A 57,671-nucleotide genomic window follows, 5' to 3' on the forward strand; every position below is an offset into this window, starting at 1 on the left:
CGTACCGGAACTTTCTTTGTTTCTCCCATTGCTTTGCGCCGTTCGGCTTTCTTTATTGCATCCATAGTTTTAATGTGTTATGTGTTAGTATTCGTTTTATCATTGTTATAAAGCCTCATCCTGTGTTGAGTTCAGCCGGATCGGGCGGTTTTCCTCTACATTTTCCGGTGTTTAAATAGGTGTCGTACTTTTTCGCATTGAATAAAGGCGGGTTGTTGGCGTTTGGTGGTGGTTCGTTTTCCGGTGATGAAAATGCAACCGAAACGCCCTTTATCTTAATTCCGTTTTGGTTGCACTTTTCACTATTTGATGAGGCATACAAAAACACCGTTTCGGTTTCACTTTTAGCATTTCGTTCCTGTTGGATATTGTTGTATTCATTTACTTTATTATCGGTAATCTCCTTTGCAAAAACGCCGTTTCGGTTGCATTTTTCGTTATCCATGTCTCGCAGATACTTACATTCTATTGAAATGAGATTTTTTAAATTCTCTTTTATCTGTGTAGCTCCGATCCGTTCGGCTAATGCAATAAACTTCTTTTTCATCCTGCATCGTTTAACCTTGTCAAATGCTTGCCAATCATCACCAAGAAATAACGCAAATAAATCTCGTTCTTTCTTGCTTAATCCTTCCAATGGTACAGCCTCAACAATTACAACATCTTCCAACGTATCGAGCAAAAGAGCCTCGAATCTTTCCCAAACATCAGCACTAAGCAAGTCGCCCAACATTGGCGTATAAATATGCTTTTTCTTTAAATATGTATTTGTTGCGCTTATCTCAATACGTAGAATACTATCAAAGCCCAGTACGCCGCACTGTTTTCCCTTATCGTATATTTTTAGCTTATACGAATCGGCTTCGTAGATAAGCCCTATCTTTCCTATTGGGGTAAATGAATAGCCCTTATACATTCTTATTGCTTTCAATATTCGTTGCGGATCATAGGGCAGTTTTAAATTTACACCAAATTCGACGCTATAAAGCCGCGTAATATCCGAATTAATCCCGTAGACTTTTTGCAATTCAGTAAACACACGGCACAAGTCAGACAGCCGGAAAGAATCGGCATTATGCAAACCGCCGTTAGCGTACTTATGTAGGCTTCCGTGTAAATTACATAATTTGCGGATTTCTCCCGTAGTTACGTCTACTCTGTCAGTGAAACCAAATATCAGCCCCTCAATGTTGATATAAACCGCTTTAGGGCTTATATCAACACCTAGTTTGTTGGCTAATTGGTGCACATCAAGGGCTAGACTACTTGTTTTAAAGCCGTCGATCATTGAATAAAATACGTGTGGTTGTTATACTCTCGCCCGGTGATTCATTGTGTGGGTAGTCGCCTTCATCGCGATTTCTTCCGATGTAGACACGCGATTCTGTAAAAGCCATGCGGATAGCTCATCACGTTTGAAATAAATCATTTTCCCGTTTGGCTTATAGTGTATCACTTTCCCGCCAGACGTTAGCTTATAAAGATGTGAACGCGTTACGCCCATAAATACGCACGCCTCATCAAAAGTTAATATTTCCTTTGTTCCTAATCCGGCTAATAAAATAGCCTTTTCTAAATTTGATAATCTTTCCTCTGTTGTCATGTCCTACTAATGTTTTATTTGGGTTCATTAATAGGCGTGCACGCCTTATATTTGGCTGTAATTACATGACAAAGATATAAAAGAGAAATTAAAAGCAAGATACTTTGTTTAGAAAGCTATGTGTAATTTTAGTATTGATTAATTAATTGACTTTTTCGACAAATAAATGAATCAGCAAATGAGACAATCACATATTTCACTAATTATCAAACAATTAAAATATAGCATTGTGTATTTATCATGCTTTCACTCACATACATTTGTTTAAATACATTCCTTTTTCATAAACAAATAAGATTACAATATATCGCAATCCATTTATTTATAACGCTTTAAGTTGTTTTTTATTTCTTCTAAATCATAATAATAAGGCACATAAAGGCGACCTCTAAACTCTTTATTAGCACATATAAAATACCAAACCTCATGCGGAATATGTCGAATTATTATATTATTTTTCATCCACTTATGTACGGTTGGGACTGATATACCGAGTATTGACGCTAGTTTTAAAGTGTTACCTATCGCGCTTCTTCCTTTTTCTGCATCCCCAATTCTTTTATCTATGTATATTTTTATATATCTTACAGTATGAACCTTATCACCTACCCCGGATAAAGCCTCTTTCATAATATCGCTTGTAATCTCTCCGGTCGCTACACTATTTTGATATTTTATAATATTAGCAATTATTTCCCTAGCTTTATTAATCCTATTCCCCACCTTCCCGGGTTGTGGTCTCTTGTATTCTTTTAATAGACTTATAGCCTTTTGAAAGTCGCTTTTCTTAATCAGTCCATTTATAGAGGCGGTTTCATCTAACAGCTTCTTTATATCATCTATTTTGATATAGGAATCTAGCATAATATTATAGCTTAAGTTTCGGTAAACTATTTATAGCAGCTTCTTTCAAGCTGTCAACGGCGCGCGTGTATTTCTCCGTGTGTTTTAATCCGCTATGTCCCAACAAACTTGCAACGGTTTTAATATTAGCCCCATTGTTCAGGATATTCACCGCAAAGGAATGGCGGGCGCAATGCCAAGTTATATGTTTGGTTATCCCCGCCCGCTTAGTCCAACGCCTTAGCGCTTTAAGACACATTGTAGCACTCGGCAATCTGAAAATAGTCTCTTTTTCGTATTGTTCCGTATCCGGTTCTCCTATCAACTGCAACAAATCATCACTTAAAGGAATTACAACCCCACTATTTGCACTATGTCCCTTTGTCTTATTCTGCTCAAAACTAAGGATTTTATTTGAATAGTCCACATTCGAGTATTTCAAATCCTGCACATCACAAAAACGAATACCAGTGTATAAACAGAATATAAACGCCCGCCTAATTTCGGGGTTTTCGTTATCATAATGCGTACTTATCAAAGATTGCATTTCATCCAATGAAAGAACATCCTTTCTTAATACTTGTTTATCGCACTTACAAACAACACCTTTACACGGGTTCTTTGCTATTACGTCGTTATCTACCGCGTAATTGATAACCTTTTTAAATTTGCTATAATAATCTAATGCGCCCTCGCCCTTGCTCCTACTCTGCAAGTATTCTACAAAAAGAGATACCATGTCTTTTGTTATTTGTTCGGGCTTAAGGTATGTGCTATACTGTGGGTATTCTATTTTCAGGAAGTCAATAAAACGGGCTAATACGCCTTTCATCATTCGGACATCTTTCTTTGTATATCGGTCGTTATATGCTTGAAAATAATCAAGAAAATTAACCTTTCGCTCTTTCCTCAACCTGTATCCGGTAATGTTTTCTAACAATTCTTGACTGCGTTCAAACCGAATCTTTTTTGCCAGTTCTAATATTTCTTTATTTTGCTGTCTTTCAAGTGGAGTTCTTGGAGCTTGCCAAAGATAAAGTTTTAAAGTCTCTCTCTTTCTGTCTTTCTTGGCTACTGTCTTATCTTTCGACTCATCATATATCATTATATACCCCAAATAATAATCAAGAAACAGGCTTTCTCGACCGTCAGAGAGTATCTTTGCCCCTAATTTCGGATTATCCGTATCGTCCGTGCTTATCATATAAGTATTATCAGACCTTATCGCTTTCTTTGCTGCCATGCTTTATAAGTATTTAAATTGCTTTTAGTTTCCTTTATTTGCAAAGATACATATTATTTTCTATCCGGGTAGCCAAAGGGTAGCCAAAAGAGCGAAAATAGATGAAAAATAAGGGCAACAAAGGAAAATTCAAAAATCATTTTCCATTGATTATCAGACATATACTATCTTTTATTTTCTTTTGTTTATTAGGTTTTGTAGCGGGTCCCGCTACTTGATAAGAATAAGGCATTTGGGAGGCTTCCACTTCTGGGTGCCTTTTTCTTTTTATCTCTTCGCGAAATCATTGTGAAATCTTCAATTACATTTCTACCAGAAGCCAACGTTGAACAATAAAAATAGCCTCAACTTACAAAAAATTGAGGCTATCGAAATATCATTTAAAAAGTTTTTCTATTCCCATTCTATAGTCGCATTAGGTTTCGGCGACATATCATAACAAACGCGATTTACATTCTTCACTTCTTTCAGAATACGGTCTGTTATCCTCATCAGGATAGGCCAATCAATCGGCTCAATAGTAGCTGTCATAGCATCTACCGTATTGACAGCGCGAATAATAACCGGCCAATCAAAAGAACGAGCATTGTCACGTACACCCACGGATTTAAAATCAGGCACTACTGTAAAGTATTGCCATACTTTTTTATCCAGTCCGGCAAGTTGGAACTCTTCACGCAGAATGGCATCGGATTCACGCACTGCCTCCAAACGATCACGTGTAATAGCACCTAAACAACGTACACCTAAACCAGGTCCAGGGAACGGTTGACGGTAAACCATTTCATAAGGCAAACCTAACTCCAAACCACAAGCACGAACTTCATCTTTAAATAATTGGCGCAATGGTTCTACAAGTTGGAATTTTAAATCTTCGGGCAAACCACCTACATTATGGTGAGATTTCACCATTTTAGCAGTTTTCGTTCCACTTTCCACAATATCCGGATAAATAGTACCTTGACCTAAGAAATCAATACCGTCCAACTTACGCGCTTCTTCTTCGAACACACGAATAAACTCGCCACCAATAATTTTACGTTTCTGCTCCGGATCTTCTACACCAGCCAACTTATTCAGGAAACGATCGGTTACATCTACATACACAAGATTTGCCTTCAACTGGTTGCTGAATACCTCAACCACATCTTCAGACTCTCCCTTACGCATCAAACCATGATTAACATGTACGCATACCAGATTGTTACCAATAGCTTTCAGAAGTAAAGCAGCTACTACAGAGCTATCAACTCCACCCGACAGGGCTAACAATACTTTCTTATCGCCCACCTGACGCTTAATCAATTCTATCTGGTCATTGACAAAGTTCTTCATGTTCCAGTTAGCTTCAGCTTTACAAGTATCGAAAACAAAAGACTTTACTGCAGCCTTTATAGCCTCAATATCATCTGTAAATTCTGCCAACTTCACTTCACAAGTTGCTTTATCATGCCCTGCAGCCATGACAGGAATTCCCAAAGTATAGATAGCCGGATTTATATCAATAGCAACGCCATCGATTACATTATTCGGGCCACCATTGATAATAATACCCTTTACATTGGGCAATGCTTTCAGTTCTTCTACTGTGATATCGTGAGGGTAAATCTCACTATAAACTCCTAATGCACGGATGGCGCGAGCCAATACCGTATTCTCATGACTACCCAAGTCAAGGATAACAATCATATCCTGCTTCATCTGATTTTGGTTGTTTTTAAGTTATTGTATTGTTATTATTCACTATCATTTTCAAACGGTCTGCAAATATAAAGATTTTTAGAGAGACTATAATGCATTGATTCTCTAAAGTTTCAGAACAGAGTAACGTTTTTAGCAATTATACTATCCCAAATAAAAAACGAAGTTACAACCTAAATCAAGCAGATACCAAGAATTACACTTTGTAAAATGGCAAAGGACTATTTTTCTATAATTACAATATTATTATTTTGTACGAACTAAGAAAAAAAGATGCATTCACAAACAGTATAAAGTTTGAAAGACTTCTTTTATCCTAGATATTTTATACTTTTGCTGCATAAACAGAGAATCAATATAATATTTCACTATGAACGAAGAGAAAAGTTCCTTTATAAAAGGTATAAATGAGCAACACCCAACTGCTTATCATCAACTTTATAATGAATATTATAAGGCATTGGTGTTGTATGCTATTAATTTTCTCTCTTCCCAACAAGCAGCAGAAGATATTGTACAGGATCTTTTCGCAACTATGTGGGAAAAGAAAATGAGATTCTTATCATTACCTTCTTTCCGGACTTATCTCTATAACTCTATACGGAATGCTTCTCTCAATTATCTAAAACATCAAAATGTAGAATCTCTTTATCTTGAACGTTTGGCAAGCACTTATCGAGAAATCACAGAAGAAGAAGATACCAATGAAGAAGAAATATACCGGTTACTTTTTCGCGCTATCGATAATTTACCAACACGCTGCCGGGAAATATTCCTATTGCACATGGATGGGAAAAAAAATGAAGAAATAGCTACCGCACTAGGAATTTCGATCGAAACTGTAAAGACACAAAAGAAAAGGGCTATACAATCTATCAAAGAACAGATGGGTACATGCTACTTCTTGCTCCCTTTATGTGACATTTTGTATAGTTCCAAGTTTTTTTCATAATCAAAATAATCTTTTTTAGAAAGTTTGTACCTCTTTTTAATCTTCATGTTGTCTTATTAACAAATGATAAGACAACAGATATATGAAGATAAAGGTAGATGCAGAAAAATTAATAGCCAAATATCTACTCGGTGATCTTACTGATCCCGAAAAGGAACAGCTTGACAATTGGATCAAAAACTCTCCACAACATGAAGAGTTTTTCAACCATTTATGCACAAATATGTCTTTTCGTAAACGCTACGAAGCATATACACAAATAAATTCACATCAGGCATGGAAACGTTTTAAGAAAAAATATTGCCAAGTATCAATCACATCAATTTTTCTGAAATATGCAGCTATCTTTATATTACCTATAATAATAGCAGCAGGGGGATGGTATTTTTACACTTCTTCCGAAATACAAGTATCAGACAATCTAACTTTGGGTGATGCAATTCAGCCAGGAATTCCTAAAGCTACTTTGATTTTAGCTGGCAACAACAAGCAATCACTTACCCCAACATATCCAACACCAGTTAAAGTTAATCATTCCACAACTGCTATAGCACAGAACGGTGCTCTTATCTATCCGACAACACCTAATACAAATATAGATAGTATTCTGAAACAACGGAGCGAAGTTATAGAAAATAATACGTTAACCACAGAACAAGGTAATGAGTTCAGAGTAACCTTTGAAGATGGAACAACCGTACATCTTAACTATAATACAAAATTACGATATCCAATAAAATTCAGTCAGACGAAACGTATGGTTTATCTTAAAGGAGAAGCCTATTTTAAAGTTGCCCAAGATACTCGTCCTTTCTATGTTATCACCGACCATGGAACAATAAAACAGTATGGCACAGAATTTAACGTTAACACTTTTAGCCCCGAACGTACAGAAGTTGCATTAGTAAAAGGAAGCATTAGTATTATACCCACAAAAAGCAGCCAAGAACAATTCATTAAACCTGGACAATTAGCCCATATTGAGCAAAAGAACAGCAATATATCAATACATAATGTAGATCTAACTCCCTATATAGCATGGAATGAAGGACGACTCATCTTTGAGAATCGCACTTTGGAGAATATTGTTGAGATCTTAGAACATTGGTATAATGTAGACATTTCCTTTGGCACTTCCGAACTTAAACAACTTCGATTTACAGGAAACATGGACCGATATGCCACAATCAGCCCCATATTAAAAGCAATAGCACGTACTACGAATTTACAAATAAAGATAAAAGGAAGAGAGATTTTAATCACAGACAATTAATTACTAATTAAACAAGAAGAAAGAATGAGAAAGACAAAAAGTAGAGAAAGAGTCCGAATACTTTCTCTAGTAATAGTATTATTACTATTACCCACAATGATGTTTGCCATTCCTAAAAGTGGCAAAAAAGTAACTTTAAATCTGGAATCTGTCACTGTCAAAGATTTTTTCGATGCTTTAAGACAACAAACCGGATTAAGCTTTGTCTACAACACAGAGCAGACAAAGTCACTGAAACCCATCACCATCCATGTAAAAGATGAAACTGTGGATAGCGTACTACGCACTGTTCTTAATGGCACAGGACTCACCTATAGCATGGAAAGAGATATTGTTACCATCTCTAAAGCAGAACAACAAGGAGATAAACGCTCCGCAACCGGTATTGTATCAGATGAAGAAGGATACCCCTTACCCGGTGTTAATGTTGTAATTAGTGATCTTCAACGATTTGCTATAACTGACAATAATGGTAAATACAGTATAGAGATTCCAACTAATACAACATGTACTATCACCTTTTCATATATCGGAATGTCTACTCAACAAGTGATGATTAATAGTGGTCGGAATGATGTACGGAAAAATATTACTCTAAAGAGTGATACTAAATTAGATGAAGTTATCGTTACTGGTATTTATACTCGTAAAGCGGAAAGTTTTACTGGGGCAGCAACTACTATTTCAAGCAAAGATCTGATGCGTGTCGGAAATCAGAATGTTTTTCAAAGTTTGAAGAACTTAGACCCTACGTTATACATCTCAGATAATTTCAGCATGGGGTCCGATCCTAATACAACTCCAACAATGTCCATGCGTGGTACCTCCAGCTTTCCAACAACAGAGACAAATTCATTAAAAAGCAACTATCAAAATCAACCTAATCAACCCTTATTCATTCTTGATGGTTTTGAAACAACTGCCGAAACTGTGATGGATATGGATATGAATCGCATTGAAAGTATCACAATCTTAAAAGATGCCTCTGCTAAAGCATTATATGGTTCAAAAGCTGCCAATGGTGTTATTGTTATTGAAACCAAACGGTTGGCAGGAAATGAACAACGTATCACTTATAATGGAAGTCTTTCGTTTGAAATGCCCGATTTGACAAGCTATAATTTATGTAATGCACTGGAAAAACTTGAAGCAGAACGTTTAGATGGAGTATATAGAAATGCAAATTTAGATACTCAAATCAAACTTAATCAGTTATACAACACACGCAAACAAATGGCCTTACAAGGATTAGATACATACTGGTTAGCCAAGCCACTCCATACAGGAATTGGACATAAACATAATCTCAATATCGAAGTCGGAGATTCACAAAGTTTGCGTGCCGTACTTGATTTCACATACAATCAGATTGCAGGTGTCATGAAGGGATCCGACCGACGTAATATTTCAGGCAATGCCAATATTTCTTATCGTCGTAACAATATTATATTTAGAAATATATTCTCAATAATATCTAATAACAGTAATGACTCTCCATATGGTTCATTCAGCGATTATAGTAAAATGAATCCTTATTGGCAAGCAACTGATGAGAATGGGAAAGTACTACGTTGGGCAGAGTACAATGATGATTTAAAAGTGGCAAATCCATTATATGATGCCACTATCGGTACCAGTTTCACCAGTAGTTACCTAGAATTCACCAACAACTTTTATACAGAATGGTTATTTCACCCTGATTGGAAAGCAACTATACGTTTGGGAGTTTCACAAAAACGAAATAATTCGGATGATTTCTATCCAGCCCAACATTCCATGTTTGCTACTTACACCTCACAGGATGAAATAATACGCCGTGGGCAGTATATAATGGAAAATGGGAAATCGAGTTCGCTGTCTGGAGACTTCAATATAAATTATAACAAAATGATCAAGAAACATACAATCTTTGCCAATGCTGGTTTCTTTTTATCAGAGGATCAATATTCAGCTTACCAACATACGGCCGAAGGTTTTTCAAACTCCAGTAATGCAGACATAACATTTGCCAAACAATATTTGGCTGGAACAACCCCTAAAGGAAGCTCATCTATTAATCGTGAAGCAAGCTTTTTATTAGCTGCATCTTACGATTATGACAACAGATACTTAGCAGATGCAACCATACGTGAGAGTGCCTCTTCCTTATATGGTTCGGATAACCGATGGGCTAATAGCTGGTCATTCGGGTTAGGCTGGAATTTACACAACGAAGTATTTATGAAAGATATATCTTGGATCAAACAACTGAAATTACGTGCCTCTGTCGGATTGACAGGAAACCAAAATTTCAATACTAGTGCAGCCATAGCTACTTATCAATATTATTCAGGAATCACCTATGGAGGAACAACAAATCCTATGACAGGAGCCTACTTGAATAACCTTCCTAACTCAAAATTAAAATGGGAACAAAAAAAAGATTATAATGTGGGCGCAGATATAAGAGTTGCCGGGCTTACACTAAAATTTGATTACTATTCTGCTGATACAAAAAATATGCTAACCGATGTAAGCATCCCTACTTCCACTGGGTTCAGCAGTATAAAAGACAATCTAGGACTAGTACGTAACTCGGGTATTGAGCTCAATGCAAATTATACTATATGGCAAGGACCAGAAGGTTTCGTCAATCTATATGGTACTTTTGTTTATAACAAAAACAAAATTATTCGTTTATCCGACAGCATGCGCGCATATAATGAAAAAATGCAGAAAATGGCAGAAGAAGCAAATCAGTCTGCCCCTGTATTGATGTATCAAGACGGAATGTCAATGAATACAATATGGGCAGTGCCCTCTGCTGGAATTGATCCTCAAACAGGACAAGAAGTATATATTAAAAAAGATGGAAGCTATACTTATGTTTACTCTTCAAATGATATGGTTCCAGCCGGTGATTCCAGTCCTAAATACCGCGGCACAGGAGGATTTACAGCTGAATATAAAGGAATCGGAATTAGCGCAACACTCAGCTACTTAGCAGGTTGTCAATTTTATAATTCCACATTAGTAGACCGAGTAGAAAACGCAGATATTGACTATAATGTAGACAGACGTCTATTGGAAGGGCGATGGACTACATACGGTCAACAAACACAATATAAGAAGTTTGATTCTGCAACAACAACTCGTGCAACAACTCGTTTTGTACAAGACCGCCGTGAGTTATCTATCTCGGCCATTAGTGCTTATTATGAATTTCCACGTTCTATCTACCAAAAATTATATATGCAACGTCTACGGCTAGCATTCAATATGAACGACATCACAACATTTTCATCAATAAAAGTAGAACGAGGATTAAACTATCCATTTGCACGAACAATGTCATTCTCATTAACTGCAACATTCTAAATTATTCAATATGAAAAAGTATATATATATTATCCTCATTTATATGACAAGCCTTATCACTAGCTCTTGTAGTGACTGGTTTGATGTAACCGCACCATCAGAAATACGCAAAGATGATCATTTTAGTTCTGTTACCGGCTTTCAACAATCTCTAATAGGTTGTTATATCGGAATGACTGATGATGCACTCTATGGTACAAACCTCTCTTGGTTTGCAACAGAAATTATGGCACACCAATTCAATCCTTATGTAAATTCAACAAATATAGGTTTAGCGTATTGGCTACAATCTTTCAATTATACAAATACTTACACAACTCCGACAGTTGAAGAGATCTGGGAGAAAGCGTATAATGTGATAGTCAATGTTAATGACGAACTAGCCAATATAGAAGAAAAGAAAGAAATACTTGACGACCTCAACTACCATATTATTAAAGGAGAATTACTACTGGTGCGATAAAATCGCACGGGTTTTAAATATCCTCAAATAAGGAGAGTTCTTTGACATTTTGGTTTGAAATGATTGATACGTCTTGTTTGACTACCAGAGTGCATAACTCTGTTTTCTCCAAAGCAGATATTCGTATGAGGGTCGCCACTTCTGTGATAGAATAAGGACTGTTATACTCAGTCTTGATTCGTGCAACAATCAGATAGGATATGATGGCAACCCAAAGATGGACTTTGACAGCATTTTCGGAATACCCCCAAAGAGTCTTGACGACAATGTTCTGCTTAATCCATTTGAAGAATACTTCAATATCCCATCTATGGCGGTAAATGTTTGTTATCTCCAATGCGCTGACTTCAAAGTTATTGGATATAAAATCTACAATGGTGTCATTGACAGGGTCATAAACACGAACGAACCTCATATCCTCAGGATATAGTTTACTCGATTTATAACCAGTCACTCTGATACGTGCATCTTCGATGATGCCTGACTCTGCATCCGGGGTTTCCATCTGCTCAATAGTCTTGAACTTCATGTTCTCCTTGGGGCGAGAAACCCAGAACGATTGAGCTTGATGAAACCTGAAGAGCGCCTCAAAATCAACATAAGCCTTGTCCATGACATAAAAAGCATACGGTTCAGGAATGAGTACATCCAGTTCGTTACTGTCATGCCATTTGCCATCGGTTATATGGATATTGGTAGGGATGCTACCCCGCAAATCAAGCAGTGTGTGCATCTTGACAGCCCCTTTGCTGTATTTGCCTAAAGCCCAAGCGGCAAGTTTTATGCTGGTGGATATAGTCGTGGAGTCTAATGCATAGATTACATTGTCTATGGTTATTTCGGATAGCTTCATCTTTGAGTACATGGGTCTTACTATTTCCATGAGGCAGATGCCAAGACCTTCAAATATACGATAATCCCGCTTCTCGTTAGCTCGCGACAACGATGTGTGGTTTACTGTCTTACGAAAACCGAGATGATAAAGTATCTTGGAGTGGACTTCCAGGCATAAGCAGATGTCTCGAAGGGAGTCACAGCCTGTCAACTGCCCGAAAAGCAGATAAAGTAGGTGATTGTAACTGTTGAGACTCTTGACGTGCCAGTCTCCTTTATATTGGCGCACAAGTTTATCGAATTGGTAGCGCGGTATAAACTCGATAATTTGGGAGAACACATATTTACCCTGATTCATAATCTTGATGACTTGGAACAACAAGACTAATAAATCATTTTCAAATCAAAAAATCAATGAACGCTTGTATTTGATTAAATATTAATATTTTAATAACGATGGTGAGATTTTTATCGCACCACTACTAAAGGAGAATTATTAGCCATTCGAGCTTATATACATTTTGATCTATTACGACTTTATGGTTATGGTAACTGGAGTCAACGAGATACAGAGCTTGATGAGAAACGAACCATACCTTATGCTACCGAAGTTTCCAAGGACCCAGCTCCCCAATATAGTGGTGCAGAAACAATCAAATTACTACTAAACGATTTAAATGAAGCAGCTGCTTTACTGAAAGACTACGATCCTATTACTAAAACCAAAGCTGCTTCTTTCTACCAAGAATATAACGAAGAAGGCTTTTTTAATGAGCGTACTCTCCGTATGAACTACTATGCTGTAAAGGCATTACAGGCACGAGTATATTTATGGAGAGGAAAAAATGAAGATATCGTCAATGCGTTATCAGCAGCTAATGAAATCATCACAGCATTAGAAAATAATATTGCAATCAATGAAATGTATACTTATTGCAATTTCCTGACTCCAGAAACAGTCAACAAATCTTGTACTTCTATGAGTCGTGAGAATATTTTTGGATTAAATGTGTCTGACGTTGCTTCACGAATTGTTAATTATATCAAACCATATTATCTCGACAGTGAAAACACACCTATGTATTTACTCACAACAGATGCTATGAGTTTATACGAAAATTCTGCAACGGATATACGCTTAACAACATTAATGGAGCCAAACACTAACGCCCAAAACACAGGATATACACCATTGAAAGTTTATCAATCTGATCTTGCTAATGATTACAAGAACAAAATATCCATGATTCGTATTCCTGAAATCTACTATATCGCGGCAGAATGTTATGTCAAACAAAATAATCCCAATCTGTCACTCGCTCTTAACTGTTTGAACACTGTGCGTGAAAAAAGAGGATTATACACACCTTTGGAGGATTTAGATGCCGAACAAATTTTAGTAGAAATTCAAAAAGAATATCATAAGGAATTCCTGTCAGAAGGAGTTATGTTTTACTACTATAAAAGAACTGGAACTAAAACCATTCCTAACTATACAGAAGACATGGGGGACGCACAATATGTACTTCCTTATCCAGAGTTTGAAATCCAATCCGGACGAGTTCAATAAGTTAAATAAACTACAGAATATGATGAAAAAAATAAATTATATAATCGGAATAATAGTAATTGGCATCTTTTTCAGTTGTGAGAACGAAACCATTCCCTATTATAACAGCGAAAATGACGCTGTACGTTTCAGCAATAAAATCAATGATGGATATGGTGGCGATGGAATAGTATATCAAAGTTATTCATTCGTCTCCAATCCTTTGGATGAATATGTGATATATGATATACCTGTAATACTAATTGGTAATACTAGTGATAAAGACAGAACTGTCAACTATACAATAGATACAGAAAAGAGTACAGCAACAGAAGGATCCTATGAGCTAATGGAAGGAATAATCCCCGCCAATCATAACGAAGGATATATAAGGATTAAATTATATAATGTAACTGGAGATAAGACGTATGAACTACGAATATCTATTCAATCTTCTGACGAATTAGAAAAAGGTCCCTCACTATATTTAAATGCAGCTTTGTCATGGAGTAATTCAATACCCACTCCTCCTAACACATATACTAGAATAACATATAATATGTTAATACAAAGCCCATTATCTTTTTCGTCTTCTAGTATTAGCTATTACAGCCCTAATGCACTTAAAACCATAATAGCTGCTTTCAACTGGAATGATTGGGATAATCCGGATGCACATCCCGAATATCCGGCTGCATATAAAAGATATTTCACGCAGGCCAATTATAAGTATCTACCTCACTATATTCTATTAAATGTTGAACAAAGCTATTCTAGTTTTGCAACTCAACTAGGAAAATACATAGAAGAATATAATAGCACACATGACACACCACTATTACATGATGCAGGTACCTTATTGGGTCAACCAATTGAAGCTCGTAAATATTAACATAAAATAAAGAAGTATGAAAAAATATATATTTATTAGTCCTCTATTGCTATGTCTACTCAGTTTATATTCTTGCTATGACGATAGTAGTACATTAGCAACTAACAATATAGGCAATATTACTTTTACAGAGAAACAGAGTGAACTTTATGTAGGAAGCATGGAAGAATTAACATTGACACCTGACATTCAAATTGCCGAAGGTACCAATACAAATGCATTAACTTATGAATGGGCTTTAACAGAAACTCCTGTCACATCCTCTTCTTCCTATAATTTTGAATATGAAATTATCAGTACAGATCCTCAATTAAACTATATCGTAGAACGTCCGGTATCTACCTCACCATACACTCTATTATTAACTATAACAGATACTGTTCATGATAATCTGCAATATACTAAATACTGGAAAATATATGTACAAAGCACTTTTCTTGATGGATTATTAATCAGTGACACACAAAATGGTACAACATCAGATCTAACTCTTATAAACAATCAAGCATTTACCGTGAATTATAATAAGGACGAACAAATCTTTCGAAAGATATTAACATCGCTTAATGGACAGCCTTTTAATGGTCTAATGCAAACACTTGTTTATGAAGTGATGGGATATGGTTCATCTATTCAAACAAATCAGGTCTGGGCTATTTTAGGTGATGCAACATTAGCGCGTTTTAATTGTCTTGATTATACACAAAATGGTCAATTCGAGGATCAGTCTCTCATCATTGACAAACCCAACGGATTGCAAGTATTATCGGCTTTTCAAAGCCACAGCAATTTTTATATTAATACTTCCAACAATTTGTATACTCTAGCTTCATCAACAGTAAACAGATTTAGTGGTCCTGCTGGGGCATTAAGTTCATATAAAGTAAACAATAACGTAATAGCATATAGTCCCAATACTGGACATGTATCTAATTCTTTATCTGGAGCCGACCAGCAACATCTAACATTTTATGATAAAGAACGTGCTTCATTTATTACTTGTAATGGCTCCGGACAATTTATGCAAGTGAAAAGCTTTGATGCTAATAATAATTTTGATCCGAACAAATTACCCAATCAAACAGCAATTTCAGCTGTTGTATTTGAAGATATGAGCCAAATCGTATTTCTCATGAAAGATGATACGAACGGAACATATTCTATTTACACTTTTAGTAGATACATTGGAGAAGAAGGCCATTATGATGGAGATAACTGGATAGTCACTTCACCCAGTCAACCTGCATCTGCCAGAAATAAATATACGATTCCATCGGAAGGAACCGCACTGCTAGATAAAGCAATATCTATATTCTTTTCAAACAGAAATCTATTATTATATGTAACTACTACTGATGGTATCTACACCATAAATTACGGGGCTGGTAGTACTGCCACTGTTTCGACAACAGCTAAATATACTCCACAATCCGGAGAAATTATTACGAAAGCCAAAATGTATCAACAAGGACTATATAATTACAATTGTAATTTAATTGTCGGAGATAATCCTACTGTCCCTCAAACCGAATGGAATAATAAAGCTATCATTGTTACTACACAATCAAGCGAATATGAAGGAAAGGTACACATTATCCCAATTACACAAGTTGCTAGTGGCACACTCGACCCTTCCAAAGCCAAAACCTATGATGGTTTTGGCAAAATTCTAGATGTAACGACAACAGGATATTAATCTAATTTCATAAAAATACATTAAAGAACTGATATGAGAAAAAAAATCCTCTTACTTGCAGCAATGGTGGTAGCTTCGTCTACCACCATTGACGCACAGCGTAAATTTCCATTCTTCTGGAAAAAAAAGAAGGCAAAAACGGAACAAACAACTCCTACAAAAAAGGAAAGTGAATATGATAAACTATTTAAGAAAAAGCATGAAACAGCTAAGGGGCTGATTACTCTCCATCTGCTGGATGGAAAAGTATATTTTGAACTTCCTGTGGATTTAATCAATAAAGATATGCTTATTGGCTCCACTGTTACCAGCATCTCTGATAATGGTAATGCCGTGGTCGGTTCCAAACCAACCGATCTACTCCATGTCATGTTTACACGAAATAAAACACATGTACAGTTACGTCAGGTAAATACTGATTATATTACTGGTAGCACACAAATTGATGAAGCTTTACGCAAAAGTACACTAGGAGCAATTATTAGTAACCAGAAAATTCAGGCATATAATAATGACTCAACTGCTATCGTATTCGATATGACCGGAGTTTTCTTAAGCGACAACAAAAAAATGAGTCCATTCGATCGTAATTCAATCTATGGAATGTACAATCGTACAGAGAATTATCAATCCGACTGCTCTTACATTTCACAAATCAAGGCTTTCAAAGATAATGTTTCTATTAAAAGCTGTCTGTCATATACATTCTCTGTCAGCAATTCACAAGGGGCATCACTCATAAAAGACCGTCCATTCACCGCAGAAATGACACGTTCTATCATGCTGTTGAAAGAAAAGCCTTACCGTCCACGTATGGCAGATTACCGTATCGGTGTATTCTTTACCGGACGCGAACAACTAGGCGAAGGAGCTAAAACGACCGCACCCGTTTACTATGCCAATCGATGGGATATACAACCGTCTGACACTGCTGCCTACCTACGTGGTGAGAAAGTGAAACCCACTAAACAGATTGTTTTCTACATCGATAACACTTTTCCGGAAAAATGGAAACCATATCTGCGGGAAGGAGTCACCCAATGGAATGAATTATTCGAGCAGATTGGATTCAAAGATGTTGTAGCAGCCAAAGATTTCCCGACTGATGATCCGGAATTCGATCCAGACAATATCAAATATTCATGTGTTCGCTATGCTCCATCAAGCATTGAGAATGCTATGGGACCATCATGGGTAGACCCACGAAGCGGAGAAATCTTGAATGCCTCCGTATATTTATATCATAATGTTATCAAACTTATCAGTAACTGGTTGTTCGTGCAAACAGCACAAGCCGATAAGGATGTACGTACTGTCAATATTCCGGATGAAATGGTTGGAGACGCATTACGCTATGTACTTTCACACGAAATCGGTCACTGTTTAGGGTTTATGCATAATATGGGAGCTTCTTCCACTTTCCCGGTAGATTCTTTACGTTCACCGGAATTCACGCAGAAGTATGGCACTACTCCTTCCATTATGGATTATGCCCGCTTCAATTACGTAGCACAACCCGGCGATAAAGAGCGTGGTGTAAAATTGACTCCTCCCCGCTTTGGTGAATACGACAAATACCTCATTAAATGGACATATACTCCAGTATTCAATGTTAATACTGCAGACGAAGAAGCAGTTATAACAAGCAAATGGATCACTGATGCCATTAAAGAAAATCCTGTGTACCGATATGGAAAACAACAAGTATATGGAGTTGTTGATCCCCGTTCACAAACAGAAGATATTGGTGACAACTCTATGAAAGCAACTCGATATGGCATCAAGAACCTTAAGTATATCATGAATAATTTGGAAAATTGGATTTCCGAAGGTGACGATACATACGAATACCGTGAAGATTTATTTATTGGTATCGTAGAACAACTTGCAATGTACGTTACCCATGTAGCAGGCAATGTAGGTGGCTATTTTGTCAACGAAGTTAAAGAAGGGGACACAATGCCACGTTTTGCACAAATTCCGAAGGCACAACAAAAAGAAGCCCTGAATTACCTATTCGAAATTTATAATGATCTGGATTGGCTTGACAACAAAAACTTATTAACTAAATTTCCGGTTTCCGGTTCCCCTAAACAAACTATTCAAAACTTCATGTTGAGATATATACTGCCTGTACCTTTTCAGGTATCACAATACGAAGGATTAGAGAAAGATTCATTTACTGCTGCCGAGGCTTTCAACATGATATACAATTTTGTTTGGAAACCGACTATTTCCGGACATACATTAACAGAATCCCAGATGAATCTTCAGAAACAATATATATACATGATGATGCAGACTGCCGGGTTCACAATCAAAGGAGCCGGAAAAGCATTAGCCGGAGAAAAACTACTTGACATCAATCACCGCCAATTCGGATATACTTGTTGCCAGGGACATGCTCTCAAAGCAAATGCAATGCACAACCCTGTAGCAGGTTTTGAATGGAAACCATTGAACCGTTTTTCTATGACGGCCAAAGTTACACAAGCAGATGTATACGCATATATAGCTAAAGCCAAACAACTGATGAAACAAAAGGCAGCCAGTGCATCAGGGAAGACGAAAGCTCACTATGAATTATTATTAAAGATGCTCGACATCAACTTAAAATAAGGGAGGGACAAAAGATGAAAAAACTATTTTTATGGTTAATAGCACTTTTGCTGATTATCGGATCAACAAATGAAGCCAATGCCCGCTCCAAGAAGAAAAAAGGAAAAGCAAAAACTGAACAACAGACTGACAGTGTTCAAAAGAAAAAAAAGAGTGTCTACGACAAGCTTTTCAAAGATAAGAAGAAACATACAGTCAATAAAGGGACAATTACAGTTCACCAGTACGAGGATAAGATTTATCTGGAACTACCAGTTGAATTAATGGGACGGGATTTTTTAGTAAACTCTGCCATCACTACTGCAAGTGATATTTCGATGGCAGGCACAAAAGCTGCTCAAAGTAGGTATCTGATTATTGATAAAACCGATTCATTAATATTATTCCGAGATCCGAAATACAATGTTCGCCTCAACGAACAGGACGATAATCAAGAAGCGGCTTTTGCTTTATCTCGCAGTAATGCTATTTACAAAGCATTTCCAATTGAAGGATACACCAGCGATTCAACAGCTGTTGTATTTAATGCCACTTCCTATTTCTCTTGTTCCAATAAAGATGTGCTAAATCTTAGTGGACGCAGTTATGGAGGTATGCTCACAATTGTAAGTGCTTCTCCCCAAAGTAAAACATCTTTTGTGGATTCTGCAGACGCATTCGACAATTGCATCAGCATCACTCAAAACTGTACTGCAAAGTTGAGCATCAGCATCATGGGCTTTGTCTCCAAAGAACAACCGGAATTAACAATGTCAGTACAAACAACATTAGCCCTACTATCGAAAGAAAAGATGAACACCCGCGAAGCCAACCCACGCGTAGGAACAGGGTATATCTCATACACAGACTATCGTAATGAAAAACGTTTCAAGAAAGGATATTATGTAACACGTCGTAATATAACGACGCAACAACCTGTTGTCTTCTACATTGATACTCTAATTCAGGATAGCTGGGTAAAAGCCATCCAAAAAAGTGCAGATGAATGGAATATAATATTTGAAGACTTAGGAATAGGAAAACCAATCATAATAAAACCGTATGAGAAAGATTCAACTTTTCGTGCTAATAACCCAATGATAAATACGATTGCTTTTCTGAATAACAACAACTCGGAAGTTACCGCATACAATGTCACAGACTTACGCACTGGAGAAATTTTAAGTACCAAGATAGGAGTACCACGTGACCTTGCCGTCAGCGTACGCCGTAATGGAGTATACCAAATGGCAGAGGTCGATCCGCGCTTCCGGACTTATTACATTGCTGATGAGGTAATCTGTGAGAATCTGACAGCACGTATGTTAAAAGCATTTGGCCTAAGTTTAGGATTGGCAACTAATTTAGCTGGTTCTGCAGCATACTCCCCTGAAGAACTACGTTCTCCTGAATTTACTCAAAAATATGGTATCACAGCTTCAGTCATGGACAACGTATTATACAATTATCTGGCACAGCCCGGTGATAAAGAAAAAGGAGTGGTATTGATTGTCGACAAACCGGGTGTATGTGACGCATTTACGCTCAAATATCTGTATGCTGCCATCAGTGAAAATGAATCAGACATATTGAAGAAATGGGCTATGGAACACGATGGAGATCCACGCTATTTCTATGGAAAGCGTTCACCAGCTCATGCTACAGACCCGCGTTGCCAAAACTATGATTTAGGTAATGATCCGATAGCCTCTTTAGATGCACAAATTGCTCGTGTGAAATATGTAGTTAAAAATAGTCCTGCCTGGTTTCACGACGATAATATCCCCAATGATTACCGGGAACTATTTCCTGATTTTGTGATTATTGAATTAATCAATAAAACATTGTCACCAGTATCTTCTTATATCGGAGGTATTTATATCAATGAAGCCAACGAAAAAAGCAATGTACCTTCATATCAACCGGTATCGGCAGATATGCAAAGGAAAGTCTTACAAAAGATATTCAGTACCTTCTATGATTTAAGCTGGCTGGACTCTAATAAGGATTTTTTGCGTTTAGGTGGTGTCAATCCTGATATGTCAACATGGATTTACAATAACGGGTACCCAATGATGTCTTTGATGTTTCGTTTGATGCGTATGGGATTGAGTGTAGAGAAATCAACTAAACCTTATACCCAAGAAGCATATTTGAATGATATAGAGAAACAATTATTCAAAGAAACTTTAAATGGGAAACCTTTAAGTGCTCCAATGATTGCACAACTGTCTGTATATATCAGTTCTTTAAAAGGAATGTGTCCGACATTAAAGGCTATTGACAAAGCTGTATCAACAGGCGCAGCTTCGATTGCTCTCAATGAGCAAACTAATCCTAAGTTACAAGCATTAGAACTGCAAACGATTTTTACCGCTATATCTGCAACAGAAGAACAATCTGGCATGGAACCTATGACTGCTGTTAATTTCTATGCTGGTACGGATATCGAAGCTATTTGCTATGAGAAACTGAAAAGTGCACGCCGCTATTTGATACAGGCTCGTTCTATAGCTAGTAATGATATTGAGCGTGGAAAGTGCGACTATTTGATAACGATGATTGACCGGGTAATCTAACCATTCTCCCTGCATTCATGATATTTACTTGAAATAAAAAGTTTAGTGATAACAAAATATATAACAATTTTAAAAATTCATATTATGAAACATATTATTTTTTTTATATTTGTACTTACAGCAACAATGTATACATTTGCACAAGAATCCGTCTCTTCCCCAATAATTAAGGGAAAAGACAATAAAAATTTAGAGTTTTTCAAAAGTAATAAACTTCAATCCCCCATCTCTCCCACAAGCATATTTGGTCAAGAAATCCGAGGAGTTGTTTATGATAAAAAGACAAATGAAGTGCTAATAGGTGCAAGTGTTATTGAAGTCGGCAGTTCTAATGGCACCATAACTGATATTGATGGACAATATAGCATAAAATTATCTAATTCCGACAAAAAAATTCTCCAAGCAAGTTATTTAGGATATGTAGTAAAGCAAGAAAGAGTTGGAAGCCGAAAGGTTGTAAATTTCTTCTTAGAGGAAGATCAGGTGACAATTTCAAATAAATAACCATCAAGCTATCACTAAACTTTTATCAAATTAAAACATGAAAAAAACAACAATTAATATTTTATTATTATTCATAGCCTTACTCATGAATGCTCAGGATAAGACAAATGAATTATCAGGATTTATCATGCACAAACAAGAAAGTGGATTTAATACGTCATTAGATGGTGCCAATATTTTTTTAATCTATGCAAAAGATACATTGAAAACAACAAGTGTAAATGGAACATTCCGTTTCAAACCTATAAAAACAGGGAAAGCGAAACTTATTGTGACTGCCATGGGATGTAGAAAAATTGAAAAAGAACTAAATATAATAGCAGGAAAGAATCCTAATCTTTACATAGATATTTTGGATGAATCCATCCAACTGGAAGAAGTCACCATCAAGGGCAGAATCCCCATTGTGACCCAAAATGGTGACACGCTAATATTCAACCCTAAGGCAGTCAACGTACAAGAAGGAGATGTCGCCATGAATATTGTGGAGCAACTTCCAGGAGCAGAGACCGATGAGCACTCCGTCCAGATAATGGGAAAACAAGTGACCAAAACTTATATAGACGGCAAACTAATATTCGGAAGTGACCCTATGGCAGCACTTAAGAATCTTTCTGCAACTGACGTATTAAAAATCAAGGCTTATGACGAATATGAAAATACGAAAACAAAAAAACTAATGTATAGGGGAGACCTCACCAGAGTGCTTAATATTGAGACTAAAAGCAAGCTTATCAGCTCGTGGAAAGCACATCTATTGGCCAGTGCAGGTAGTAATCTGGATTCAGAGAATAGCAGAGGGAAGTTCCGTAAAGGACTCGGACTCACTGCCAATTTCTTCTCTGAGAATTTTTTACTTACTGGGAATGCTTTTCACAATAATATCAACCGGAAATCAAACAATATTAAAGATGTTCTTTCCATCTCCAATCCTGAAAGTACTTTCAACGAAACAACTTATGCTGATTTAGCTATGGAACGCTCATGGAATACTGAAAATGGGACATACGGTGGGTTTACGGCATTCTACACTTTCGGTTATGATCGCGATAATACAGATACACGATCTGAACAACTTTATTTTCCCGACAACAATTATCAGCAGCGCCTTTATGAAGAACAAAACAGCAACAGTGATAGAAAACAGAATCACTATTCCGAATTATCTTTCTCTAATTCAAACGATAAATGGGGAGCACTCCATTGGAACCAACTGATAACATATAACAACAACAAAGATTGGCAATCGCTTTACATATACAATGAAGTAAATAATCTTCAAGCATCGAAAAGCCTGATGCATTACGGTAATCTAAACAAAAGCTTCCACGTGATGGAAAGAATCAGTTATACCAATGGGATTACTGACAGATTCGGATACACATTAGAAAGCTCTATAGATATAAATAAAGGGAACGATCATTCATTACGGGTAGACACTTTGGAAAGTTCGATAACACAAACATATCTGACTATTCCATCAAAGCTCCGCAATACGGAGTGGAACGGCAATGTTCAGCTAATGTATATACTGAATCCAGAAACAGAAAGCCAACTCTCTTTAGACTATTCCGTTAAATACGAAAACGGATGGAAACACCAATTCGCCTGGAATATGTTAAACCCGACAGAACCACAAACGGACGAAGCCAATACATATAGCTATAAAGTGAACAACTTGATACAAAAGCAGGAAGTGTCATTGCACTTTTCTCCCTATGAGAAAACAAGTTGTGACATCTCCGCAGGACTTAAGGAAAGTACACTTAACCGAAAAGAAAAAGACATAGACAACTACCAAAAAACATTCATTTCTCCAACCGTTAAGCTTTCTCTTGTATATTCAGATATAACAAATTCATGGAATACCACTTATATGCTGCACAACCTTGTGCCAAACATAGTACAGTTGCGTCCGCAAATAGACAACAGTAATCCCTATATGCTGCGCAGTGGAAATCCTAACTTAAAACAATCATATCTACATTCATTCCTCTTCAATTACAGCCGTATGCTGGGAAAACATAACCACACCCTAGGTGTAGCTATCAACACTACAATCCGCCAACACTCTCCTGTAGCGAAGACCACCTATTATAATACAGAAACTTATCTACCGGAATTACGATACACAGCACCAGCTCACAGCTCCCTAATTAGTTTTGAAAACGTAGAGGGATATTGGGATATAAAAGGCAAACTGATATGGCAAGCTCCTATACGTAGTATAAAATCTAAATATACCTTATCTGCCGGACTCAACTATGAACATAATCCATATTACATAGGGGAAAATAAGACTACAACGCGTACCTATGATCCATCGCTCGAACATTCGCTACTATGTAATCTAACTAAAAAACTAAAAATAACGGTCAGTACCAATACTCGATATATACATAGTATCAATACTGAAAATTATACAGGGAAAACATTCTATCAGACAGCGGGAACAACAGTAGATATCAGCCAAATATGCAAACATTTCTATTTAAGCAGTCATTATCTTTTCATTTTTAGCCGTGATTATGGAATAAACAAAGAGATTAACCGCAATCACACCCTAAACTTGAATATCGGATGCAAAGTGTTAAATCGTAAAGGAGACATTAGTATTGCCGCATACGATTTATTAAATAGTCACCGAACATTCAGTAGTCAAATGTATTCCAACTACATTCAAAATACATGGACTAATTATTATGGACGATTCTTTACCATAAACTTTGCGTATCGGTTTGGTAAAGTGAAATCGAATTACGAAGGGAATACGAATGACGGAAGCATACGTGAATACAGATCAATGCCCGGCAAAATATGAATCTCATAATATAGAAATATGATAAAAAATCCTACATCTATAATCCATATTTCATGTATATTACTGTCTCTCTGCAATATACACATACTGTGTGCTCAAAAAACAATTCCATCAGATTCCACTACCATGCAACAAAAGGTTGTCAAATATGGAAAAGTACAGCTACGCACAAGTATTATGCAAGTAAGTCTTGATGCAGTCAAGGCAAATCTGATATGTGGTAAAGATACATTGAAGGAAGATTATAGAAATGCAGGATTTATCTTTTGGAACAAAGTTCCCGTCGGCATCGCACGAGCCATCGTGTGGGCCGACGGATTTATCGCGGATTCTGATACACTATATGTACGAGAGGGACAAACAGCACAAAAAGACTTTTATCTGACCGACCGCGTTATACAATTGCAAGCCGTAACAGTAAAAGGTAAAATTCCCACTATGGTATACCGAGGCGATACTATCCGATTTAATCCACAAGGAATCAACATATTGGAAGACGATGTAGCACGAAATATCCTGGAGCAAATGCCGGGAGTGCAAGTATCAGAACAGGGAGTTAAAGTCGCTGGAAAAGATGTGGAGAAGACATACGTTGACGGCAAAAAGATTTTTGGAGAAAATCCAATGAATGCGTTGAATCACCTTCCTGCCAATGATGTTGTATACATATCCGCTTATGATGAAGATGAGCATAAAGAGCAAACACGTAAAAATAGAAAAGGCAAGAAACGCAGAGTTCTGAATATTGAGACAAAAAGCAAATTAGTAAACTCGAAGGAAGGGAATCTGATAGCAAGTATCGGAGGAAATATGGAAAAACAACAGCTCACAGACCATAATGCACGCTATGGTGTAGGAGGTACATTTAACTTTTTCTCCGAGAAAATGTTGGTAGCAATCAATGCTATGCACAATAACTTGAACAGAACAACCAATCAACCGCAAATATTTCTAAGTACCAGGAATCCATCGCAGACTTACAGTGAAAATAGCTTTGGAGCTATCAACCTGTCCCGCCGTTGGGAAAAAGAAACCGGATTTTACAAAGAAATAAAAGGAAGCTATCAGTTTGCACGAAGCGCAACAGAAGCCAATACCCAAACTGAACAAGAATACTTTGCTACAGATGCCTTCTGGCAAAAGAGTTATCTAAGCCAATATCAAAATACAAATCAGTATAATAAACATACTATGAATACTGGATTTAGTATGAATGATAAGAAATGGGGCAATTTGATTATTGATTATACCTTATCAACTAATCATTCAAAACAACATACACTACAGCAAATCACAAATAGCGTAGATGAAATTAAGAGTACCGGCATTTTACAACAAAACGGCCGTGGTAAAGCCCAAGAGATGCAAGGTGTGGTGAATTGGACAAAATTCGTCGGAGATTGGAACTACTCCATCCATGCGAACTATTCGAATAGCTCGTCCAACGGAGAAGAAAGCCGAGAAAACAAGACACAAAATGAGGCTAGTGGAAGTCTGCAAGAGATTACAACAATTCCAGCCAATGGAAGAGGAAATAAATGGGAGGCCAAAACAGGATTAAAGCGCATGCTATCAAAAGACAAATATTCATTCATCGAATTAGTATATAATTTTGTATCGGACAATCGCCATATCAATCAGCTCGCATGGAACAAAATAACAGGAGATATAGACCCTACAAATACATATAATTACCGAAATTATCTGATAGAACACACCCCTGAAACGACAGTTATTCTGCCCGATTTAGGAATTTTCAATATTGAGATTTCAGCAGGGTGGAAACATTCCATTATTAAGGATAGAAAAGAAACGGCACAAACAAAATTTGAAAAATCATTTAACGCATTAAAAGGAGAAGTACGGATTTCTTTAGGAGGAAGATTGAGTGAGAAAGCAGAGCATACAATCAAATATTCTATGAATAGCCAACTCCCCAATATAACACAGTTACGTTCAGAAATCAACAATTCTAATCCTTATTTTATCAGCGGTGGAAATCCAAACCTGAAAGCCAGTACTATACATAAAATCTGGTGGAAAGAACAGTATCGCTTTAATAACTACGGACATTTGATAAATTCGGAATTAACGCTAGCTTTCATAAAAAACAGTATCTCCAATAGGAACACTTATTTTAGCAAAGCAACTTACTTGCCTGATTTTAAATACACGGCTATTGCAAATAGTACACTCAGTAGTTACGACAATCTAAATGGAGCATGGAATACAGACTGGGATATTTCCTGGATGTATCCTATCGTAAAAATCAAATCTAATTTAGATGTTAATATTAATAATAAGTATGAACATCTGCCTTACTACTATGATAATATACGGGATATAACAAAAATAAGCACAACAAGGATAGGAACTGGATTCGCTACCAATCTGATTCCTCGATTGCGCGCATCAACTTATTGGAGTATCAACTATCGGCAAGCCTCCAATAAGGTGAATGACCAAACAAACCGGATATTAGCAAATCGCTTAATGGTAAATATGACGTGCACTCCCATATTAAAGTATTTCTTTGCGAATGTATCATATACCTATCAGCACCAGGACAACAAAACCTATCACCAGATTGATAAAGAAAACATCCTAAATATTTATGCTGGGGCGAAGGTGTTCAGTCGACGGGCAGAAGTAAGTATTACAGCATTCGACTTGTTAAATTCATATCATAACCGTATTATCCAAATGAAAGATAACTATACCAGTTATATTGACAGAGAGAACTTCGGGAGGTATTTTACCATAAATTTCTCTTGGAAATTCAGAAAGATCAAATCGAACCGAATGGATATTTCAAGAGGAGTTGCATGGTAATATGAATAAGAAATCAGTTAATCATTTAAAATAAAAAATTATGAGTAATCCTATTGTCGAGGTCAAGCATTTATCCCATCGTTATAGTGTTGATTGGGCCATTCGCGATATCAATTTTTCTATTGAGAAAACAGGAATATTAGGTCTGTTAGGTTCTAATGGGGCAGGTAAGTCCACCACCATGAATATCATCTGTGGAGTTTTAAATCAAACGGAAGGGGATGTATTTATCAATGGCATCGATCTACGGAAAAATCCGGTTGAAGCCAAAAAACATATTGGTTTCCTGCCTCAAAAGCCACCTCTTCATCCGGACTTGACTGTCGACGAATACTTAATACATTGTGCCACACTGCGGAGAATGGACAAATCAAAGATACGTGAAGCCGTAGAAACAGCCAAAGAACGTTGCGCCATTGCTCATTTCAGCAAACGGTTGATAAAGAATCTTTCTGGAGGATACCAACAAAGAGTAGGAATCGCACAAGCAATCGTACATAATCCACCATTCGTAGTACTTGATGAACCTACAAATGGACTCGATCCTAATCAGATTGTCGAAATACGCAATCTGATTAAAGAGATTGCAGAAGATCATTCTGTACTACTCTCTACACATATCCTATCGGAGGTGCAAGCTACTTGCAATGACATTCGTATGATTGAACACGGTAAAGTGGTATTCTCCGGTACTATGAAGGACTTTGATAATTATGTAGTTCCTAGTAGTTTCACCGTAACATTTACACTTCCTCCTTCCATGGAAGAATTAGCAAAGATAGAGCATGTCTTAAATATAGAAGAGCTTTATCCCGGTACATTCCGGATACGCTTTGATGATAATGAGAACATAACTGAACGAGTAGTAGCATTGAGTATACAGAACGGATGGCGGTTGAAGGAGATCACAATGGAACGTTGTTCTCTCGACATTATCTTTGCACAACTATCGGGAAAACTTAAAAACAATATCTGACATGACGGATCTAAAGATTATAATGCGTATTGCTCGAACCGATTTGGCTATTTTATTCTATTCGCCGATTGCATGGTTCATATTGATTGTTTTTTCATTCCTGACAGCATCAGGTTTCGCATCACTAATGGAAAGTATAGTGACCAGCTATGACCTTTCGGGAGGCGACGAAGTATCTTTAAGCAGTATTTGTTTCTTAGGTAGCTATGGTTTTCTATCCTCTATCGTTTCAAACATATACATCTATATTCCATTGCTAACAATGGGGCTCATCAGTCGCGAAACGGCATCGGGCTCTATCAAACTAGCTTATTCATCACCAGTCACCAGTAGTCAGATCGTGTTGGGCAAATATCTTGCAGCCATCGGATTTGGCTGTTGTCTGATGCTTGTCCCGATAGCCAGTGCTATTTATGGCAGTTTGGTAATCCCCTCTTTTGATTGGGCTCCGATATTAGTCGCCCTCCTCGGACTCTATTTATTAATATGCACTTATTGTGCTATTGGGCTCTTTATGTCCTCACTCACAACTTACCAAGTAGTGGCAGCGGTTGGGACTCTTATTATCTTAGCCATATTAAATTTCATAGGAGGTATCGGTCAGGAATACGATTTCATACGTGAACTGACTTATTGGCTGTCAATAAATGGAAGAACAATCGACATGCTAAACGGAGTAATCCGAAGTGAGGATGTGATTTATTTTATTGTTGTAGTAACCCTTTTCCTGGCATTTACCATTTTCAAACTTTCATCCGACCGGCGAACTATCAGTCGGTTCCGACAAACAATCAGCTATCTGGGATTTTTTGTCGCAGCAATGGCAATCGGTTATTTCACTTCACGTCCGGGAATGATTAAGGTGTGGGATACAACACGTACAAAACTAAATTCACTTACCGAAAACAGCCAAAATGTATTGGCAAAACTGACAGGATCGGTAACTATTACCAATTATGTTAATCTGCTTGATGGAAAGTCATATCGGTACCTTCCTATTATGAAGAAAGCGAATGAAACGATTTTCGAACCTTATTGCCTCGCTAAGCCCGACCTGCAAGTAAAGTATGTCTATTATTATGATTTTGCCCCCAACGGCGTAGCAAATAATCCCAAGTTTCAAGACAAAACGATAGATGAAATGCGTGATTATATGACCATGGTTTATAATTTAAATCCTCATTTATTCAAATCTCCGGAAGAAATCCGTAAAATCGTAGATCTGCGTGAAGAGCAAAATACATTTGTTCGCATTATGGAAACACAAGATGGGAAACGTACTTTCATCCGTGATTTTCAGGATATGGAAGCAACACCATCAGAAGCAGAAATTACAGCAGCAATAAAAAAGATGATCTCAACTCCTCCCACTGTTGCCTTTATCAAAGGAGACGGTGAACGTGAAATATCTAAACCGGGTGACCGCGACTACAGTAACTTCTCCATTGAAAAATATTCCAGGGCTGCCTTGATTAATCAGGGCTTCGAAGTCTGTGAGATCGACATTTCCCATGGAGACACAATTCCTTCCCTTATCAATATTGTGGTTCTTGCAGAAATGAGAACTCCGCTTACAGAAAAAGGAGAAAGTCAACTGGAAACTTACTTAGCTCGTGGAGGTAATTTATTTATTCTCACCGACACAGGCAGGCAAGAAATCATGAATCCTTTTCTAGGCAGATTCGGTATCAAAATGGAAGAGTATCAACTGGCACAATCTTCTGCTGATTTCTCCCCTAATCTGATTTTAGCCAAAGCCACCCGTGAATCGGGAAAACTAACATTTGGATTCAAAGATGATTTTCCCAAACATGACCTACGTGTCTCTATGCCCGGATGTGTAGCTCTTACCTCCTTCGACAACGATTATGGATTCCAATATACACCGATTCTTGAAACAAATGCCAAAGGAGTATGGATTGAGAAGGAACAAACCGATCTGGAGGAATCACCTGTACAATGTAACGCCTCTGCAGAAGAAAAAGAACAAACCTATATTACAGCCTATGCCCTTTCACGTCAACTGAAAGATAAAGAGCAGCGTATTATCATTTCTGGTGATGCAGATTGTATAAGTAATGCTGAACTAACTCTTTCACGTGAAGGGTATACATCAGGAAACTTTAATATGATTATCGAAAGCTTCCGCTGGCTTTCCGGAGGAGAATTTCCTATTGACGTACGCCGTCCTCATTGCACCGACAACAAGCTCTCAATCGGAGTAAAGGATGTCAGTACGATGAAAACTATTTTCATAATCATTATACCCGCTATCCTCCTACTAATGGGAGTTGGCATCTGGTTTTTCCGCAGAAGAAATTAATAGAGAAAAAGATGAACTTAAGACTTATACTTAGAATAGCCCGTACCGAACTAGCGGTACTTTTTTACTCACCGGTTGCATGGTTGCTACTGGTCGCTTTTACATGCCAGGTAGGATTCGATTTTATGAATATCCTGACGGAAATAGTAAAAATAAAAGCATTGGGCAACACGATCACTTTTAGTGTCACAGCCGGTTTTGTTCTTGGTCTCAAAGGAATATATGAAGTAATACAGGAAACGATCTACCTCTATATTCCTTTATTGACCATGAATCTGATGAGCCGTGAATATTCATCAGGATCTATCAAACTACTATATTCATCACCGGTAAGCAGTGTTCAAATCATTGTCGGCAAGTTTGTCTCAATGGTAGTATTTGCCCTGATCTTTGTCGTTATCCTTGCCCTACCGACAATCGTGATGTTTATATCGGTACCACATGTTGATGTTACACTTATCCTAGCGGGATTGTTATCCATGTTTCTATTGATATTGACCTATTGCTCTATCGGTCTCTTTATGACCACGCTCACATCTTACCAGGTTGTGGCAGCTGTTGCCACCCTTTCCACATTGGCATTTTTCAATTATGTGGGTGGAATCGGCCAGGAGTCCATATTCTTTAGAGAGATTACTTATTGGTTATCTATTAAAGGACGCGCCAGTGAAATGGTTGGAGGATTGATATGCAGCGATGATGTCATCTATTTCTTGGCTGTAATTTCATTATTCCTCTGGCTATCGGTCATTAAACTGAATAATGAAAAGACACGCCGTTCGTTCCTTTCAAAAACAATGCGTTATACATTAGCCGTATGCACCATTATAGTGATTGGTTTTGCCAGTTCACGCCCGGCATTAATGTTTTTTTATGATGCCACCCGCAGCAAGCAGCGTACACTTTCGGAAGAAAGTCAGAAAGTGATGAGACAGTTGTCCGGCCCTATGACAATTACAACTTATGTCGATATCTTTGATAAAGAATTTGACGTTGCTTCTCCAAAGGAACAGAAAGAAGATATGACACGATTTAAAATGTACATACGCTTCAAACCAGAGATAAAAATGAAGTACGTTTACTATTACTCTACACCAAAAGACAGTACTCTTTATCACCAATATCCAAATAAAAGTATTCGTGAAATAGCTTATGAAGTTGCCAAGAAAAAGAATTTCAATCCTAAGCAACTAAAAAGCGCCGAAGAACTAAAAGAGAAAATAGATCTGGCTAAAGAAAATTATCGGTTTGTACGTGTTGTAGAGCGTGGGTCCGGTGAACAAGCCCGCCTTCGTTTGTTCGACGATATGGAATATCATCCCTCTGAAACAGAAATCTCCGCAGCATTGAAAAAAATGCTTGTTACTCCCGTAAAGGTAGGTGTCATCACAGGACACCACGAGCGTTCGACCACTAAAAAGGGAGATCAGGATTACTCACTTTTTGCCACACACGGGCGCTTCCGTTATTCCATGATTAACCAAGGTTTTGATTTGACGGAACTGGATTTGAAGGATATGAATGATATACCAAACAATATCAATATATTACTTATTGCTGAAATGCGTTCGTCCATGAGTCCAAAAGAAGAAGAAATTATAAACCGTTTTCTTGAACGTGGAGGTAATATGATGATTATGGGTGATGTCGGACGTGAGGAAGTGATGAATCCCTTGCTCCGGAAAATCGGTTTAAAACTGCTTCCGGGAATCATTGCACAACCTTCTGACATTAATCCGGGAGACCTCATTCTTGCAAAGGCTACACAAGCAGCCGCTGACAGTATAGGAGGTTTCTACAAACGTATGGTAGAAAGAAAAACCTATAGTGCGGTCACTATGCCATCAGCGGTTGCTCTGGAAGTTGTCGATACAACCCAATTCCATCCAATCGTTTTATTGCAAAGTAACGCCCAACAAACATGGATTGAATATCAAACAAAAGATTTTATAAATGATTCTCTTTCATTGGATTCTCTTCAAGGTGAAAAGCTAGGGGCATATCCTACGGCAATAGCATTAACCCGCAAGATAAAAAACAAAGATAAAGAACAACGTATCATCGTCCTGGGTGACGCAGATTGTTTCAGCAATGCCGAACTACAAAAAAGCTCAAGACCAGGTATTTATTCATTTAACTTTAATATGATTCCCGGTTCATTCCGTTGGTTGTGTTATAATGAGTTTCCGGTATCTTCTTCCAGAGATCCTTTCCTCGACAAAGATATCAGCCTGACGCCTATGGATTTATCTACCATTAAAACCATCTATTGCTATGGCATTCCATTTATCATTGGATTATGCGGCATTTGGACATGTTGGAGGAGAAGAAAACGATAAAAGAAAATAAACAAAAACTTCCGGCAGGCACAAAAATGCTTGCCGGAAGTCTGATTCTTCCATACACCCCTTCAAATCTACGCTTTCAACCGCATCACAAACCGGCTACCCTTACCCAATTCGCTCTCTACCGTCAACGTACCACCATGAGCTTCCACAAAATCCTTGGAAATAGATAATCCCAATCCACTGCCTTGCACTTTCGTTCCGGGTACACGGAAATAACGGTCGAAGATACTTTTGTGATAACGCGGATCAATCCCCTTTCCAAAATCCTGGACATAGAGTTCGATCATATTTTCATCCTGTTTGGCACCGATAATCACACGTCCGTTTTCTTTAGAATAACGGATAGCATTACTTAGCAGATTCGTCAATACCCAGGCAATCTTTTCACTGTCGACAAAGAGTTTGCCGATTTTCTCTTCCGGATATTCCACTTCTATCTGGATATTAAACTTATCCGCTTGCACTTGATTAGCTTTAATCGCATATTCGATCAACTCAATCGGTTTGGTGATCTTCGGCATAAACTGTAGTTTTCCCGCTTCCACCTGGGTCATGTTAAGCAATTCTCCGGTGATACTCAACAAACGCTCGCTGTTCTCCTTGATACTCTTAGACAACTGTTCCTGTTCATCATTCAATGCACCGACACGCTTATCTTCCAACAACTGGAGGCTCATCATAATAGCAGCAATCGGAGTCTTCAGTTCATGAGATATCGTCGAGATAAATGTAGTCTTGGCAGAATCCAGTTCCTTAAATTCCGTGATATTCTTCAATAAAATAACATCACCCAGTTTGCGGGGTTCCCCTTTTTCAGCCTCCGTATTAATGATAGGGACATAAGAGGCCTTAAAGTAACTCTCTTTGTCGTCGGCATATATCTTCAATGGTTCCTTCTGCTCGCTTGGCGTCACCAGTTCACGGATCAACCGCCGCAACAGGTCATTCTTCAAAGCCAGTTCCTCCGCCGATTGACGAATCACATTCTCCCGTTTCAGATTCAAGACATTGAGTGCTTCCTCATTGATAAACAGAATTTCACGCTCCATATTCAAGCCGATCACCGGATCATCTATACTGTTTACAATTGCTTCAATAAATTTCTTTGCAGAAAGAATATCCGACAAAGTACTGGCACGATATTCGGTCAAACGCTCCGCCATCCGGTTAAAACTATCCGCCACATCCCGGAATTCTTCATTATTATTCATCTGCAGACGCTTCTCATAATTATGATTGGCTATTTCAAGAATTCCCTCTTTCAGCTCTTTAATAGGCTTGCTGATAGTACGGGGCAACCAATAAAGCAATATCAGTCCGGTCAAGATACAGATTCCTCCCGTTACGGAAATCCATAACAGAGCACGTTCCAATCCGGGCATAGCAGCAGGACTATCAGGTTCTGTCGCTGTCAGAATTTGAAGATTCACAACTGAAAGTGTTACCAGCAAAATAATCATTCCGGCCAGCATTCCGATACCGAGAATCAGTTTCGTTTTAATATTCATAACGTTCATACGATTAATATTATGCAAGTATAATCAAATCTACATTAGCTTGTGACAAATTATTTAAAAACTTTCTATATCCCAGTATAGAACAAATAGCGTATGGCAACCTTAAATTAGGAGTTCCCATGCAAACAGTCGATATCTGTTTCTCTTTACAAACCTTGACGATGCTACCCAAAATATCCTTCGACTGCACCTGCACCACCTCTCCCCCAAGTTCCGCCACGAGCTTAAAATGGTTCAACAGATACCGTTGACTGGCTAAATCGATTCTATCCATACTCTCTTTCGGAGTCTGAACATACAGGGCTATAAAAGTGGTATTATACCGGGTTGCCAACTTTGCCGCCTTTCTGATAATTCGCCGGGGTGTTTTCTCATGACTACTGATACAAGCCATAAACTTTTCATGCCGGAGTCCGACGGCTACTCCCATCACCACCTCATTCTCCACCTTTTTTTCTACCCGCAACGCTACTTCCTTCAAAGCCAACTCACGTAACTGAAGAATATTCTCTGTCCGAAAGAAATTATCCAATGCCGTCTGGATCTTTTCCGGACGATATATCTTACCCGCTTTCAAACGTGCAATCAGCTCCTCTGCCGTCAAGTCAATATTCACCACCTCATCCGCTTCCTGAAGAACACTGTCGGGCACCCGTTCTTTCACTTCAATACCCGTAATCTCCTGCACTTCTTCATTCACGCTTTCAATGTGCTGAATATTGATTGCCGAAATCACATTGATTCCCTCATCCAGCAAAGTTATCACATCCTGCCAACGTTTCTCGTTCAAACTACCTTCTACATTGGTATGAGCCAGTTCATCCACAATTACAATTTCCGGATGGACACGGATAATCGTATCCAGATCCATTTCCTCCAATTCTTTCCCCTTATAGAAGATTTTACGACGCGGAATGACAGGGAGCCCTTGCAACAATGCTTCCGTCCCGGCGCGTCCATGAGTTTCGATATAGCCGATTTGCACGTTCACACCGTTCTCCAGCAGTTCATGTGCCTCCTGAAGCATACGATATGACTTTCCCACACCGGCTATCATACCGATATAGACCTTGAATTTGCCCCGGTGGGACTTCTTTATCAGATCCAAAAAATACTGTACACTATGTTCTCTATCATCCATTACGTCAATCTGTTATTTTAAACATCCTAACCCGTAGTAATCATCACGATCACCACGGGTTTCACAAAAATTCATGAGTTTATTTTATGGCCTTAAAGTTACGCCAAATACTAAATGGGCGTCCTCCAAACGTGGATTCCATATAGCCTGTACAAATATAGGCAATGAAAACTTATCATTAAAATTTATTGCTTTCGTTGCTTTCAAAGCTAGGTTCGTCACTGCAAACCCATTCACATTATACTGCGGAGTCTTATAAGGAACCACTCCACAAGTAGCATTCAGATCAACTCCTTTCACACTGAACGGATAATTCAGTTCTACGTAAGAAGAGTATGCCTGCTTTTCTTCCCCCTCATCAGTCGTTTTTCTGTCAGCACCGGCAAACATGGTATACCATGCGATAGATAACGGGAACTTTTCAATAGGAAGCGTATAAGCTAACCCTGCTTCAAAATGATGTCCGGTGTCTCCACTTTTAAAATGAAAATAATTATTGGTAAGTTCTCCATTGGCCACATCAGCTTGTCCGTCCCACCAAAGAGTGGCTACAGAAAGCGTCGGTCCTGCTTCACCGAACTTATAAGCTGCGGTCAGGTCAATTTCTTTATTACTCTCACTCAAACTGGTTGAGCCCCATGCAGTAAGCGAAAAATTACCTACGCTAAATCCCAAAGTCGGCTGAAAGGAAGCAGCTCCCCCCTGATAAATACCACGCCATACATACGAACTTACCAAATCACCTTGTATAGTAAACTCTTGTGCTTGTGCATTAACTGTTCCCAACACACAAACGGCTGCTACAGCCATTGTTCCTAAAAAACTCTTTTTACTAAAAAAACTTTTCATACTTCTTATCTTATTCTATTTTATGTTTCCGTAAAAAAGCAGCGCCCTATCCAACCCTGTTAATTTGAACCGCGGCATAACCCAAACGGTCCGGACAGGAACGCTGCTCAATCTTCATCTACTTATTACTTTCCTCTAAAGCGATATTCAATTTCAAAACATTCACCTTTTCTGTTCCCAACAACCCCAAAAGCGGTTTTTCTATGCTTTTATCAACAATTGCTCTCACCTGCTCCTCTCTCAATCCACGTGCCTGTGCCACTCTTTTCACTTGCACATACGCACATTGAGGAGTAATATTAGGATCCAGTCCCGAAGCACTGGCTGTAACCATTTCAGCAGGCACATCCGCCCGATTCAAATAAGGATGATGTACAAGAAAAGTATCGATACGCGCTTTTACTTCATCCAGATACTCCTGATTCGTAGGACCCTTATTACTCCCAGAGGAACTCGTAGCATCATACCCGTCACCGGCAGAAGAAGGACGTCCCCAGAAATAAATATCCTCTGTAAACATCTGGCCGACATTGGCTGCTCCCACTACTTTCCCGTTCAATGTAGCTACTTCGGCATTTCCTTTATTAGGACCCGCTACCTGTGCGAACACCCACAGGATAAGGATATAGAACACGGAGAAAAAGACACAAAAAGCAAGTGTTATTTTTAATGACTTCAATAAAGTTTTCATTGCTATTGTTTTTTAATTAAAAGAATAAACCTACTACTAAATCTATCAATTTGATTCCCACGAAAGGAGCAATCACACCACCCACACCATAGATCAGCAGATTACGGCGAAGCAAAGCACTCGCACCTATCGGCTTGTATTGCACACCACGCAAAGCCAACGGAATCAGAATCGGAATAATAATCGCATTAAAAATGACTGCCGAAAGAATAGCACTTTCAGGACTATGCAGATGCATGATATTCAGAGCAGCCAGTTCGGGAATGGCGATCATAAACAAGGCCGGAACGATAGCAAAATATTTCGCTACGTCATTGGCGATAGAGAAAGTAGTCAGCGTACCACGTGTCATCAGTAATTGTTTACCGATTTCCACAATCTCGATCAACTTCGTCGGGTCGTTATCCAAATCGACCATATTACCAGCTTCTTTCGCTGCCTGTGTACCGCTATTCATGGCTACACCTACATTGGCCTGTGCCAGGGCAGGAGCATCGTTCGTTCCGTCTCCCATCATTGCAACCAATTTACCAGCCTGCTGTTCCTTCTTGATATATTCCATCTTATCTTCCGGTTTCGCTTCGGCGATAAAATCATCCACACCGGCTTTTTCAGCAATATATTTTGCAGTTAACGGGTTGTCACCTGTCACCATTACCGTCTTCACTCCCATCTTACGCAGACGTTCGAAACGTTCCTGAATACCCGGTTTGATAATATCCTGCAGTTCAATAACACCAGTCACCTTTCTGTTTACACATACTACCAGCGGTGTACCACCATTGCTTGAGATAGAAGAAATAACCTCTTCCACTTCTTTCGGAAATTCATTCCCGTCACCTTCCACCATCTTACGGATGGCATCAAAAGCACCTTTACGAATCTGCGTTCCATCTGCCAGGTCTACTCCCGAACATTTGGTTTCAGCCGTAAACTTAATCATACGTGCTCCTGTTGTATTCAGATTACGCATACGAATGCCCGACTCACGTCCCAATTCTACGATAGACTTACCTTCCGGCGTTTCATCGGATAAGGAAGACAACAGACAAGTTTCCACAAAATCGTGCAGATCGACACCCGGAGCTGTATGGAAATGAGTTGCTTTACGATTACCAATGGTGATAGTACCCGTTTTATCCAGCAGTAATGTATCAATATCGCCCGCAGTTTCAACCGCTTTACCGGATTTAGTAATCACGTTGGCGCGAAGTGCACGGTCCATACCGGCAATACCGATGGCAGAGAGAAGTCCACCGATAGTTGTCGGGATCAGACACACAAACAAAGAAATAAGCGAAGCAATAGTGATGACCGTATTACTATAATCGGCAAACGGTTTCAAAGTCACACACACAATGACGAAAACAAGCGTAAAACCTGCCAGCAAAATAGTCAATGCAATCTCATTCGGGGTTTTCTGACGGGAAGCACCTTCCACCAATGCGATCATCTTATCAAGAAAACTTTCTCCCGGTTGGGTAGTCACCATCACCTTTATATGATCGGACAGTACTTTCGTACCTCCTGTTACCGAACTCTTGTCGCCACCTGCCTCACGAATGACCGGAGCAGACTCACCGGTAATGGCACTTTCATCAATAGAAGCCAACCCTTCAATAATCTCACCGTCGGAAGGAATCACGTCTCCTGCCTCGCAGACAAACACATCCCCTTTCTTCAACTGTGAAGAACTGACAGTAACGATTTTATTGCCTTCCACTTTCTTTGCCGGTGTCTCTTCACGAGTCTTACGCAAACTGTCGGCCTGTGCTTTACCACGTGCCTCTGCAATAGCTTCGGCAAAATTGGCAAACAGCAAAGTGATAAACAGAATGATAAACACGGCAATGTTGTAAGCAAACGAACCCTGTGAAGAATTAACAATGGAGTAGAGCGTCACAAGCAGCATGACTACCGTAGCCACCTCTACCGTAAACATAATCGGATTCTTTATCATCATTCGTGGGTTCAGTTTCACGAATGATTGTTTCAAACTTTCTATAACTTGCTCCTTTGGAAACAAAGAAGCTGATTTATTATCTTTCATATCTTCTCTAATTCAGTATTACAAACTTAAATGTTCAGCAATCGTGCTCAATGCATGTACCGGGAAGAATGACAGAGCGGCAATAATGAAGATAACTACAAATGTCATTACTCCGAAAGTCAATGTATCCGTCTTCAACGTACCGGCACTTTCCGGTATGAATTTCTTCTGCGCCAGTAGCCCGGCAATGGCAACCTGTCCGATAATAGGAAGGAAGCGACTCAGAATTAAAACGATACCACATGTCCAGTTCCAGAAATAAGTATTATCACCCAAGCCTTCGAAACCGGAACCGTTATTGGCGGCACAAGAGGTGTACTCGTAAAGCTGTTCACTCAAACCGTGGAATCCTAAGTTGTTCAACCATCCACCTTCACTTTCCACAAAATCTGGATGGTGTACATAAATATAACTTGAGATTGCCGTAAACACCAAGATTACAAATGGATGAAGCAGAGCTACAATCGTAGCGATTTTCATTTCGCGGGCTTCTACTTTCTTACCGAGGAATTCCGGTGTACGTCCCACCATCAAACCGCTGATAAACACTGCAATGATAATGAATGTATAGTAGTTCATCCACCCTACACCTACACCGCCAAACCAGGTATTAATCTGCATATTCAACATTTCCATCATACCGGACAGAGGCATGGTAGAATCATGCATACCATTCACAGAACCATTGGAAGTTACGGTCGTTACAATACTCCACAACGCGGTTGCTCCGGCTCCTAAACGCACTTCCTTACCTTCCATCGCACCATTGTCCTGTGCAATTCCCAGCTCATCGATGCGCGGATTACCCCCCATTTCCTGACTGACATTAATGCACACACCGACCAGAAAAGCGAAAAGCATTACTCCGAATATACTGTAAGCCAACTTCTTTCTGCGGGTATAGAAACCCAGTGCAAATACCATCGCCATCGGGATAATCAAGATAGACCAACATTCTACCATGTTAGAAAGATAAGTCGGATTTTCCAATGGATGAGAGGAGTTCACGCCAAAATATCCACCGCCATTCGTACCCAACTGTTTAATAGGAACAATTGCGGCCGTAGGACCTTGAGAAACCATCTGTTCCTGACCTTCAAGAGTAGTGACTTTCATCTTACCGTCAAATCCCATCGGAGTTCCCTGAAGAATCAGGATAAAACCTACAATCAGAGAAAGAGGTAATAAGATACGCGTACAACTTATTACCAGAAATTGCCAGAAGTTACCAATCGTTTTGGTTGTTTTTGCAGCAATACTCTTCATAATACCTGCCATAGCAGTCATACCTGTTGCTGCGGTAATAAACTGGAAAAGCATGATGACGAACAATTGAGTAAAATAAGTCAGTCCGCTTTCACCGCTATAGTGCTGTAAGTTACAGTTCACCATAAAACTAATACAAGTATTGAATGCCTGATCCGGAGTCTGCGGTCCGTTGCCGTCCGGGTTTAAAGGCAACCATCCTTGTGAAACCAAGAGTACCATTCCCCAGAAAAACCAGAAAGCATTCAAAATCAACAATGCTTTCAGGAATTGTTTCCAGTTCATTTCTTCATTGGGGTCGATTCCACAAACTTTATAAATGACTCTTTCGATAGGAGCCATAAAATCAGACCAGGTCTTTTCTCCTCTGTAGACCTTGGCAATGTATTTTCCCAGTGGATAAGCCAGAATCACCATCAAGGCTATCTGAACAACCACGCCTAAAATTTCTGTATTCATATACTTTTTACCTTAAACTGTGTGTGTTACTTTAAAACTTCTCGGGTTTGATGAGCACATACATCAAATAACCGAAGATTGCAATACCTAATACGAATAATGCTGTGTACATAATCAATTCTCCTTTTTTCTTTAAATATTCTCAAACCAGTCTACACATTTCCAGAACAGCCAGAAACAAGCGAAACCGCTCAACAGGCAGAAAATAAATGATAGTGTTATTCCCATGTTTTTACCTTTTAAATGATTACTATAAATTTTTACTTGCCATTCTTCATGCCAAATGCGTGCCACAAAAAACAAAGAATACATAATAAGCTAACATTCAAACAGATACAGACAGGCAGTTACTTTCTTACCATCCGACACACCCTTCCATTTTGAAAAAAGGATTCTATTTTGAAAGGCTTTCCGTTTTTTCGTGATTTCAGAAGAGAAAAAATAAACAAATTATCATTTTGAAAGGGGATTTTCATTTTGAAAAGACAAAAGGAGGATACTACATCTTTATAATCTGTTGATAATAAACGGTTAAGCATCAACATAAGTCAATTGGTACATGCTTTGCGAAGAAATAGATATGAAACTTTATATTATTGCAAACAGATTACCTGTCAAAGTAGCCGACACAAACGGCACATTCGTATTTTCGCGTAGCGAAGGCGGACTGGCAACAGGTTTGGATTCTCTCCAGACTTCTTATGAGAAGCACTGGATAGGTTGGCCCGAAATATGTACAAATGAAGAGAAGGACCAGCAGGAGATTAACGAGAAACTACAGGAAATGAATTTTCATCCGGTCTTCTTGTCGGAAAAGCAAATTGAAAACTATTACGAAGGATACAGTAACAGTACTATCTGGCCTTTGTGTCATTACTTTTATGCTTATACCTTATATAAGAACTGTTTCTGGCAATCCTATCAACAAGTCAACCGACTCTTCTGTGAGGAGATTTGCCGGCTGATACGTCCCGGCGATAAGGTATGGATACAGGATTATCAACTGATGCTACTTCCCGGAATGTTGAGGAAAATATATCCGGAACTAAGTATCGGTTATTTCCATCATATCCCGTTCCCTTCTTACGAACTCTTCCGTATTCTCCCGGAGCGTGCCGAGATTCTGAAGGGTCTGCTGGGAGCAGACTTCATTGCTTTCCATACCCATGACTATATGCGTCACTTCATCAGTGCCGTAGAGCGTGTGCTGCATCTCGACTTCAAACTGGATGAAGTACAGATCAACAACCGGATGGTCAGAGTAGAAGCATTGCCGATGGGAATCAACTATGAATCCTATCATCAGGCTTCAGAAAATAAAGAAGTACACCAGGCCATTGAACGAACCCGGAAACTTTTCGGCGAGCATAAACTGATCCTGTCAGTAGACAGACTGGATTACAGCAAAGGCATATTGCACCGTCTTCGTGGCTTTGCCACCTTCCTCGAACATCATGCCGAATATCACGGTAAAGTTACATTGGCAATGGTCATTGTCCCTTCACGCGACCATGTAGGCAGCTATGCGGAACTAAAAACAAAAATTGACGAAGAAATCGGCTCTATCAACGGACGTTACTCCACAATGAACTGGACTCCCGTATGTTATTTCTATCATGGCTTTTCACTGGAAGAACTGACTGCCATGTACTATGTGGCCGACATAGCCCTCGTCACTCCACTTCGAGACGGAATGAATCTGGTAGCCAAAGAATACGTAGCTACCAAATGCGACAATCCCGGTGTACTTATCCTTAGCGAAATGGCAGGTGCCGCCGTAGAATTGACGGACGCTATCCAAATCAACCCGAACGATACGGAACAAATAGAAAATGCTATTTGCCAGGCACTTGAAATGCCCGAAGAGGAACAAAAACAACGCCTGCAACGTATGCAAAACATTCTGTCCGTACAGACTGTCAACAAATGGGCAGCCGACTTTGTCAATGAACTGAACGCGACATGTATGAAAAACGAGATGTTACGAAAAAAACGTATCGTAGCCGCTAGCATTGCACAAATCAAACTCAAGTATAACCATGCCAAACAACGCCTGATTCTGCTGGACTATGATGGTACACTGACGGCTCTCAAACCACGTCCCGAGGATGCACAACCTACACCGGAACTCATTTCTATTCTACAACAACTGGCTAGCGATCCCGCCAATCATATTGTTATCAATAGCGGACGGGATCACTTTACATTAGAAAAATGGCTTGGCACCCTTCCTATTTCTATGGCTGCCGAACATGGGGCTTTCTATAAAGAAAACGGAGTCTGGCATAAAAACATAAAGAAGATAGAATGGGGAGCAGGTATTCTCTCTATCCTTCAAATGTTTGTAGACCGTACTCCCCGTTCCCATCTGGAAGTGAAAGAAACTGCCCTAGCCTGGCATTATCGTGAAAGTGACGCATGGCTCGGCACATTAAGAGCCCAACAACTCGTCAACACGCAGATTTCGCTCTGTACCCGGCAGAAACTACAAATTCTGCAAGGAAATAAAGTGATCGAAATCAAATCACCGGATTGCAATAAAGGTTCGGAGGTGGGGCGTCTGCTAGCCAACAGACGTTATGATTTTGTTATAGCGATGGGAGACGACACTACAGATGAAGATATGTTTCAGGCATTACCGATGAGCGCCATCACCATTAAAATAGGTAGCGTATCCGAAGCCGCCAACTATCACCTGTCTGCCCAATCTGACGTACTTCCTTTCTTACGGTCTTTACTAGGCAAACAAAAAACTGCCACAAAAGAAGGAAGCATTAAGAATCGCCTGACTTTCGCTTTCGACTTTCTCAAAGATCTATTAAAAACTCAATAAAAAGCAATCAATATGAATAATTTAAATTATGGAGTGATAGGTAACTGCCGAACCGCAGCTCTCATTTCGCAGAACGGAAATATCGAATGGCTCTGTTTTCCCGATTTCGATTCTCCTTCTATTTTTGCCAGTCTGCTCGACCGGGAGAAAGGAGGAGCTTTCGGATTCGAAGTTTCCGAAGACTATTGCATCACACAAAGTTATGTCCCCCACACCAATATTCTTTCTACTCAATTCTCCTCCGATGAAGGAGAATTCGTAGTGCTCGACTATATGCCCTGCTATCGTTCCCAAGACGAAACAGGGCATTATTTACCTGCCGAATTATACCGCTACATACATTGGATAAAAGGAAAACCGCGTTTCAAGATCAACTACCACCCGGCTCCGAACTATGCACAGGGACAAGTGATCCTTAATATCACTCCACAGTATATCGAATCCTACTGCTCCTTTGACAACAAGGACAGACAATATTTATATGCTTCCCTGTCTCTTCAGGACATCAAAGAGAAAAAAGAAATCATTCTTGAGAAAGACGAATTTCTCCTGCTCTCCTATAACGAGAAAGTGATCCCAATCGACATAGAAAGGGAGAAAATAGAATACTGTCGTACGCTGGTATATTGGCTGAACTGGACAGACAGAAGCAAAAAATACACTCTATATAATGACGTAATCGAACGGAGTTTATTGGTTCTGAAACTAATGTCCTACCACAACGGAGCTGTGCTGGCAGCACTAACTACAAGCCTACCGGAAGCTGTGGGAGAAGTGCGCAACTGGGATTACCGCTTTTGCTGGCTTCGGGATGCTTCCATGTCCATCGAAACCATGTTTCAAATCGGACATACCGGTGCAGCCAAACGCTTTATGAAATTTATCCAATCCACATTCGTTTCCAAACATGACTATCAAATTATGTATGGCATCCGGGGCGAGCACCAACTAACCGAAGTGATACTCGACCATCTATCCGGTTATAAGAACTCCAAACCTGTACGAATAGGAAATGATGCATACCATCAGAAACAAAACGACTCTTTTGGTTACCTGATGGACCTGATTTACCAATATTATCGCCTCATGCCCGGCACACTGGATGAAATTGAAGACATGTGGGAAATGGTAAAGACCATTTTAGCAAAAGTAGTAGAAAACTGGAGAAAGCCCGATAAGGGAATCTGGGAGATCCGGGGAGAAGGACAACACTTTGTTTCTTCCAAAGTGATGTGTTGGGTAGCTTTAGATCGCGGAGCTAAAATCGCTCAAATGCTTAACAAATATAATTATAGCGAACGTTGGCAACTGGAAGCCGAAAAAATAAAGAAAGACGTGATGAAATATGGCTGGAATAAGGAACTTCAAAGCTTCACACAGACATATAATAATCAAGCAATGGATTCTTCATTACTATTGATGGAACCCTATGGATTTATAGAAGCAGATGATATACGCTATCATAAAACAGTGGAAGCTGTCAAGAAAGCCCTTTTCCATAAAGGACTTATGTATCGCTATAACAGCAAAGATGATTTCGGGTTGCCTACTTCTGCTTTTACGATTTGTACATTCTGGCTTATACGGGCATTGTTTGTAACTGGCCATAAAGAAGAAGCACGCTGCCTGTTTGACGAAGTTCTGAAATACTCCAATCATCTTGGATTGTTTAGTGAAGATATTGATTTCGAAACCAAAGAACAGTTGGGCAACTTCCCGCAGGCATATTCACATCTGGCATTAGTAAATACAGCTATCTTATTTGCAGAAGAAGAGAAGAGGTTATCTTTTATCCGGCCTTAGAGAACGCCCTGATTCAGAAGTGATAAAACACAGAAAGCCCCTTGATTCATTTTGAATCAAGGGGCTTCTTAAAAACGGCGGCTACCTACTCTCCCACTGTTACGCAGTACCATCGGCGTGACGAGGCTTAACTTCTCTGTTCGGAATGGGAAGAGGTGGAACCCTCGTGCTATAACCACCTGAATAAGGTTATGACATGATGAAAAGTAAAATCCTAGTGTCTAGAAAGCTAAACGTATATACCCAACCGGTACATGTTCGAAAGAAAGTGAACGGGCAATTAGTAATGCTCGGCTTTGATGTTACCACCTTTACACCTGCATCCTATCAACGTCATCGTCTTTGACGACCCTAAGAAATCTAATCTTGTGGCTGGCTTCGTACTTAGATGCTTTCAGCACTTATCCAATCCCGACTTAGATACCCAGCAATGCACCTGGCGGCACAACTGGTAAACCAGCGGTCAGTCCAACACGGTCCTCTCGTACTAGTGTCAGAGCCACGCAAATTTCATACGCCCACGATAGATAGAGACCGAACTGTCTCACGACGTTCTGAACCCAGCTCGCGTGCCACTTTAATGGGCGAACAGCCCAACCCTTGGGACCTTCTCCAGCCCCAGGATGTGACGAGCCGACATCGAGGTGCCAAACCCCTCCGTCGATATGAGCTCTTGGGAGGGATCAGCCTGTTATCCCCGGAGTACCTTTTATCCTTTGAGCGATGTCCCTTCCATACGGAAACACCGGATCACTATGCTCTAGTTTCCTACCTGATCGACTTGTCTGTCTCCCAGTCAAGCGCCCTTATGCCATTACACTCTACGGACGGTTACCAATCGTCCTGAGGGCACCTTTAGAAGCCTCCGTTACACTTTTGGAGGCGACCACCCCAGTCAAACTACCCACCAAACAGTGTCCTCGTTTCTACGAGTTAGAACTCAAATAATCAAAGGGCCGTATTTCAACAGCGACTCCACAAATACTGGCGTACCTGCTTCAAAGTCTCCGGCCTATCCTACACATCAATTACCCAAATTCAATGTTAAGCTATAGTAAAGGTTCACGGGGTCTTTTCGTCCCATCGCGGGTAATCGGCATCTTCACCGATACTACAATTTCACTGAGCTCACGGTTGAGACAGTGTCCAGATCATTACACCATTCGTGCAGGTCGGAACTTACCCGACAAGGAATTTCGCTACCTTAGGACCGTTATAGTTACGGCCGCCGTTTACTGGGGCTTCAATTCAATGCTTCTCTTGCGATGACATCTCCTCTTAACCTTCCAGCACCGGGCAGGTGTCAGGCTGTATACGTAATCTTTCAATTTGGCACAGCCCTGTGTTTTTGTTAAACAGTTGCCTGGACCTATTCTCTGCGCCCAACTCTCGTTGGGACCCTTTATCCCGAAGTTACAGGGTCAATTTGCCTAGTTCCTTAACCGTGAATCACTCAAGCGCCTTAGTATATTCAACCCGACTACGTGTGTCCGTTTACGGTACGGGTACCTTAAAGATTAAGTTTAGCGGATTTTCTTGGGAGTATGTTTACACGCACTATTACCTTGTTCCGAAGAACGCGGTATACTATCAGGTTCGACTCTTATCCTGGATTTGCCTGGGATAATCAACATCTACACCCTTCAACGGACTATTCCGTCAGTCCGCGGCGCTGTCACTCCTCCGTCTCCACGTCACTCTTTAAGGTAGTACAGGAATATTAACCTGTTCTGCCATCGGCCTCACCGTTCGGCTGAGCCTTAGGACCCGACTAACCCTGATCCGATTAGCGTTGATCAGGAAACCTTAGTCTTTCGGCGAGGGGGTTTCTCACCCCCTTTATCGTTACTTATACCTACATTTGCTTTTCCACACGCTCCAGCAAAGCTCACGCTTCACCTTCGACGCAGAGTGGAATGCTCCCCTACCGATCCTTACGGATCCCATAGCTTCGGTAAATTGCTTGATGCCCGATTATTATCCACGCCAAACTCCTCGACTAGTGAGCTGTTACGCACTCTTTAAATGAATGGCTGCTTCCAAGCCAACATCCTAGCTGTCTTAGCAATCTGACTTCGTTAGTTCAACTTAGCAATTATTTGGGGACCTTAGCTGATGGTCTGGATTCTTCTCCTTTAGGACATGGACCTTAGCACCCATGCCCTCACTCCTGGGATCGAACTACTGCGCATTCGGAGTTTATCAAGACTTGATAGGCGGTGAAGCCCTCGCATCTTATCAGTCGCTCTACCTCACAGTAGTAATTCCCAAGGCTGCACCTAAATGCATTTCGGGGAGTACGAGCTATCTCCAAGTTTGATTAGCCTTTCACCCCCACCCTCAGTTCATCCGGAAGCTTTTCAACGCTTATCGGTTCGGTCCTCCAGTTAGTGTTACCTAACCTTCAACCTGACCAAGGGTAGATCACTTGGTTTCGCGTCTACTCCTTCCGACTAATCGCCCTGTTCAGACTCGCTTTCGCTTCGGCTTCATGTCTTAAGACACTTAACCTTGCCGGAAAAAGTAACTCGTAGGTTCATTATGCAAAAGGCACGCCGTCACTTCTTACAAAGCTCCGACCGCTTGTAGGCGCACGGTTTCAGGGACTATTTCACTCTTCTATTCGAAGTGCTTTTCACCTTTCCTTCACAGTACTGGTTCGCTATCGGTCTCTCGGGAGTATTTAGCCTTACCGGATGGTCCCGGCAGATTCACGCAAGATTCCTCGTGTCCCGCGCTACTCAGGATACCACTACGCTTCGTTTAGCTTCGAATACCGGACTATCACCGTCTATGGTCCCATTTTCCAAAGGGTTCTTCTCACTAAACTTCTTGCGATGTCGTGGTCCTACAACCCCAATATTGCCGTAACAACATTGGTTTGGGCTAATCCCCGTTCGCTCGCCACTACTAGGGGAATCATTATTATTTTCTTTTCCTACAGGTACTAAGATGTTTCAGTTCCCTGTGTTAGCCTCTTGCTATGCAAGATGTCATTCCTTCAGAATGACGGGTTGTCCCATTCGGAAATCTTCGGATCAAAGGTTATTTGCACCTTCCCGAAGCTTATCGCAGCTTATCACGTCCTTCATCGCCTCCGAGAGCCAAGGCATCCGCCATGCGCCCTTGCTTACTTTCTTTCAAACTTCTTAAATTGAAAATTGAGAATTGAGAATTAAAAAATAATACTCAATGACAATATCAATCACGTACGGTTTGATATATACTTTTAGCTCTTACTAAAATTTTACTTTTTGTACATCATGTCAAAGATCGTTTCTCTTTTCAGAGATGGTGGAGAATAACGGATTCGAACCGTTGACCCTCTGCGTGCAAGGCAGATGCTCTAGCCAGCTGAGCTAATCCCCCAAGAGGTTATCAAGAATTGCTGCATTCCGCTTACGCGTCATTCCTTCGTTCTTGAGCTTGGTAGTCCCAGGCAGAGTTGAACTGCCGACCTCTACATTATCAGTGTAGCGCTCTAACCAACTGAGCTATAGGACTAGTTCAACCTTGTCTACCTGTATGTTAGACTCGGCTTCTTTTTTCTCTTGTTTATCTCTATCTATACTTCTATAGATGGTTGATCTATATATTATAAATAAACAAGTACCAGTAGTACAAAAAACAGAACCTTTAAAGTCTATAAGTGGCTGTCACGTTTAGGTGACAGTTACGACATCGCTCCAGAAAGGAGGTGTTCCAGCCGCACCTTCCGGTACGGCTACCTTGTTACGACTTAGCCCCAATTACCAGTTTTACCCTAGGACGCTCCTTGCGGTTACGTACTTCAGGTACCCCCGGCTTTCATGGCTTGACGGGCGGTGTGTACAAGGCCCGGGAACGTATTCACCGCGCCATGGCTGATGCGCGATTACTAGCGAATCCAGCTTCACGAAGTCGGGTTGCAGACTTCGATCCGAACTGAGAGAGGTTTTTGGGATTAGCATCACGTCGCCGTGTAGCTGCCTTCTGTACCCCCCATTGTAACACGTGTGTAGCCCCGGACGTAAGGGCCGTGCTGATTTGACGTCATCCCCACCTTCCTCACATCTTACGACGGCAGTCTCTCTAGAGTCCTCAGCATGACCTGTTAGTAACTAAAGATAAGGGTTGCGCTCGTTATGGCACTTAAGCCGACACCTCACGGCACGAGCTGACGACAACCATGCAGCACCTTCACAAATGCCTTGCGGCTATATAGTTTCCTACATATTCATTTGCAATTTAAGCCCGGGTAAGGTTCCTCGCGTATCATCGAATTAAACCACATGTTCCTCCGCTTGTGCGGGCCCCCGTCAATTCCTTTGAGTTTCACCGTTGCCGGCGTACTCCCCAGGTGGAATACTTAATGCTTTCGCTTGGCCGCTTACTGTATATCGCAAACAGCGAGTATTCATCGTTTACTGTGTGGACTACCAGGGTATCTAATCCTGTTTGATACCCACACTTTCGAGCATCAGTGTCAGTAACAGTCTAGTGAGCTGCCTTCGCAATCGGAGTTCTTCGTGATATCTAAGCATTTCACCGCTACACCACGAATTCCGCCCACCTCTACTGTACTCAAGACTGCCAGTTTCAACTGCAATTTTACGGTTGAGCCGCAAACTTTCACAACTGACTTAACAATCCACCTACGCTCCCTTTAAACCCAATAAATCCGGATAACGCTCGGATCCTCCGTATTACCGCGGCTGCTGGCACGGAGTTAGCCGATCCTTATTCATATGGTACATACAAAATTCCACACGTGGAAAACTTTATTCCCATATAAAAGAAGTTTACGACCCATAGAGCCTTCATCCTTCACGCTACTTGGCTGGTTCAGGCCTGCGCCCATTGACCAATATTCCTCACTGCTGCCTCCCGTAGGAGTTTGGACCGTGTCTCAGTTCCAATGTGGGGGACCTTCCTCTCAGAACCCCTATCCATCGTAGTCTTGGTGGGCCGTTACCCCGCCAACAAACTAATGGAACGCATCCCCATCGATAACCGAAATTCTTTAATAAAAATATCATGCGATATTCGTATACTATCCGGTATTAATCTTTCTTTCGAAAGGCTATTCCAGAGTTATCGGTAGGTTGGATACGTGTTACTCACCCGTGCGCCGGTCGCCATCTCTTCTATTGCTAGAAGAATGCTGCCCCTCGACTTGCATGTGTTAAGCCTGTAGCTAGCGTTCATCCTGAGCCAGGATCAAACTCTTCATTGTAAAAGTATTTTTTATCATCGGTTAAGATGACTTTTTTGCTCTGTTCAGGACGCCGTAAATTTATTGACCTTATTCAAATACCTATTAGTCTTAACTGTATCGCTACTGAATAAGACAAGTATTGACGGTTCTATTTTTTTACTTGTACTACTTGTATTGTTTATCAATATTTCAAAGAACTTGTTGCTTTCGTTTTAAAAGCGGGTGCAAAGGTAAGGGCTTTATTTTTAACTACCAAACTTTTTCGGAAGTTTTTTTTCAGTTTTTCTTTTTACTCGATTTCTCTGGCTCTCTATGCGAAAGGGAAAGAATGTATGAAAGAATAACTCTTGCCTATTTTCTTTGCGAATCGGAGTGCAAAGATAAGAACTTTATTTATTATAATCCAAACTTTTTCGGAAGTTTTTTGTTCTTTTCTTTAAGTAAGATTCCGCTTTTTCACTAAGTCAATTTATCAAGGCTTTCTTCTCTTGGAAAGCGGGTGCAAAAGTACGCCCTTTTGGTATACACTCCAAATATATCAAACTATTTTTTCTAATTATTTTTGAATACATTTGCTAAAGTGCTGATGCAGAACGATGTTGTAGAACATATTTTTTAAGCATGGGTGGGGTGTGCGCGGAAATGACGAGAGGGATACACATTATTATACCACACGCAGGCGCGTAAAGGCGTGAAAAGAGAATGAAAAGAAAAAGACGAAAAAGAAAACTACAAGAAAATAGATATTAGAAAAAAGCAAGAGGATTTAGAATCAACCGTCAGAATACTTTTTCTAAGCGGTCTAACGGTTGACTATTCCATAGGTATAGATCGGATAAATACAGAGTGGGTACTAATCAGATTCTAACTATAAAATCAGAATGTCATTCTTTTTTAGAGTTCTCTATTCGCAGGCTGACAAGTTCAACCCACTTCTTTATGCCCAAATCAAAGCCGCCTTTTTCTAACAGATGAAGGGCGCCCGCATAATGAAGGGCAGTCTCCTCCCTACTACAGCTTATCTTACAAGACAGTTCACCCAGATAGTATTCCAGCCGGGCCATTTGGATATAGTCCAATAAAGTATAATCCCCTTCGATTGACAAATCAATCAACTCCCGTATCAAAGCATAGGCTAGTTCACATTCCGTATAGGTTAAATCCGAGAGGGGTTTGTACATAACAGGATGCTGAGTCAGCTGAACAACAATTCGATTAAAGTCTCCGTACATAGGTTGCGTTTATTACCGCATCAGTTCCCGGTGGTGCGAGGGTTATAAAAAAAAGAGAGCGTGGAAACTATCTATTCATGCCATATATAGGTATCCGCTAAGACCCCTTTCGTGAACATGAATGATAGCCCCACGCCCAATTGGATATATAACAAGGTTATACAGACAATAGTGCGTGAGACCTGTCATTCATTCCATTCACGAAAGTTAAAATTTAGCGGATTTTATATATGAATGTAACAAATAACCGTTCTCAATAAAATTATTAAAAAACTACTTCCTTCGCTCGAAAGTAAGTTATCACAAAAGTAGAAATAAATATCTATTAAACAAACAATTTTGACAGGAAAAACATGATAGATCAATTAATTCAGTCCATATCGCATAAAAAACACAACCCCAATATCCTACTAGAAACAATTTTTCTTTTTCATTTCTCATGTTCTCATAACGCACATAATAATATCTTGTAAATCAAAGATATAACACTATGAGAAATAAAATAGAAAATAGCATTTCTCATAGTATTACCAGCATTTTGTCCATAAAACAACGCATTTCTCATACCTTTTCAAGGTATTTCTCATAGTATTTTAACCATTTATCCTATAAATTATCAAGCCAGATTCTAAGCTAAAGACCAAGTAGAATACCAGATTATACACTGCTTTACAATATATTACCAGTGCTTATTGAAAGTATATAGAGCGGACATTTGTATATTTTCCTACCTGCATCTGTATCGTTCCACTCCAGTGAACAGATCGTTCCACTCGAGTGGACGGTTCTTTTCACTCTAGTGCACAAGCCTGTTCACTGGAGTGGAACGATACAGATAGTAGTAGGAAGGAATGAAAATGATTAAGGAAAAACATAAAGATATAAGGTGAATGATACACAGGAAAGCAGTAAACAATAGGAAGTTGATTAATAAACGACATAAGGAAAGGAATAATCGCAAGTCCGGCGATAGTCCGGAAAAAGCTACAGCCATCATGCATGAGAAATGAGCAAAATAGATAAAAGGAATATGAGAATAAGATGAGAAATGATTTAAAACCTATGAGAAATGCATTATTTTTAGGTCTAAATGATGGAAATACTATGAGAAACACCATTCTACAGTTTATTTCTCATATCATTATATAATTGATTTACAATTAATTACCATATCGCTCATGAGAATATGAGAAATGAAAATGAAAAATCATTTGCAGGAAGGCTGAATTCAACGAAAGGTTATTTTTTAGGAAAGAGCAAAAAAGAAAGAGATAAATCAGGAATCCGGCCGAATCCATATACCGTATACCGACCGACCGAGCAAAATTCCTTTTCAGTTGTTATTCATATATATCATAGTATACACAATAAAAGTCAATATCATGGAGAAGAATATTTTTCAGTTAGATAATGAGCAACTCAAAGAAATTGCCCGTTCATTCAAAGCAAAAGTAGAAGAGGGATTGAACACTGAAAATGCAGAGATACAATGCATTCCAACTTTTATCACTCCGAAAGCAAGTAGTATTAATGGTAAATCGTTAGTGCTTGATTTGGGAGGAACCAATTATCGGGTGGCAATCGTTGACTTCAGTAAAGTTCCTCCAACCATTCACCCCAACAATGGTTGGAAGAAAGACATGTCGGTTATGAAATCTCCCGGCTATACCCGCGAGGAGTTATTCAAAGAATTGGCAGACATGATTACCGGAATAAAACGGGAGAAAGAAATGCCAATCGGATATTGCTTTTCTTATCCGACAGAGTCTGTGCCAAGCGGAGATGCCAAACTCTTACGCTGGACAAAAGGAGTTGACATAAAAGAGATGATCGGAGAAGTGGTAGGGAAGCCTTTGCTGGACTATCTAAACGAAAGAAATAAAATCAAGTTTACGAATATAAAAGTGCTTAATGACACCGTAGCCAGTTTATTTGCAGGACTTACCGACAACAGTTACGATGCATATATAGGTCTGATTGTGGGAACAGGCACCAATATGGCTACTTTTATTCCGGCTGACAAAATTAAGAAGTTAAGTCCGTCACATAAGGTCGATGGCTTGATTCCCGTTAATCTGGAGTCAGGGAACTTCCATCCGCCATTCCTCACTGCAGTAGATAATACGGTAGATGTAATCTCCGACAATCCGGGAAGACAACGTTTCGAGAAAGCTGTATCCGGCATGTACTTGGGAGACATTCTAAAAGCGACTTTCCCTCTGGAAGAATTTGAAGAAAAATTCGATGCACAAAAGCTTACCTCTATCATGAACTATCCCGATATTTATAAAGAAGTGTATGTGCAGGTAGCACAGTGGATATATGGCAGATCAGCGCAATTGGTTGCAGCTTCACTTACAGGGCTTATCATGTTGCTAAAGTCATACAATAAGGAGATAAGGAGAATTTGCCTGGTTGCCGAAGGAAGTCTTTTCTGGAGCAAGAACAGAAAAGATAAAAACTATAATATGATTGTCATGGAGAAATTACGGGAACTCTTCAGTTTATTTGGTTTGGAAGACGTAGAGATCGACATAAAAAGTATGAATAATGCCAATCTGATAGGAACAGGTATTGCGGCATTATCCTGACACGTTCTAATTTGTCATTGCACGGCAGGTCCTCAATCGGCCTGTTCATAAAAGTTCGATGCTGTATCAAATTTACTGATACAGCATCGAACCTATTTCAAACTTATTAAATCCGGTTCAATATTTAGATAGAATATAGAACCTAAAGTACCTATTATTTGATCTTCAGTGCAAAACCACCTCCGGGTGCCAAATGAATCTTCAACTTACTGTCATTCTTTATCCGGAAAGATTCACATTTATAATCACGTCCAACCCGGTGAGCATTCACTCCATCCTTAAATAATGTAGCATCGTATGTTTTGTCGCCCAAGAAGGAACAATCTACTTCAATGTCACGTGCCGTCCAATCGGTAATTCCACCTACATACCAGACATTTCCTGCCCGGCGCGCCGTTACAATGTACTCTCCCATTTTGCCATCAAGCACGATACTTTCATCCCATACGGTCGGAATATTGGCAATAAATTCGGTCGATTCCGGTTCGCGCATATAGTTGCTTGGCGCATCGCACAGCATATTGAAAGGAGACTCGAATACCACATACAGAGCAAGTTGGCGACAGCGAGTTCCCTGGCTCATAGGTTCCGAGTTACAAGGATAATAGTTGCCTTTCGAAGCATTACGCATCGCGCCTTGGGTGTAATCCATCGGACCGGAAACCTGACGGGTGAAAGGCAACAGTACGTCATACTTCACCTGATCGACCGAAGCCGAACTCCATTTCATCTGTTCCAAGCCATTAACCCCTTCAAAGTTCAACACATTCGGATAGGTACGATTCAAGCCGGCCGGTTTATGCGTTCCATGCAAATCGAGAATCAATTTATATTTAGCACACATTTCGGCAGCCCGATAATTGAATGCTGTCATATACTGATCGTCACGATCCATAAAATCGACCTTAAAGCCTTTGACTCCCATGTCGGCAAAATAATGGCAAACGTTCTCCATATCACGATCGAAGGCATAATAACCAGCCCAAAGAATGATACCTACATTTTTGGAAGCTGCATAATCTACCAGTTCTTTCAGATTAATATCTTTCACTACTTGCATCAAATCCGCCTGCAGGTTGACTGCCCAACCTTCATCAAGGATTACATATTCTATTCCGTTTGCAGAAGCGAAATCAATATATGCTTTATAAGTCGGATTATTTACTCCGGTGATAAAATCAACGCCATCCAAGTTCCAGTTATTCCACCAATCCCATGCCACTTTACCGGGTTTGATCCATGAAATATCCGTCAGACGGGAAGGAGCAGCCAACAAATAGCTCAAGTTGCTTGCCGCCAAATCTTTATCGGAAGTGGTAACAATGCTCATTCGCCATGGAAAACTTCGGGGTTTATCTACTTTGGCAATGTAAGCTTCACGCTCTTTCACTAACATCTGAAGTTGATTGTGTCCGCCCTGCACCGTCTTCTTGGGATAGGGAGCGAATTGACCCGTCAATCGGTTTTCCCCTTCAGCAGCAGATAAATAGAGACCGGGATAATTCTCCAAACCGGATTCTGTGATACAAATCTTGACACCTTCACCAGCATCCACTACTAATGGCAAAAACATCAAACGTTTTTTATTCAGTTTCGATAATCGATCAGTAGTATAAGTGTTCTCGAAAGAATTGAAATATTGGGATTCGTAATCACCGTCTTTCCCCGCTTTTACATACGGAACAGAGGCTACCATATCGGACGGGAAACGGTAATCTACAGTTTCATCCACTACATTGAAAGGTTTCTTCGACCGGCTGACAAAGCGATATGCAATACCATCATTGTAAGCACGAAACTCTACGTTCCAATCTTTCTTAAACCGGAGAGTCAGTTCATTATAGTAATCTCTTAGTTCGTTGGCGCGATAGAAAGGGGAAGGAACCATCTGATCTACTTTTTTCCCGGAAGTGCCGGCCAACTTTGCTTTCTCTCCCCAAACTTCTCCATTCTCCAATGTCATCGAAATCGGAGAAGGAGCCAGTATCTGACGTCCGTCACAATGGATGTCATAAGTCAACTTATCACCGACGGTAATAGTTGTTTGGAGTTTCCCATCCGGAGAGTTCAAGGTAAATTGTTTTTGTGCTTGTACCGTAAGCGTACATGCGACAACACATAGAAATAATAAAATCTTCAGTTTTTTCATGGTTTTAATTATAGTAGTTATCAAATCATAAGAAGAATGATGCAAAAATAAAATAATATATTATAGTAACCTATATGAAAACTAAAAAACAGAAATGAAAAATGAATACGAGATTCTATCTTTTTCCTGTCAGAGATTTTATGCAATCGACTTCTTCCTGCTGAAAAGGTACTCCGTTAGAACGATAAATATCATGGAACCATAACTCCGGCTCTTCTCCCGACGGAATCACTTCATCCCAAGCAAAAATAGTATTTGTCTTTCCTGCAACAAATCCCCAATTAATAGCTCCGGCCTTTTCTTTTTTCATCAGAGGAAGGACATTGCAAAAACGGCTGTCATTGCGGCGGGCCATATATTCGGTACAGATCAACGGACGGTTAAGCATCTTTAGAAACTTGATGCACTCGGCATGCTGTGCCTCATTATCGTAATTATGATAAGAGATAATATCCGAATGATTCAGCATAAATGCATTCAGAACATTCTTGCGGGGAGAATTATAG

At 39.6% G+C, this 57,671-nt stretch carries 35 protein-coding genes, 2 tRNA genes and 3 rRNA genes (2 of these 40 only partly in view); 18 read left to right on the top strand and 22 right to left on the bottom strand.

Annotated elements, in window-relative coordinates:
* The 6 genes from H8796_RS01760 to guaA all read right to left on the bottom strand — a co-directional run.
* Nucleotides 1-65, bottom strand: partial view of a hypothetical protein gene (locus tag H8796_RS01760; RefSeq protein WP_117937858.1) — the beginning only. The gene continues 271 nt to the left of window position 1, outside the view; 65 of the gene's 336 nt are visible here — the first part of the coding sequence; it begins with the start codon at nt 63-65; its stop codon lies off the left edge, out of view.
* A gap of 50 nt (nt 66-115) precedes the next feature.
* A complete protein-coding gene (locus H8796_RS01765; protein WP_117937860.1) occupies nt 116-1,288 on the bottom strand; it encodes a hypothetical protein in 1,173 nt (390 codons plus the stop codon).
* A 21-nt stretch (nt 1,289-1,309) separates the two neighbouring features.
* A complete protein-coding gene (locus tag H8796_RS01770; RefSeq protein ID WP_117937862.1) occupies nt 1,310-1,603 on the bottom strand; it encodes a helix-turn-helix domain-containing protein in 294 nt (97 codons plus the stop codon).
* Nucleotides 1,604-1,921: 318 nt separating this feature from the next.
* Nucleotides 1,922-2,467 (bottom strand): hypothetical protein, encoded by a 546-nt coding sequence (locus H8796_RS01775; protein ID WP_117937864.1) that lies wholly within the window; start codon nt 2,465-2,467, stop codon nt 1,922-1,924.
* A gap of 4 nt (nt 2,468-2,471) precedes the next feature.
* Nucleotides 2,472-3,689, bottom strand: a complete 1,218-nt coding sequence (locus H8796_RS01780; protein ID WP_187343918.1) for a site-specific integrase — start codon at nt 3,687-3,689, stop codon at nt 2,472-2,474.
* A gap of 393 nt (nt 3,690-4,082) precedes the next feature.
* Complete coding sequence (gene guaA / locus H8796_RS01785) at nt 4,083-5,390, bottom strand: glutamine-hydrolyzing GMP synthase (protein ID WP_117937866.1); 1,308 nt, start codon at nt 5,388-5,390, stop codon at nt 4,083-4,085.
* A gap of 370 nt (nt 5,391-5,760) precedes the next feature.
* Here guaA and H8796_RS01790 point away from each other — a divergent pair, with 370 nt between their 5' ends.
* The 4 genes from H8796_RS01790 to H8796_RS01805 all read left to right on the top strand — a co-directional run bounded on the left by H8796_RS01790 (nt 5,761) and on the right by H8796_RS01805 (nt 11,435).
* The gene (locus H8796_RS01790; RefSeq protein WP_004326452.1) at nt 5,761-6,342 is read left to right on the top strand and encodes an RNA polymerase sigma-70 factor; all 582 of its coding nucleotides are present in this window, start codon (nt 5,761-5,763) and stop codon (nt 6,340-6,342) included.
* An 82-nt stretch (nt 6,343-6,424) separates the two neighbouring features.
* Nucleotides 6,425-7,615, top strand: a complete 1,191-nt coding sequence (locus H8796_RS01795; RefSeq protein WP_187343919.1) for a FecR family protein — start codon at nt 6,425-6,427, stop codon at nt 7,613-7,615.
* 24 nt (nt 7,616-7,639) lie between these two features.
* Nucleotides 7,640-10,972 carry a SusC/RagA family TonB-linked outer membrane protein gene (locus tag H8796_RS01800; protein WP_117937870.1) on the top strand — a complete coding sequence of 1,111 codons (3,333 nt, stop codon included), beginning with the start codon at nt 7,640-7,642 and terminating at the stop codon, nt 10,970-10,972.
* A gap of 10 nt (nt 10,973-10,982) precedes the next feature.
* Entirely contained in the window at nt 10,983-11,435 is a 453-nt protein-coding gene (locus H8796_RS01805) for a hypothetical protein (RefSeq protein WP_255502122.1), read from the top strand.
* Between the two features lie 13 nt (nt 11,436-11,448).
* Here the strand turns inward: H8796_RS01805 and H8796_RS01810 are convergent, their stop codons facing one another.
* On the bottom strand, nt 11,449-12,627 hold the full coding sequence (locus H8796_RS01810; protein WP_117938164.1) for an IS4 family transposase: 1,179 nt from the start codon (nt 12,625-12,627) through the stop codon (nt 11,449-11,451).
* Between the two features lie 429 nt (nt 12,628-13,056).
* On the opposite strand from H8796_RS01810, the gene H8796_RS01815 reads away from it, so the two are divergent.
* The 11 genes from H8796_RS01815 to H8796_RS01865 all read left to right on the top strand — a co-directional run bounded on the left by H8796_RS01815 (nt 13,057) and on the right by H8796_RS01865 (nt 33,378).
* Nucleotides 13,057-13,839 (top strand): RagB/SusD family nutrient uptake outer membrane protein, encoded by a 783-nt coding sequence (locus tag H8796_RS01815; protein ID WP_255502123.1) that lies wholly within the window; start codon nt 13,057-13,059, stop codon nt 13,837-13,839.
* Between the two features lie 19 nt (nt 13,840-13,858).
* Nucleotides 13,859-14,710 carry a DUF4843 domain-containing protein gene (locus H8796_RS01820; protein WP_233530416.1) on the top strand — a complete coding sequence of 284 codons (852 nt, stop codon included), beginning with the start codon at nt 13,859-13,861 and terminating at the stop codon, nt 14,708-14,710.
* Nucleotides 14,711-14,726: 16 nt separating this feature from the next.
* A complete protein-coding gene (locus H8796_RS01825; RefSeq protein ID WP_117937874.1) occupies nt 14,727-16,406 on the top strand; it encodes a PKD-like family lipoprotein in 1,680 nt (559 codons plus the stop codon).
* A 33-nt stretch (nt 16,407-16,439) separates the two neighbouring features.
* Nucleotides 16,440-19,025: a zinc-dependent metalloprotease gene (locus H8796_RS01830; protein WP_117937876.1), complete on the top strand. Its 2,586-nt coding sequence runs from the start codon at nt 16,440-16,442 to the stop codon at nt 19,023-19,025.
* 14 nt (nt 19,026-19,039) lie between these two features.
* Complete coding sequence (locus H8796_RS01835) at nt 19,040-21,583, top strand: zinc-dependent metalloprotease (RefSeq protein ID WP_117937878.1); 2,544 nt, start codon at nt 19,040-19,042, stop codon at nt 21,581-21,583.
* Nucleotides 21,584-21,667: 84 nt separating this feature from the next.
* Nucleotides 21,668-22,087 carry a carboxypeptidase-like regulatory domain-containing protein gene (locus H8796_RS01840; protein ID WP_117937880.1) on the top strand — a complete coding sequence of 140 codons (420 nt, stop codon included), beginning with the start codon at nt 21,668-21,670 and terminating at the stop codon, nt 22,085-22,087.
* Between the two features lie 37 nt (nt 22,088-22,124).
* Nucleotides 22,125-24,908, top strand: a complete 2,784-nt coding sequence (locus tag H8796_RS01845) for an outer membrane beta-barrel protein (RefSeq protein WP_117937882.1) — start codon at nt 22,125-22,127, stop codon at nt 24,906-24,908.
* 126 nt (nt 24,909-25,034) lie between these two features.
* A complete protein-coding gene (locus tag H8796_RS01850) occupies nt 25,035-27,740 on the top strand; it encodes an outer membrane beta-barrel protein (RefSeq protein WP_158570832.1) in 2,706 nt (901 codons plus the stop codon).
* A 40-nt stretch (nt 27,741-27,780) separates the two neighbouring features.
* Nucleotides 27,781-28,716: an ABC transporter ATP-binding protein gene (locus H8796_RS01855; RefSeq protein ID WP_117938082.1), complete on the top strand. Its 936-nt coding sequence runs from the start codon at nt 27,781-27,783 to the stop codon at nt 28,714-28,716.
* Nucleotide 28,717: 1 nt separating this feature from the next.
* Entirely contained in the window at nt 28,718-31,039 is a 2,322-nt protein-coding gene (locus H8796_RS01860) for a Gldg family protein (RefSeq protein ID WP_117938084.1), read from the top strand.
* An 11-nt stretch (nt 31,040-31,050) separates the two neighbouring features.
* Nucleotides 31,051-33,378, top strand: coding sequence for a Gldg family protein (locus H8796_RS01865; RefSeq protein ID WP_117938086.1), 2,328 nt, complete (start codon nt 31,051-31,053; stop codon nt 33,376-33,378).
* A gap of 77 nt (nt 33,379-33,455) precedes the next feature.
* Here H8796_RS01865 and H8796_RS01870 read toward each other — a convergent pair whose 3' ends face one another.
* The 7 genes from H8796_RS01870 to kdpF all read right to left on the bottom strand — a co-directional run bounded on the left by H8796_RS01870 (nt 33,456) and on the right by kdpF (nt 41,472).
* Nucleotides 33,456-34,895: an ATP-binding protein gene (locus H8796_RS01870; RefSeq protein WP_032840003.1), complete on the bottom strand. Its 1,440-nt coding sequence runs from the start codon at nt 34,893-34,895 to the stop codon at nt 33,456-33,458.
* Between the two features lie 19 nt (nt 34,896-34,914).
* Entirely contained in the window at nt 34,915-36,045 is a 1,131-nt protein-coding gene (locus H8796_RS01875; RefSeq protein WP_004309023.1) for a sensor protein KdpD, read from the bottom strand.
* Nucleotides 36,046-36,129: 84 nt separating this feature from the next.
* Nucleotides 36,130-36,894, bottom strand: a complete 765-nt coding sequence (locus H8796_RS01880) for a hypothetical protein (RefSeq protein ID WP_117938088.1) — start codon at nt 36,892-36,894, stop codon at nt 36,130-36,132.
* A gap of 118 nt (nt 36,895-37,012) precedes the next feature.
* Nucleotides 37,013-37,585: a K(+)-transporting ATPase subunit C gene (locus H8796_RS01885; protein WP_117938090.1), complete on the bottom strand. Its 573-nt coding sequence runs from the start codon at nt 37,583-37,585 to the stop codon at nt 37,013-37,015.
* A gap of 16 nt (nt 37,586-37,601) precedes the next feature.
* Nucleotides 37,602-39,635: a potassium-transporting ATPase subunit KdpB gene (gene kdpB / locus H8796_RS01890; protein ID WP_017142939.1), complete on the bottom strand. Its 2,034-nt coding sequence runs from the start codon at nt 39,633-39,635 to the stop codon at nt 37,602-37,604.
* An 18-nt stretch (nt 39,636-39,653) separates the two neighbouring features.
* Nucleotides 39,654-41,360, bottom strand: a complete 1,707-nt coding sequence (gene kdpA, locus H8796_RS01895; RefSeq protein WP_117938092.1) for a potassium-transporting ATPase subunit KdpA — start codon at nt 41,358-41,360, stop codon at nt 39,654-39,656.
* A 31-nt stretch (nt 41,361-41,391) separates the two neighbouring features.
* Complete coding sequence (kdpF, locus tag H8796_RS01900) at nt 41,392-41,472, bottom strand: K(+)-transporting ATPase subunit F (protein ID WP_032849815.1); 81 nt, start codon at nt 41,470-41,472, stop codon at nt 41,392-41,394.
* Nucleotides 41,473-41,919: 447 nt separating this feature from the next.
* Between kdpF and H8796_RS01905 the strand changes: the two genes are divergently transcribed.
* Together H8796_RS01905 and H8796_RS01910 are read left to right on the top strand one after the other, a co-directional pair.
* Nucleotides 41,920-44,193 (top strand): bifunctional alpha,alpha-trehalose-phosphate synthase (UDP-forming)/trehalose-phosphatase, encoded by a 2,274-nt coding sequence (locus H8796_RS01905; RefSeq protein ID WP_187343920.1) that lies wholly within the window; start codon nt 41,920-41,922, stop codon nt 44,191-44,193.
* 12 nt (nt 44,194-44,205) lie between these two features.
* Nucleotides 44,206-45,996, top strand: a complete 1,791-nt coding sequence (locus H8796_RS01910; protein WP_117938094.1) for a glycoside hydrolase family 15 protein — start codon at nt 44,206-44,208, stop codon at nt 45,994-45,996.
* A 72-nt stretch (nt 45,997-46,068) separates the two neighbouring features.
* On the opposite strand, the gene rrf is transcribed toward H8796_RS01910, so the two are convergent.
* The 6 genes from rrf to H8796_RS01940 all read right to left on the bottom strand — a co-directional run bounded on the left by rrf (nt 46,069) and on the right by H8796_RS01940 (nt 52,425).
* Nucleotides 46,069-46,179: ribosomal RNA gene (rrf, locus tag H8796_RS01915) — 5S ribosomal RNA — on the bottom strand.
* Between the two features lie 77 nt (nt 46,180-46,256).
* A 23S ribosomal RNA gene (locus H8796_RS01920) occupies nt 46,257-49,136 on the bottom strand.
* Nucleotides 49,137-49,288: 152 nt separating this feature from the next.
* Nucleotides 49,289-49,365: transfer RNA gene (locus H8796_RS01925), tRNA-Ala, on the bottom strand.
* 58 nt (nt 49,366-49,423) lie between these two features.
* Nucleotides 49,424-49,500: transfer RNA gene (locus tag H8796_RS01930), tRNA-Ile, on the bottom strand.
* A gap of 186 nt (nt 49,501-49,686) precedes the next feature.
* Nucleotides 49,687-51,211, bottom strand: a 16S ribosomal RNA gene (locus tag H8796_RS01935).
* The 16S, 23S and 5S rRNA genes sit together here with 2 tRNA genes alongside, the layout of an rRNA operon.
* A gap of 866 nt (nt 51,212-52,077) precedes the next feature.
* Nucleotides 52,078-52,425, bottom strand: coding sequence for a hypothetical protein (locus H8796_RS01940; RefSeq protein WP_004296294.1), 348 nt, complete (start codon nt 52,423-52,425; stop codon nt 52,078-52,080).
* Between the two features lie 1,382 nt (nt 52,426-53,807).
* On the opposite strand from H8796_RS01940, the gene H8796_RS01945 reads away from it, so the two are divergent.
* Nucleotides 53,808-55,016 (top strand): hexokinase, encoded by a 1,209-nt coding sequence (locus H8796_RS01945; RefSeq protein ID WP_117971898.1) that lies wholly within the window; start codon nt 53,808-53,810, stop codon nt 55,014-55,016.
* Nucleotides 55,017-55,170: 154 nt separating this feature from the next.
* Here H8796_RS01945 and H8796_RS01950 read toward each other — a convergent pair whose 3' ends face one another.
* Complete coding sequence (locus tag H8796_RS01950) at nt 55,171-57,165, bottom strand: glycoside hydrolase family 97 protein (protein ID WP_117971901.1); 1,995 nt, start codon at nt 57,163-57,165, stop codon at nt 55,171-55,173.
* A 115-nt stretch (nt 57,166-57,280) separates the two neighbouring features.
* Nucleotides 57,281-57,671 carry the end of a cellulase family glycosylhydrolase gene (locus tag H8796_RS01955; RefSeq protein WP_117971903.1) on the bottom strand. 707 nt of this gene lie beyond the right edge of the window, so 391 of the gene's 1,098 nt are visible here — the last part of the coding sequence; the start codon falls outside the window, past its right edge; it ends in the stop codon at nt 57,281-57,283.

Source organism: Bacteroides sp. M10 (assembly GCF_014334015.1).
GTDB lineage: Bacteria > Bacteroidota > Bacteroidia > Bacteroidales > Bacteroidaceae > Bacteroides > Bacteroides intestinigallinarum.

Bases quoted from the DNA above. Each gene is read 5' to 3' on its own strand.
- kdpB (WP_017142939.1), bottom strand. From the start codon at position 39,635: ATGAAAGATAATAAATCAGCTTCTTTGTTTCCAAAGGAGCAAGTTATA.
- H8796_RS01805 (WP_255502122.1), top strand. From the start codon at position 10,983: ATGAAAAAGTATATATATATTATCCTCATTTATATGACAAGCCTTATC.
- H8796_RS01845 (WP_117937882.1), top strand. From the start codon at position 22,125: ATGAAAAAAACAACAATTAATATTTTATTATTATTCATAGCCTTACTC.
- H8796_RS01855 (WP_117938082.1), top strand. From the start codon at position 27,781: ATGAGTAATCCTATTGTCGAGGTCAAGCATTTATCCCATCGTTATAGT.
- H8796_RS01790 (WP_004326452.1), top strand. From the start codon at position 5,761: ATGAACGAAGAGAAAAGTTCCTTTATAAAAGGTATAAATGAGCAACAC.
- H8796_RS01815 (WP_255502123.1), top strand. From the start codon at position 13,057: ATGAACTACTATGCTGTAAAGGCATTACAGGCACGAGTATATTTATGG.
- H8796_RS01830 (WP_117937876.1), top strand. From the start codon at position 16,440: ATGAGAAAAAAAATCCTCTTACTTGCAGCAATGGTGGTAGCTTCGTCT.
- kdpF (WP_032849815.1), bottom strand. From the start codon at position 41,472: ATGTACACAGCATTATTCGTATTAGGTATTGCAATCTTCGGTTATTTG.
- guaA (WP_117937866.1), bottom strand. From the start codon at position 5,390: ATGAAGCAGGATATGATTGTTATCCTTGACTTGGGTAGTCATGAGAAT.
- H8796_RS01950 (WP_117971901.1), bottom strand. From the start codon at position 57,165: ATGAAAAAACTGAAGATTTTATTATTTCTATGTGTTGTCGCATGTACG.
- H8796_RS01880 (WP_117938088.1), bottom strand. From the start codon at position 36,894: ATGAAAAGTTTTTTTAGTAAAAAGAGTTTTTTAGGAACAATGGCTGTA.
- H8796_RS01775 (WP_117937864.1), bottom strand. From the start codon at position 2,467: ATGCTAGATTCCTATATCAAAATAGATGATATAAAGAAGCTGTTAGAT.
- H8796_RS01825 (WP_117937874.1), top strand. From the start codon at position 14,727: ATGAAAAAATATATATTTATTAGTCCTCTATTGCTATGTCTACTCAGT.
- H8796_RS01910 (WP_117938094.1), top strand. From the start codon at position 44,206: ATGAATAATTTAAATTATGGAGTGATAGGTAACTGCCGAACCGCAGCT.
- H8796_RS01835 (WP_117937878.1), top strand. From the start codon at position 19,040: ATGAAAAAACTATTTTTATGGTTAATAGCACTTTTGCTGATTATCGGA.
- H8796_RS01770 (WP_117937862.1), bottom strand. From the start codon at position 1,603: ATGACAACAGAGGAAAGATTATCAAATTTAGAAAAGGCTATTTTATTA.
- H8796_RS01860 (WP_117938084.1), top strand. From the start codon at position 28,718: ATGACGGATCTAAAGATTATAATGCGTATTGCTCGAACCGATTTGGCT.
- H8796_RS01795 (WP_187343919.1), top strand. From the start codon at position 6,425: ATGAAGATAAAGGTAGATGCAGAAAAATTAATAGCCAAATATCTACTC.
- H8796_RS01940 (WP_004296294.1), bottom strand. From the start codon at position 52,425: ATGTACGGAGACTTTAATCGAATTGTTGTTCAGCTGACTCAGCATCCT.
- kdpA (WP_117938092.1), bottom strand. From the start codon at position 41,360: ATGAATACAGAAATTTTAGGCGTGGTTGTTCAGATAGCCTTGATGGTG.
- H8796_RS01810 (WP_117938164.1), bottom strand. From the start codon at position 12,627: ATGAATCAGGGTAAATATGTGTTCTCCCAAATTATCGAGTTTATACCG.
- H8796_RS01905 (WP_187343920.1), top strand. From the start codon at position 41,920: ATGCTTTGCGAAGAAATAGATATGAAACTTTATATTATTGCAAACAGA.
- H8796_RS01885 (WP_117938090.1), bottom strand. From the start codon at position 37,585: ATGAAAACTTTATTGAAGTCATTAAAAATAACACTTGCTTTTTGTGTC.
- H8796_RS01945 (WP_117971898.1), top strand. From the start codon at position 53,808: ATGGAGAAGAATATTTTTCAGTTAGATAATGAGCAACTCAAAGAAATT.
- H8796_RS01840 (WP_117937880.1), top strand. From the start codon at position 21,668: ATGAAACATATTATTTTTTTTATATTTGTACTTACAGCAACAATGTAT.
- H8796_RS01850 (WP_158570832.1), top strand. From the start codon at position 25,035: ATGCAACAAAAGGTTGTCAAATATGGAAAAGTACAGCTACGCACAAGT.
- H8796_RS01800 (WP_117937870.1), top strand. From the start codon at position 7,640: ATGAGAAAGACAAAAAGTAGAGAAAGAGTCCGAATACTTTCTCTAGTA.
- H8796_RS01780 (WP_187343918.1), bottom strand. From the start codon at position 3,689: ATGGCAGCAAAGAAAGCGATAAGGTCTGATAATACTTATATGATAAGC.
- H8796_RS01870 (WP_032840003.1), bottom strand. From the start codon at position 34,895: ATGAATATTAAAACGAAACTGATTCTCGGTATCGGAATGCTGGCCGGA.
- H8796_RS01875 (WP_004309023.1), bottom strand. From the start codon at position 36,045: ATGGATGATAGAGAACATAGTGTACAGTATTTTTTGGATCTGATAAAG.
- H8796_RS01765 (WP_117937860.1), bottom strand. From the start codon at position 1,288: ATGATCGACGGCTTTAAAACAAGTAGTCTAGCCCTTGATGTGCACCAA.
- H8796_RS01865 (WP_117938086.1), top strand. From the start codon at position 31,051: ATGAACTTAAGACTTATACTTAGAATAGCCCGTACCGAACTAGCGGTA.
- H8796_RS01820 (WP_233530416.1), top strand. From the start codon at position 13,859: ATGATGAAAAAAATAAATTATATAATCGGAATAATAGTAATTGGCATC.